General features: G+C 63.6%; 28 protein-coding genes and 3 pseudogenes. 10 read left to right on the top strand and 21 right to left on the bottom strand.

The features are described 5' to 3' along the window. Window positions 1–270 precede the first annotated feature (270 nt). Window positions 271–993 (top strand): annotated as a pseudogene (locus QYS60_RS18715) (IS110 family transposase); the annotation flags it as partial. Between the two features lie 114 nt (window positions 994–1,107). Here QYS60_RS18715 and QYS60_RS18710 read toward each other — a convergent pair. Then, entirely contained in the window at window positions 1,108–1,854 is a 747-nt protein-coding gene (locus QYS60_RS18710) for an ATP-binding protein (RefSeq protein WP_371383915.1), read from the bottom strand. Beyond that, window positions 1,851–3,413 (bottom strand): IS21 family transposase, encoded by a 1,563-nt coding sequence (gene istA, locus QYS60_RS18705; RefSeq protein ID WP_371383914.1) that lies wholly within the window; start codon window positions 3,411–3,413, stop codon window positions 1,851–1,853. Before istA ends, QYS60_RS18710 begins: the two co-directional genes overlap by 4 nt. A gap of 156 nt (window positions 3,414–3,569) precedes the next feature. Here istA and QYS60_RS18700 point away from each other — a divergent pair. Further along, a pseudogene (locus tag QYS60_RS18700) lies at window positions 3,570–4,053 on the top strand (transposase); the annotation flags it as partial. 180 nt (window positions 4,054–4,233) lie between these two features. Here the strand turns inward: QYS60_RS18700 and QYS60_RS18695 are convergent. Genes QYS60_RS18695 through dndB form a run of 5 tightly spaced genes read right to left on the bottom strand, consistent with a single transcriptional unit; the run spans window position 4,234 to window position 10,728 of the window. After that, entirely contained in the window at window positions 4,234–5,715 is a 1,482-nt protein-coding gene (locus tag QYS60_RS18695; protein ID WP_371383913.1) for a DNA phosphorothioation-associated putative methyltransferase, read from the bottom strand. A gap of 3 nt (window positions 5,716–5,718) precedes the next feature. Next, window positions 5,719–6,099: a DNA sulfur modification protein DndE gene (gene dndE / locus QYS60_RS18690; protein WP_371383912.1), complete on the bottom strand. Its 381-nt coding sequence runs from the start codon at window positions 6,097–6,099 to the stop codon at window positions 5,719–5,721. Window positions 6,100–6,104: 5 nt separating this feature from the next. Then, window positions 6,105–8,078, bottom strand: coding sequence for a DNA sulfur modification protein DndD (gene dndD, locus QYS60_RS18685; RefSeq protein ID WP_371383911.1), 1,974 nt, complete (start codon window positions 8,076–8,078; stop codon window positions 6,105–6,107). After that, window positions 8,075–9,604, bottom strand: coding sequence for a DNA phosphorothioation system sulfurtransferase DndC (gene dndC, locus QYS60_RS18680; protein ID WP_371383910.1), 1,530 nt, complete (start codon window positions 9,602–9,604; stop codon window positions 8,075–8,077). Before dndC ends, dndD begins: the two co-directional genes overlap by 4 nt. Beyond that, window positions 9,601–10,728 (bottom strand): DNA sulfur modification protein DndB, encoded by a 1,128-nt coding sequence (gene dndB, locus QYS60_RS18675; RefSeq protein ID WP_371383909.1) that lies wholly within the window; start codon window positions 10,726–10,728, stop codon window positions 9,601–9,603. Before dndB ends, dndC begins: the two co-directional genes overlap by 4 nt. Before the next feature lie 160 nt (window positions 10,729–10,888). Between dndB and dndA the strand changes: the two genes are divergently transcribed. Further along, on the top strand, window positions 10,889–12,037 hold the full coding sequence (gene dndA / locus QYS60_RS18670) for a cysteine desulfurase DndA (RefSeq protein WP_371383908.1): 1,149 nt from the start codon (window positions 10,889–10,891) through the stop codon (window positions 12,035–12,037). Between the two features lie 141 nt (window positions 12,038–12,178). On the opposite strand, the gene QYS60_RS18665 is transcribed toward dndA, so the two are convergent. The 10 genes from QYS60_RS18665 to QYS60_RS18620 all read right to left on the bottom strand — a co-directional run bounded on the left by QYS60_RS18665 (window position 12,179) and on the right by QYS60_RS18620 (window position 27,921). Beyond that, window positions 12,179–12,910, bottom strand: coding sequence for an HNH endonuclease (locus QYS60_RS18665; protein ID WP_371383907.1), 732 nt, complete (start codon window positions 12,908–12,910; stop codon window positions 12,179–12,181). Between the two features lie 502 nt (window positions 12,911–13,412). Continuing rightward, window positions 13,413–14,678: a hypothetical protein gene (locus QYS60_RS18660; protein ID WP_371383906.1), complete on the bottom strand. Its 1,266-nt coding sequence runs from the start codon at window positions 14,676–14,678 to the stop codon at window positions 13,413–13,415. Between the two features lie 7 nt (window positions 14,679–14,685). After that, complete coding sequence (locus QYS60_RS18655) at window positions 14,686–15,636, bottom strand: hypothetical protein (RefSeq protein WP_371383905.1); 951 nt, start codon at window positions 15,634–15,636, stop codon at window positions 14,686–14,688. Then, complete coding sequence (locus QYS60_RS18650; RefSeq protein WP_371383904.1) at window positions 15,633–16,805, bottom strand: protein phosphatase 2C domain-containing protein; 1,173 nt, start codon at window positions 16,803–16,805, stop codon at window positions 15,633–15,635. Before QYS60_RS18650 ends, QYS60_RS18655 begins: the two co-directional genes overlap by 4 nt. Before the next feature lie 4 nt (window positions 16,806–16,809). Then, a complete protein-coding gene (locus QYS60_RS18645; RefSeq protein ID WP_145691614.1) occupies window positions 16,810–17,478 on the bottom strand; it encodes a VWA domain-containing protein in 669 nt (222 codons plus the stop codon). A gap of 21 nt (window positions 17,479–17,499) precedes the next feature. Next, window positions 17,500–17,970, bottom strand: a complete 471-nt coding sequence (locus QYS60_RS18640; protein ID WP_371383903.1) for a hypothetical protein — start codon at window positions 17,968–17,970, stop codon at window positions 17,500–17,502. Between the two features lie 16 nt (window positions 17,971–17,986). Continuing rightward, window positions 17,987–19,177 carry a hypothetical protein gene (locus tag QYS60_RS18635; protein WP_371383902.1) on the bottom strand — a complete coding sequence of 397 codons (1,191 nt, stop codon included), beginning with the start codon at window positions 19,175–19,177 and terminating at the stop codon, window positions 17,987–17,989. Window positions 19,178–19,310: 133 nt separating this feature from the next. Continuing rightward, window positions 19,311–20,531, bottom strand: a complete 1,221-nt coding sequence (locus QYS60_RS18630; RefSeq protein ID WP_371383901.1) for a hypothetical protein — start codon at window positions 20,529–20,531, stop codon at window positions 19,311–19,313. Further along, window positions 20,531–22,294, bottom strand: a complete 1,764-nt coding sequence (locus QYS60_RS18625) for a DEAD/DEAH box helicase family protein (RefSeq protein WP_371383900.1) — start codon at window positions 22,292–22,294, stop codon at window positions 20,531–20,533. Before QYS60_RS18625 ends, QYS60_RS18630 begins: the two co-directional genes overlap by 1 nt. Then, on the bottom strand, window positions 22,291–27,921 hold the full coding sequence (locus QYS60_RS18620) for an AAA domain-containing protein (RefSeq protein WP_371383899.1): 5,631 nt from the start codon (window positions 27,919–27,921) through the stop codon (window positions 22,291–22,293). Before QYS60_RS18620 ends, QYS60_RS18625 begins: the two co-directional genes overlap by 4 nt. Window positions 27,922–28,541: 620 nt before the next feature. Between QYS60_RS18620 and QYS60_RS18615 the strand changes: the two genes are divergently transcribed. The 4 genes and pseudogenes from QYS60_RS18615 (at window position 28,542) to QYS60_RS18600 (ending at window position 31,650) form a co-directional block, all read left to right on the top strand. Then, the gene (locus QYS60_RS18615; protein ID WP_010592272.1) at window positions 28,542–29,120 is read left to right on the top strand and encodes a TerD family protein; all 579 of its coding nucleotides are present in this window, start codon (window positions 28,542–28,544) and stop codon (window positions 29,118–29,120) included. An 87-nt stretch (window positions 29,121–29,207) separates the two neighbouring features. After that, complete coding sequence (locus QYS60_RS18610) at window positions 29,208–30,338, top strand: DUF475 domain-containing protein (protein WP_371383898.1); 1,131 nt, start codon at window positions 29,208–29,210, stop codon at window positions 30,336–30,338. Between the two features lie 85 nt (window positions 30,339–30,423). Beyond that, window positions 30,424–30,891: pseudogene (locus QYS60_RS18605) on the top strand (TerD family protein); the annotation flags it as partial. 123 nt (window positions 30,892–31,014) lie between these two features. Then, window positions 31,015–31,650 (top strand): tellurium resistance protein TerA, encoded by a 636-nt coding sequence (locus QYS60_RS18600; RefSeq protein ID WP_010592274.1) that lies wholly within the window; start codon window positions 31,015–31,017, stop codon window positions 31,648–31,650. A gap of 620 nt (window positions 31,651–32,270) precedes the next feature. Here the strand turns inward: QYS60_RS18600 and QYS60_RS18595 are convergent. Continuing rightward, on the bottom strand, window positions 32,271–34,112 hold the full coding sequence (locus QYS60_RS18595; protein WP_371383897.1) for a TerD family protein: 1,842 nt from the start codon (window positions 34,110–34,112) through the stop codon (window positions 32,271–32,273). A 136-nt stretch (window positions 34,113–34,248) separates the two neighbouring features. On the opposite strand from QYS60_RS18595, the gene QYS60_RS18590 reads away from it, so the two are divergent. The 3 genes from QYS60_RS18590 to QYS60_RS18580 all read left to right on the top strand — a co-directional run bounded on the left by QYS60_RS18590 (window position 34,249) and on the right by QYS60_RS18580 (window position 38,033). Further along, window positions 34,249–35,160: an SDR family oxidoreductase gene (locus QYS60_RS18590; RefSeq protein ID WP_371383896.1), complete on the top strand. Its 912-nt coding sequence runs from the start codon at window positions 34,249–34,251 to the stop codon at window positions 35,158–35,160. Window positions 35,161–35,381: 221 nt separating this feature from the next. Further along, a complete protein-coding gene (locus QYS60_RS18585; RefSeq protein ID WP_371383917.1) occupies window positions 35,382–36,185 on the top strand; it encodes a replication protein in 804 nt (267 codons plus the stop codon). A gap of 129 nt (window positions 36,186–36,314) precedes the next feature. Then, a complete protein-coding gene (locus tag QYS60_RS18580) occupies window positions 36,315–38,033 on the top strand; it encodes a plasmid pRiA4b ORF-3 family protein (RefSeq protein ID WP_371383916.1) in 1,719 nt (572 codons plus the stop codon). A gap of 392 nt (window positions 38,034–38,425) precedes the next feature. On the opposite strand, the gene QYS60_RS18575 is transcribed toward QYS60_RS18580, so the two are convergent. The 3 genes from QYS60_RS18575 to QYS60_RS18565 all read right to left on the bottom strand — a co-directional run bounded on the left by QYS60_RS18575 (window position 38,426) and on the right by QYS60_RS18565 (window position 40,589). Further along, a complete protein-coding gene (locus QYS60_RS18575; RefSeq protein WP_371383895.1) occupies window positions 38,426–39,037 on the bottom strand; it encodes a CBS domain-containing protein in 612 nt (203 codons plus the stop codon). A gap of 136 nt (window positions 39,038–39,173) precedes the next feature. Then, window positions 39,174–39,473, bottom strand: coding sequence for a winged helix-turn-helix domain-containing protein (locus tag QYS60_RS18570; RefSeq protein WP_289379762.1), 300 nt, complete (start codon window positions 39,471–39,473; stop codon window positions 39,174–39,176). A gap of 240 nt (window positions 39,474–39,713) precedes the next feature. After that, on the bottom strand, window positions 39,714–40,589 hold the full coding sequence (locus QYS60_RS18565) for a universal stress protein (RefSeq protein ID WP_371383894.1): 876 nt from the start codon (window positions 40,587–40,589) through the stop codon (window positions 39,714–39,716). Window positions 40,590–41,332: the final 743 nt, after the last annotated feature.

Genomic DNA, 41,332 nt, shown 5'->3' with positions numbered 1-41,332 from the left:
CCTGACGCCGTCCCGGCAAGATCAACTTACTGAGAAAACCTCGTTATTTGCGGTCCTTCGCAGAAGGACTCCGGTCGCCAGACCCGGTATGACTCCTTGCCCCTGTCTCTCGCATGATCCGGGGGTGGTGTCGCCGGGTGTGGTGGCATCGACGGACCGCTGATAGGGACACGGCCAACCGAAGTAGGGTAGGTCTCTTTGTAACGTGGGTGTCGGGCGTCGATGCCGGATCGGCGGCCGGCCGACCGAGACACAAGGGACGACCCGGGAATGGACTCGAACTATGCGGTGTACTGCGGCATCGACGTCGGCAAAGGTGAGCACCACGCCGTCGGACTGACCGCCGCCGGGAAGAAGGTCTACGACAAGGCGTTGCCGAACGACGGAGCGAAGCTGCGGGCGGTCTTCGACCGCCTGGCCAGCCACGGATCGGTGCTGGTGGTCGTCGACCAACCCAATACGATCGGCGCCCTACCGGTCACCGTGGCCCGCGCCTGCGACCACGAGGTCGGCTACCTGCCCGGACTGGCGATGCGCCGCATCGTCGACCTGTACCCCGGACAGGCGAAAACAGACGCCCGCGACGCCTTCATCATCGCCGATACCGCCCGCACCATGCCGCACACCGTGCGCCGGGTCGACACCGGCGTCGCGGCCCTCGCCGAGCTCGAGGTCCTCGTCGGGTTCGACGACGATCTCGCCGGCGAGGCCACCCGGGTCAGCAACCGGATCCGCGGTCTGCTCACTTCCATCCAACCCGCCCTCGAGCGGGTCCTCGGCCTCCGGGTGGCACACCCGGCGGTCCTCGAGATCCTCTCCCGCTGCGGCGGGCCGGCCGGAATCCGCAAGGTCGGCAAGCGCAAACTCACCGCGATCGCGGTCAAGCACGCACCCCGCATGGGCACCCGACTTGTCGGTGAGATCCTTGCCGCCCTCGACGAGCAGACCGTGGTCGTGCCCGGCACCCAGGCCGCGGAGACCATCCTCCCCAAATGAGTATTTGGAGGCTTGAAGGCCACCGGGTATTGCCTCCCGGAACCACCGGTATTGCCGGCGGGGGCCAGTGTCCGCCACTCTCGGGGCCACCAGCCACCCGTCGACATCGTGTTACTCGTTCGCGGCGGCGTGCTCGCGCATATTATGCGTGCCGGTGTCGATCCAGATGGTGTTGTGGACGATGCGATCCATGATCGCATCGGCGTGGACACCAGAACCGAGCCTCTGATGCCAGTCCTTCTTCGCGTACTGCGTGCAGAACACCGTCGAGCCCGTGTCGTAGCGACGCTCGAGCAACTCCAGCAGCATGCTGCGCATCCCGTCATCAGGATGATCCAGCAGCCATTCGTCGATCACCAGCAGCGAGAACGCGGCGTACTTGTTGAGAAACTTCGTCTGACCGTGCGGCTTGTCCTTGGCCACAGCCCATGCTTCCTCGAGATCGGGCATGCGGATGTAGTGCGCCCGGATCCGGTGCTGGCAAGCCTGTTTGGCCAGCGCGCACCCCAGATACGATTTCCCGGACCCGGTGAATCCCTGGAACACCACGTTCTGCTGGCGTTCGATGAACGAGCAGGTGGCCAGCTGAGCGATCACCGCCCGGTCCAAACCTCGCTCCTCGATCAGGTCCACTCGGCGAAGGTCAGCGCCGGGATACCGCAGTCCGGCTCGGCGGATCAGCCCCTCGACCTTGGAATGGTTGAACGCCTGGTGAGCGTCGTCGACCACGAGTTGCAGTCGATCTGCGAATCCCATCCCGAGCACATGGACATCGTCTTGGGCCTCGATCGCGTCGAGAAGCGGCTGGGCACCCATCTCGCGGAGCTTTCGTTTGGTTTCGATATCTATCGTGCTCACTGAGCGCCTCCGCCGTAGTAGTCGGCGCCGCGGACGTAGCCACCGAGCTCATCGGGCTCTTCACGTGGTGGTCGTAGCCCGGCGGTCTTGTCCTGGCCGGTGACCAGGATCGGCTGCAGATGCGCATAGCGTGGTGAGCGCACCCTCCCGGTCAGAGCCAGGGCACATGCGGCTTCGACTCGCTCGGCGGAAAAACGCCGCGACAGGCGCAGCACCGCCAGTGCGGCGTCGAGTCCTTGCTCGTCGACGGGCACGGACTCGAAGATTCGATTGACCACGATCTGGGTTGCGGGTCCGATCCGCTGTGCCCATGCCCGGGCCCGGGCAGCATCCCACTGCTGATACTTCTCGCCCGCCGGTAGATCGGCGTCGTGGGTGCGGTACTGACCCGCCGCACCCACGGGCAGCAGGAGGTGACTGGACAGTCTCTCGGTGCCGCGGTAGATCTCCAGGGTGCGGGCGGTGATCCGCAGATCGACCTTGGTTCCGATGTGCGTCAGGGGCGCCGAGTAGTAGTTGCGTTCGAAGACCACGTGTCCGTTGCGGCCCACCCGGCGACCGTAGAGCCACCGACTGATCTCGTATGCCACCGCCGGCAACGCAGTCAGCAGCGGCTGTTCCTCGGCGGTGAACACACTGTGGCGGGATCCGGGGCGTTTCTGGAACGGCTCTCGGTTGTAGGCATGCATCCGCCCCGCGATCGCCGATTCGAGTTCGGGCAGCGTCGAGAACCGGTGTTCCCGCAGCCCGGCGATGACCCATGTGGCGACGTGCGAGACGGTGTTCTCCACGCTCGCTTTGTCTTTCGGCCGTCGAATGCGGCCCGGCAGTACCGCCGCGCAGTAGTGGGCGGCCAGTTCCCGGTAGGCGTCGTTGAGGACGATTTCACCCTCGCGCGGGTGCTTGATCACTCCAGTTTTGAGGTTGTCCGGCACAATCCTGGGCACCGAGCCACCGAAGAACTCGAACATCGCCACGTGTGCGCGAAGCCACGTGTCCTGCCGCATGTCCAGGGCGGGCCAGGCGAACGCGTATCTGCTGAAAGGCAAGCACGCCACGAACAAGTAGACCGTCCGGATCTGTCCGGATATCGGGTCGCTGAGCTCCATCGTCGGGCCCGACCAGTCGACCTCGACCGTCTGCGCGGCCTTGTGTCCTACACGGGAGGCTGCGCCGGTGATCAGTACATGCCGCTGGTAGGTCTTGCAGAACCGGTCGTAACCCATCGCCGGATCCCCGCCGGCCGTGCATGCATCGGTGTACTCGCCGTGCAGCAGCTTCAACGTGACGCCGACCTGGGCCATTTCCCGGTGTACTTGTTCCCAGTCGGGCTGGGCGAACACGCTTTCGTGCTCGCCGCGGCCCGGGAACAGGCGGGCGTACACGTCACTGTCGTCGAGGTCGGTGACATCGTCCCAGGTCGTCCCTGTCGCGTCGGCGGCGTCGAGGACCTCCGCGATACTCTTGCGGGACATGCCTTGGGATGCGGCGATCGCCCTGCCGGACAGGCCTTGCGCGCGAAGCTGCAGGACGAGCTTTGCTTTGATCTTCCGTACCATTACGGATCACTCCTTCCGCCATGTGCCCGATACACATGGCGGAAGGAGCCTAGAAAGACTGGCCCCCACGCACGTCGCTAGTGGCTCCCACACGCACTACTGCCGGAATTGGGTGGCGGCCCCCGATCCGAATACAGGTGGACCCCAGCAAGCCGAATATTCACCAAACTCGCCGACACCCTGAAAGAGACTCTCCAGCAACGGAAAATGGTTGCCGAGGACGTGGAGAGGGCGCTCGATGAACACCCTCTTTCCCGGGTCCTGACCTCGATGCCCGGCATCGGTTTCAGGACAGCAGCCCGGATCCTGATCGAGATCGGCGACGGCTCCGCCTTCGCCTCCGCCGCCCCTCTGGCGGCCTACGCCGACATCGCACCGGTCACCCGTAAATCGGGCTCCTCGATCCGTGGTGAGCACCCGGCCCGCTCCGGCAACAAACAAGCTCAAACGCGCGCTGTTCCTGTCCGCGTTCTCCGCCCTCCACAACCCCGCCAGTCGCGCCTACTACGACAAAAAGCGTGCCGAGAAGAAGAAGCACAACGCGGCCTTGATCTGCCTCGCCCGACGCCGCTACGACGTTCTCTACGCCATGCTGAAAAACAGGGAACTCTACCGGGCACCACTCCCCTCAGCGGCTTGACAGGAACCATAGGGACACCCCCCCGGAGACTCTTCGTGTATGGCTCGCACGTCAAGATCGTATATGTGTAGGGTCACGAATAGCTCGTCGGGGATCCTCGCGGTCCTTCGGTCAGGCGTCGCACCGGCACTCAAGCATATAGGCTTTGCTTGCTATCCAAGGGCCGGACGCCTGCCTTGCTTATGTAGCTCGATAGTTCTGATGATGCGGATGCAATCGTTCCAATCGATGTCCTCGGACGCGGCAGCCACATTCCTGAAGCGTCCGTTCCCATCCCTGCAGAAATCCAATTTGCTCAGGGTTGTTATACAAACCGGCCCGCACTTCAGCTGCAGTAAGTCGTTGGTACAGATCTCTTCTGCTATCGCTGCTGCCGACAAACTCTTCTTTGCGGTGCAAGAGAGGTGGATTGCCGGATTTGGTGTAGTCTCGCCAATCGACTGTTAGTTTGCGCAGGTTGACAGTCACCGCGGACTCAAGGGTCGGGTGTGCGTCTCGGTCAAAGTGTGGATAAGCTAGGTAGGAGACCTGCGGGTCAGTCACGGAAAATTTGACCATGTTGGCACGCTCGACGACGCCAGCAAGAATTCGCGCGCAGCCTTCGTACACCTGCAAGATTGGCGGGAGCTCGCCTAACGCAGAACGATGGACATACAACGCGGACGGAGTCTGCTTGCCAACCTTGGAACTTCGCGCCGACATGAGCACCATCATTCGATTTCCCACCGCCGCGAGCAGTCGGTCCCCCTGGTTGGTGAGATCTCTGTAGGTTCCGAAATGAATCTTGATATCACGCTGCAGAGTAGACCCTAGCTGCGAGAACATTGGTTTACGTCCGAAGCGCGACATCGCGGCGTACACCAGCAGTTCGGACCGACGTTGGATCCTAACCTGTTCCCAATGGGAGTCGTCCGTCACCTGGTAGATCAGATTGACTGCTCTTCCCAAAGTGCCGCTCGCATCCAAAACGCACGCTTCTGCTTCAGCGCTCAACTCGCCGCGCTTTGGCGGCCTTGCATGCGCAGTCAGAAAGTCGAACAACGGGGCGAGGTTCTCGCGGTTGCGCTCGTACTCTTCATGAGGATCGATGATTATGCGTGGTCGGTACTGGTAGACCCGATTCGCAAGAAAATCCTGCTGGGCGGCTTCGTCCCGAAAGACATAGAAGACGCCTGGTGCAGCGGCGAGCGGCTTTGTGCCTAGTACCGACTCGATCCATGCAGCCAGCTCGGATTGGTCGTAGAACTTCTGGAATGTCCCCATGCGGGTAAGGATCCCGTCCCCTACACGACGACCGACCAGCTCACGCGCCTCCCAGGTCAAGCGTGCAGAGACCACAAGAACATCTCGTGTGAGGCTCCAAGCGGATTTCAGTACCTGAGCACGCTCGATCGGATCCTCGATCACGTTGATGACGTATCCGAGGTTGACCACGTTCGACGAGACCATCTCGGCGTTCGGGCGGTGCGCGGGATCCCACCCAGACGCTGAAAAGCCGAGTCCTTGGAGGTGACGGATATCGCCGCCTCGACCGCACCCATAATCGAAGACGGTCGCCTCGCGCTCGATGATGCCATCGGACAGGGCAAGCCCCATCGGTCGTGACAACGCCGATCGGACCATAGCCGTCTTATGACGCGCGGTAGGTCCGATCGTTGTCATGCGCTACTCCGCGAGTGCCAGCTCCACGAGCCCTTCGATGTCGGAGGAACGTGTGTCCCCGATCAAGTATCCGATACCTCGGTGAAGATGTAGGCGGAATTGAGTAGCAAGTGTCTCCTCATCGAGGTCTAGTCCGTCGTTGTGGCATCGGACCCTCAGAGCGGCCCACAGAACATCACCGTGCGCGCCGGCAAACACTTTCCATGTCATCTCGACGTTGCTGTCAGTGACAATTCGGGCAGCCGGCGGCACAGAAGGTTCTGCCAGGGAACGACAGAGCGCCCAGCGGCACAGAACATTCCACTGGCCGATCCCGGTGCGTCGCTTCAGCGTCACTAATTGATCTCGCGCCGTCTTCGAGAGACGTACATGCTCGACTGTCACTACGTTTACTCCCAGAAGTATCCGGATCGAACCGACGTGGATGCGCTGTCGTGGTCGTAGTCAAGGCAGTATGACCGTCCGACATGCTTCTTGATTCGACGGAACGCTTGCTCGTCGATCTCCGTATCGGTCGACAGCAGGACGACCTGATGGCTCGCGAAAGGAAAGTACCGCTCGATAAGGTGCTCCCGGTGCTCCCCGTCGAGCCGGCCCAAAGGCGTATCGACGACGACCGGCAGTGGTTGCCCTGATGCTCGTGCCAGGCCCCACAGAAGCGATACCGCAAGCAACTGCCGTTCGCCTGCAGACAATTGGTTCGCGGGAAGCGGCTTGCCGCCCGGACCGGTGAGTTCCACGGTGTACGTTTCGGGATCGATCTGGACCGCGGTCACCAGTTTGTTCTTGCGCAACAGCCGATGGAGCGCCTCCAGGACGTACTCGCCGATACGTCCGAGGTAGCGCTTCTTCGCTGCGACCTGCAACGATTCCAGAGTCGCTCGGACTTTGTCCACATGCTCGACGATCCGTGTGTCGTCCTCGAGCGCAAGGTTCGCCTGTGCGTACTTCTCCAGGATTCGTTCGTAGTCGGCGTCGACCTTCGCCCGTTCAGTCCGTCGTACTGCGAGCTCCTCGTCCAATGTCGTGACCTTGGTTTCAGCACGGACGTAACGGTCCGAGGCCTCGTCGAGTGCTCGGCGCACCTCTTCGAGCGACTCAGGATCAGGCATGGCAACGAGTACGCGCTCGATCTGATCGAGTTCTTCGCGGATACCTCGTCGACGCTTCACCAGTTCACTGATTCGACGGCCACTCGAGGGAAGCGCAGTTTCACGCAGCACTCGGATGGAGTCCGGCCGCCCGAGGCCAGTGATGTCTTCGACGTCGACATCCTGGCTACGCTCTGCACGGTCTTGCTGCATGAACGTGGCGATCGCAGTGAGCACATTGTCTCCAGCGCCGCTGTCGCGAAGCAAAGTAAGCACCGAGTCGTCGCGCTTTGTGAGTACATCTGCCACGGCACGCCGATTCCACCATGTCGACTCGTCTGTTGCACGCGACTCGACCTCTTGAAGGAGATCGGTCACGAGAAGCAGAGGAGCGGCGTCGGACGCCTCGGCACGCAAGTCGTCATCGACCTGCCTGAGCGCTGCACGAAGGCCATCAGCGGCCTTTTCCGTCTCTGCTCGTGTTTCGGCGACTTCACCGCCCCGCGCCTGGTAATCCGATCTGGCTTCGGATCGCTCTTTGTCAGCGCGTTCGAGCTCGACGCGTGCCCGCGCCAAAGCTTCGACGGTCCCCTCTTCGAGTTGGCGGGCTCGCGTCACGAGTTCGCGCTTCGCCTCGACCTCGGACCTCAGAGACTCGGGAATCTGATTTGTTCGGTGCCGACGGCGCAACACCGACAGATCCGTCGCAAGTCTGTCGACAAGATCGAGTCCGAGGAGAGCCGAGAGCGCCGAGGCCAGGACCTCGCGCGACTTCTCCAAGTCTGCGAGTGCCTCGATCTGTTCTCCATCGAAGAAGAACAGTCCGGCGATTCCGCGAGGGAGGAACGTCTCAACGTGCTCGCTCCATGTAGAGGTCAAGACACGGTCAAGTCGACCGTCGACTTCCACATCGAGGCTCTCGCGCCCCGGGGCTTTTGCGCCACCCCATCGACGGCTGATCCGATAGACGTGTTCCTTCCCCTGTTGGAAAGCGCGGAACTCCAACTCCACTGCCGAGATCGACTTCGCAGGTGCTCCGCGATGCGTCAATCCGACTAGGTAATTCTCGTATCCACCCGCGCGACGCCCGTTCGGCTGCGCGAGTGCGCCGTACAGCGCGAGGTGAATCGCCTCCAGCACCGTGGTCTTGCCGGCACCGTTCAAGCCACCCACGAGAACAACCGGCTTCGTCTTTGATTTCGGCGTCAGAGTGATCGTGTGGCGACCCGAGAACGTGCCGACGTTCTGAAGAACCAGTTCGTCTAGGATCATCGCTCGCCACCTGCGCGGGCAGGCTGCACGTAGCCATCAGCGATGTCGAGCTCGTCAGGACCGTCCGTGGCTCGCAATCGGTCTACGGCACTTGCTCGGTCTGTTGCGCGCTGCAACGCGTCCCCTTCGTTCTCGTAGAACCCCTTGCGGAGTGCCTTCGTCAAAGAATCGAACAGTCCTGCACGGCGTGCTTGGGAGCGATGTCGCTGCTCGACGTCGAGCAGCTCGCGAACGAGCTCGAAATGGACGCGATCGTCGCCGACGACTTCCCGGAGGATTTCGACCGTATCCGGGCCGAGTGGCAAGTGCTCATCAAGTGGCCGCCCTGGATACTCCGCACCTGTGGTTTCGCGATAGATGATGGGCAGGCTGTCTTCGAACTCGTGCTTGTCCACCACCCAGATCCGGCGGATTTCTTCCAGTTCGTCCAGGGTGATGAGTTCGAGGTCCTGTACGTACGACGGTCCGTTCTCTCGAATCCAAGTCTGGGCTTCGAGCAGTTTCCGCACCCACCGCTCACGCGACTCTTGTGTGTACGGACCGGGGATGTTCCGGCCGTTGAACAGCTGCACCGATCCGTTCATCCGACGGAAGTCACGCAGGTGACGATCATCCTGAACATCGAGTTCGTCGCGCAGCTCGAGGAGCGGCAACATCCACTCCTTCTCCTCATCGTTCTGGATCATCGCCGACATCGACTTGTCCTTCTCGACAAGCGTGCACGTCCAGCAGCCGAACCGGCTGTCGCCACAGCTGGGCGTAGAAGAGTCGACGACAAGAGGACATTCGCCGTCGGACGAAGCTCCCTGGTACATGGTGAGGAGCTCCTTGTTCGAATAACCCCACGGGTTCTTGGTCTGCATCAGGAAGGTCCAGACGTCGTCGTTGGACCAATCCTCGACCGGCGAGTAGACGAGGCAATTGGGAAGAGAGCCGTTCGGGCTCAGCATGTCGCGAACGCGCTGACTTTCCAGCTCGGTCATCCGGTGGGAGCGTCCCGAGCTCTCTGCCTTTCGCGTACCGAGCACGAGGATCGCCTCGCCATGAGACTTCACCATACTGATGATGAAGTTGTTGGAAGGCTTGATCTTCAAGCGTTCGGTGCACCACCGGAACTTTGGCCGCGGCGCAGGATAGCCGCGACCGGCAAGATTCACCCAGAACGTGTCGGACACCGCCGGCGTGAGCCGATGAGGCTCGATGGGCAGACCCTGCTCCTGCGCAGCGTCTGCCATCGTGTTGAGCGAATGAGTGACCCATGCAGCAACCACGGGGTTCTCGACAAGAGTGTCCGTGCTGATCACGTGCACAGGCTTGGTGCGCTTCGCCGGCTCCAGTTGTGCAAGTGACATCCACACCAACTGCAGGACCGCGGTCGAGTCCTTACCGCCCGAATAACCGACGACCCACGGGATGGAATCCTCCAGATAGAGCTTCTGGGTCTGCTCGACCAGAGCCTCGATGGTGCCGGACAGTCCGAGATCATCGAATGCCGATCGTGGACGGATCGGCAGGTTGCGGGTCATCTTGAGTCACCTCGTCGAAAGTTGTTCTCGGCTTTTTGCTCGTCGTCAGATAGCGGAAGATTCAAGCGTGTTCTCAACAGTGCGGTAGTCAGCAGAACGTTGCCAGTGCTCTTCGAGACACGTCCGCCGGACAAGGCTCGACCTTCCCAGAGCTCTGAATTCGACCGGTGCCAATCGATTTCACGCAAGGGGCGGAGTGCGCGATCCCAGGACCGTTTGTCTCGACTGCGCTCAAGGAGCGCGTTTCCCACCTTGCCCAAAGCATGAAGAACGATTCCGTGGCTGTGGATAAAGTCCCGACGAATCTCCCCAGCCGTGACTTCGCGGGCACGAACCTGGGCCCATTCCGGGAACTGCTTTGCCACCACCGACCAGTAGTTCCCGACCAGCTCGGCACGCTTCTCGAGCGAGTCATCCTCGATACCCTCCAGCAATGCGCGATTCGCGTTGTACATCGCCGACAACGTGAACAGCTTCCGAGACCGCGCTGCCAGATTGCTCGTCTCGGTCTCGGTGAGGTCTCGATAGAAGTCCGAACTGAACACCGCCATCCGCGTGACCGCCGATAGATCGTCCCGATGGTCGTAGAGCACGCTGATAGACCGAGCCGGACGAATTGCGTACCGGTTGAGGTCAGCGAACATCTGCTGGCATCGTTCCAGACCGACGTCGATGAAGAGGACGATCGAGATCGTCTCGTCGCCGACATCGGGGTTCATCGTGAGCGCTTCTTCGATCGCCGCACGGCGATGTTGTCCGTCGTTGATGACGAAACGGGCGTCCATCGGTATACGGAGCGTGCCGATGCGGTCACTCGGACCGACACCGTCGGTGATCGGATCGAACTCCACGTCCGCGCTCACGGATGCAGTCAGGGCCGAGAACACGTAGCTGTCCGGATTCTCGACGATGTAGCGCGCCATCTCGGGTACGCGCGACCGGTTGAGGGTGCGTTGCGCACGTTGCTCGGGTAGCAGCTCCTCGTCATCGAAGGAGAACAAACGAGGGATCATGCGAAGCGGAAACATCGTCGAGTAGTACTCTCGACCAGCCTGAACCCCACGTATCGCCGGGAACACGTACTCGAACTCTCCACGCCGTGGAGTACCACTACGTCCGTTCACCGCACACCTGTCCGATCGCCACCAGTTGTACGGAACGGTACCGGTTCGTGTACGGAAATGCACATCCGAACACACCCCCCGCCTCATCCGAACACTACGTTCTCTACGAGTACAGTGAGGAACGATAGCTGCGCCGTCCGACACGGGAGATTCCAGACGTATGCCCAGTTCAGGACCTGTTTACCTCGACTGCAATGCGACCACCCCGGTCGATCCGGCAGTACTGGACGAGGTGATCCACTTCATGCGCGATGAGTACGGCAATGCGGGCAGCCGTACCCATACGTACGGTCAGCGCGCCAAGGAGCGCGTTAATCGCGCACGGGAAGAGGTTGCAGCCGGCGCGGATGCCAAGCCGGAGGAGGTCATCTTCACCAGCGGTGCAACGGAGAGCAACAACCTCGCGATTCTCGGACTCGAAGAACACGGTCGCAAGACCGGCAAGATGCATATCGTCACGACTGCCATCGAACACAAAGCTGTCCTCGAGCCGATCGAGCGCCTAGTACAACGCGGCTTCGAAGCCACCGTCCTGAAACCCGGACACGACGGCCGAGTCTCGGCCGAAGCAATCATCGAAGCGGTACGTCCCGACACTCTCTTGGTCTCGGTAATGGCTGCGAACAACGAGACCGGCGCCGTCCAGCCCGTCGACGACATTGCTCGATCCCTGGGCGACCACGATACGTACTTCCATGTGGATGCAGCGCAGGCCTTCGGCAAGGTGGAAAATATCGTGTCGAACAAACGCATAGACATGATCAGCATTTCCGGCCACAAGCTGTACGCGCCCAAAGGAATCGGCGCGCTCATCGTCCGCCGCCGGGGATACCGACGTGTTCCGCTCATACCGCTGATGGTCGGCGGAGGGCAGGAACGAGGACTCCGCCCCGGCACCCTTCCTGTTCCGCTCATCGCCGGACTGGGAACAGCAGTCTCGTCGGCGACGAAGGATCAAGCAGCCAGAGCGGCTCGCGTGGCCGAACTGCGGTCCGGCTTGGTCGAAGCCCTCACGCCCCTCAACGTGCGTATCAACGGATCCCTCGACAACACGCTCGCGAGCACTCTCAACTTCTCCGTCCCAGGGGTGGACGGGGAGGCAGCGATTCTCGCTTTGAAAGACGTAGTGGCGGTGTCCAACGGCTCCGCATGCACGTCGCAGAGCTACGAGCCCAGCCATGTCCTGAAAGCGATGGACCTCGACGACGACACCATCCACGGCGCTATTCGGGTCTCCTGGTCCCATCTTTCAGAGGATCCTCAGTGGGGACTTCTTGCCGAGAGACTCTCCCAGCTTGTGGTCCGCTAGAGGTCCGACACGAAATCGCCGACGGCCCGTGAGCTGTTTCAATACAGGTGGGGTTCACCCTCACGGGCCACCGTCTGTCAGCGATCGGCGACGCGTGTTGTGCTTCCACAGATTGCGAATCCGAAGGATCGATGCTCCGTGTCAAACGGATACGAAAATCTTGGTCCGATGCCAACCAAGGTATGCCCTGTCAGGTAGCTGCGCGGTACTCGGGAGAATCAATTTATCTGCCAACGGGGGCTTCCCGAACGCTCTATGTAGCGATTCGTCCTCTGTTAACACGCGCTCCAGGTCATGCGCATAGGTGATGGAGAGGTCTTCGGCAACTGTGATCAACCCCGTGTCGAAAGCAACATCGTGGGTAGGGCAGGCAGCCAATCCGTTCAGATGGTCGAGTCGCTCCTTGTTCGAGCTGTCTCGCCACGGCTTGATATGACTCGCGGTGAGCATCCTCGGTCGACGTCGGCCGCCGATGACACTGCTCATTCCACAGAAAACGCAACGATTGCCATGATTGGACATCACTGCTCTCGCGAATCGGTGTTGCCCGATTCGTACCGTTGAAGTAAGTACCCGCTGCGTTACTTCGATCGGGACATCCGTGCGATCGCGTGCCCACTTCTCGACCGCCCCTTCCAACTCGGACTCGATCTCACTCGCAACGAGTTCCTCCTGACCTGCGAGCCAGAGAGTTCCCCCGTTCTCCAGTTCGAGAAAATCCGGCAACACGGCGCGATCAATACCCTCGGCCCGAGCCGCCCTCAGAATACGAAGATAGACATCTTGCAGGAGTGCGCTATCCGACATCATCCGGGCCGAGACTTCGAGTTCGTGGCGTCCCCCATTGCTGCGTGTTCCGTCCAGGTTCGCCATCTTCGCGAGGATGCTCGTGGGCGGCCGCTTATACAGCTTCGCGAGTTCTTGCACAGGGAACCCCGCACGATGTGCGCTTCCACTACCGAAACGGCTGTGATCGACCAGTAACGATGCGCACAAGCAAAGGACGACTTCGCTCGGCACGAAGTTCACCTGTCTCTGCCCTGGTGTTACCGGTTGTCTGGCCAGAACCGAGCGCCATTCCACGCGGAGCACTTCGTCCGACGGCTCCAGAAAGTCACTGAGGCTGTGCATGCCCCGGCGATTCACCACGCTCCATACCTCCTGATCAAGATGCAATCCGCACCCAAGTCCGCCGGACAACAACTATCAACTTTGAGCTATCTTCGGGGCAAGCATGTAGACCAGAAAGATTTCGGCGAAATCCTCCCTTCCGCAGGCTTTCTCGGCGCCGTCCCCTGCACGCCTTCTCGCGATAACGCTTGAGGAGATTCTCGGTGCTTCGAATCCCCCGTCACGCGCCTCGCCGCGAGCGAGATCAGAACGGTTGCAGGTCCGGAGTCTCGTGACGAATCTGCTCCAAGGCTGCCATCCACTGCGACATCGGAGGTCTCGTACCTGCCACTCCCATCGATCGAGACCACAAACCGCTCAGCATCGTGGAACCGGTATCGCGTCCCCACTCCGCTGCTCGATCCGGATCGATCTCTGCATCCAAGCTCTTCGCCACCAGCATCCGGTAGGCGAAGAGCGCGAACTTGTAGCGGTCGGAATCCATTCGCACGACGGTTGACCCATTCCACTGAGGGTCTTCCCAGTTGGGACTATCGAGAGGGAGGCTCCTCGTGAACGGGAGACTGCCCTGGACACGCGACGAGTCGAAGTCGAGCACGCACAACTCGACGGGGTCGAGCGAGAACGTGAAGTTCATCCACGACAAGTCTCCGTAGACGATGTCGTTCCTGTGCATTCCGTCGAGAAATACGGCCACCAGATAGACGAGTTCGAGACGTTGTCGATCGTCGACCTCGAAGGGAAAAGGCACAGCACCCTGTTTGCGCGGGATCGCATGCTGCAGCTCACGCGCATGTTTCTTGGTCACCGAGCCGAACGTCATCTCGAAGTAGAACTGCCTACCGATCCTCGACATCGTGTAACCGATCAGTTCTCCGCCTCTTCGGACGGGGCTCTCGGGCCAGCACAGATGGATGGGATGCCCGGAAACCGCTGCCTCTACGTCCGTTCTTCTGTGGACGAGTTCTTCGAATTCACGGGTTCCTCGGGTCAGTGGCAAATCCCAGTACTTGGCAACTTGACCAGTGTTGTCGACCAGTCCGTACACAGCGCCCTGACCGCCGGCGCCGAGTTGTTGCTCACGCTCCAGACTCGCATCGTCCTCGTACTGAATGCCCCCGCGCAGAAGCAGCTTTCGTCGCCGTTCCTCAGCTCGTTGACGGCGCTGACGTGCAATCTCCTTCGCAGCCGATTTCGTAAGATCGACGGGCTCGGACCGTTCCGCGGGTAACGCTTCCCAGCTGCGGGCGGGATACTCAGGAGCCTTCGCAGGATCCGAGCGGGGAGGTTCGAGACTCCTGCCGGAGAAGAAGTCACTCTCCCACCAATCGTCGTGCGACATCTCCACATAGCCTGGTTCGGCCTGACTCAAAGGAGCGTGGTCACGAGTCTGGAACTCCGACGCAAGGACCATTCCCTTGTTTCGCCAACGCCTGCGCCGGCGCACCAATTCGCCCACAACAATCAGAAGCACGACCACGGCAGCGACGATCGCGACGACAAGTACCATCTAGCGCTTACCTCTTCGGAGGAGTCACGGGCCGGAACTCGCGTTCACCGGTGCCCAGTAGTTCGGGTTTCGGTTTCGGGGCTGCGACGGTCCGGCGCATCGTCGGCTGTACGGGAACGGTGAGGCGGTCACTCAACGCCGCTTCCCACACCCTCGCAGACGGTCGTGTCCCCTCGGGACCTGCTGCCTGACGAAGAAGCTCTCGCAATCGGTGGTCCATAGCCGGCTCGACGCCATCGAACGCGACACTATCGAGTTCGGTTGGCCGGCAGTCGATTTCCCCGCCGAGGACCCTCATCACTGCGAGTGCAAGCTTGTAGCAGTCGCGGTCGAACGTCGGCGCGGTGCGAGGTGCAGCGAAGGGATCGTCCCAGTCCGGCGTTTCGGCTTGGGGAAGAACAGGAGGTAAGCCGTCGGGTCGCATGCCATCGCAATCGATCAGCATCACACGCGGTTCCGGAGACAGTGACCAGAAGATGTTCGCGAAGGACAGGTCACCGATGACGATCCGGTGCTCGTGCAACACCCCCACCGCCCTCGCCAGGTTGCGAAGGATCGCGATTCGCTCCTTCAAAGTGGGAAGCGTGACGCCTGCGAACAATGGACTGGACTTCTTGGCCAGTAGTACACCAAGCTCGGACAATCGCCGCTTCCCGTGCGCTTGAAAGGTGAATTCCCTCGGCACCCGGGGCATGAGAAACCCGACCACGTTCTGAGCGTCACGTACGACCGAGCTCGGCCACGCAGCCCACTCGTCGACCGGACGCCCGCCATTGGACAGCTTGCCTCGCATGCCGATCAGTGCGTCGAGCGTCGAGGCAGAGAAACCAGGACCCGACGGACTGTGGTACCTCTTGAAGACCCGGGCCGGATCGTCTGCCAACTCGTAGACAGCGCCTTGACCACCGTCCCCGAGCTTCGGTCCCAGTTTCAGCGTCGCAAGGTTCGTGGCGTTCATCGCTGCGGTTCGCCGAATCGGAAGCCCACGATCGTTCGGTCGTCGTCGAACGACTTCACAGTCGCATCGAGGACCTTGAGCAGATCGGCCGGCGACGGTGCTGACGAACGCCAGAGCTGTGCCAACGCATCGGCATACTCACCGTTGGACTTGACCGGATCACCCACCCCGTCGGTAGCAAGGACGAGGGTCTCCCCCGGTCGGAAGATTTCCACCCATACCGAAGCCATGTGGTGGCCCGGGAGCGGATTCACCGAGTTGTCGATGAGGTCACCGGGCCCGGACTGGAGAGCCGGGCATGTCAGTTCGATCCACTCGCCACGCGACAACTTGAATGCCGGCGAATCTCCGATCTGGGCGAGAACCACGGTGCTCTCCCCCAACTGGGACGGATTGTCCAGCACAATTGCTGCTGTCAGAGTTGTGGATACCTCGGCGGCATCCACTTCTGCGTCGGTCGCCACCGAACGCAGCAAAGTGGCGATGTCCCGGAGAGACACTTCGGCAGGCGTGCGCGCGGAAACGATTTCCCCGAGAAGCGTCTCGTTTTCGACGATGGTCCTCGAGGCCAAGGCCGACCCGAGATGCGACGACTTCGCATTGCCCACTCCGTCCGAGACGGCCAGCGCGAGATAGTTGGTACCCCGCGAGAAGGCGAAATTGTCCTGGCGCACCTCTGCGAGATAGCGGTGGATATGCCCTCGGGCCGAAACTGCGCGCAAGTCACCGAGCTGGTCCTCGAGCCAGTCCATGACGGTATCCCGCACGGTTTCGAAGCTGCGCAAAGGCTGCTCGACAACCTTGCTCGGCATGGGCTTGAGTCGCGCAGGCGCTCCGAACGTGCGGTACGCGTGTTCGACAACCGGGGTGGTCGCTTGCTGAGGAACGGCAGCATCCGGAGTTACCACGGCACGCGGCGCCTCCGCGGGATGTTCCCAGTGTGGTTCGGCGGAAGCAGGCACTCGCTGTGGGCGCGCCGGCTCGGTCGGTGGCGGAGGCTGTGTCGGACGTGGAGGGTACGCGAAAGGCTCGGTACCCACAGGACGCTGCCAGTATTCGGACGCGTAGGAGTCTTCCCGGATGACGGGCTCTCCCTCTTCGAAGGACTCCGGGTTTATCAGGGCGGACTCGGGCGCATCGTTCCTGCTGTGCTCGGGGAAGTTGCTCATCGCGTTACACCGTGTCGACGTCGAGGGCAGTGAAACCGTCCACCTGAGTGGGGGTCTGCAACTGGAGTCCGCCTTCCTTGGTCATGCTGACCCCGGATTTCACGATCGACTTCGTCAGTGCGGTAGCGAACTCCTGCAGCGCTACCGCCGGGGACATCGAGGTGTCCTCCTGGATGAACGCACGGAAGTTCGCGATAGCCGAAATGACGTCGCGATCGGCATCGCCGATGCCGAACGAGACGATGTTCGGACGGTACCGGAAGCTCGGCGACGTGAGCTCGTTGTACTCGACCTCCCAATCGGACGTCGGCTGTCCATCGGTAAGGAAGAACACCACCGGGCGGAACACCTTGTGTCCTTGAGATTTGAGGCGATCCAGATCGAGCTCGATCTGGGACTTCAAGCACCGCATCGCCGCCGCGAAGTTCGTGCCGCCCTTTGCCGTCAGGACCGGGAGTCCCGCGATCTGGCTCAGGTCCGACAACTCGAGAAGGACTTCCGCTTCGTTACTGAATCCGATGATCGCGAACTGCGTCTTGTCGGACACGACCGGGTTCATGCCGATCTCGGCATGCAACTCCGGCAACGCCTTGTTCATGGCGTCGATCGCGTCGCCCGACATGGAAGCGGACTCGTCGCACACCAGATAGAACGGAAGAATGTTCTGGCCCATTTTCAGCTCTCTTCGGTCGAATCAATCGGTCGTGAAAAGGAAGACTTCGAGGCGCGCGGTTCCGCGCGGGAGGGAGCCGTCCCAGAAGTCACGGGTCGTCGTCCCATCGAACAAGGTAGGCGCCGCACAGGGCAGCTGTTCGGCAATCCGGACCGCAGATTCGAGCGCGACTCCGATATCTTTGCCACCGCCGAATATCAGAGCAAGTGCGGCTCGTTCGCCCTGCAGCGCACCGGTCACTTCGTTCAGACGCTCACACACCAACCGCCCTTCGTCCTCGGATCCCGCACCGGATCCGATCAGTGCCCCGGCGTCGTAATCGATCGTGAGGATCTCCGGATCCTGGCGCATGCCGACGATCTTCGGCAACGGTTCCTCGACGGCCGCGGGATCGGGTATCTCCGGCGCTGTGGCGGAACCCAGCCCCACGATGAACAGGACGATCAACAGATCGGCGAAGATCCAACCGGCAAGCGCTTCCGGTCGGAGCAATCCCCGCCCGCGACGCTCAGACCGTCTCGACATGGTCGCCGCTCTGTTCGTGTCCCATGAGCTCGAGTCGACGCAGCATCATCTCGACAGCATCGCGCGCGGCGGTGAGATCCGACGCCTGCGCCTGCAACGCACTTTCGTGCCGGAGGAGAGAGCGATCGATCCCCTCCACGGCAGAGCAGAGTTCGAACACTGCTGCCTGCAGTTCGCGACCGGTGTCGACGCTGCGCCTGTCCATCGTGTCGACGCTGCCTGCGATGGCACTCTGAGATCTCTCCATCAGCGCCACGCCGGCAACGAGATCGTCGATCGTCGATCTGATCGCGTCGGACGATTGTGCGACGACACGTCCGGTCTCCGACTGCGCCTTCGTGAGCTGATCCTGAAGTTGGTCGGTGAAGTGATCGAGGGTCTTCGCCATTCGCCGTTGACTCTCGTCGGCGGTCGTCTCCAGGACCTTGGCGGCGTACTCGACGCCCTGAAGCGAGGATTGCGTGGCATCGGCAGCGGCGGTCATCGTCGCAGCTGTCGTCTCGAGCGAGGCGGACGTCGCGTTGAGGCGATCGATTCCTTCCTTCGTCGCGTCGTGGGCTTCGGAAAGCTTCTTGATCGAGCTTCGTACGATCGCTTCGATGGCGCTCGGGTCGGCCGTATGCTGACCGCCGATCTCGCGTTGAGCGGCACAGAGAACGCTGATACGGCGCGCTTCGAAGGCGACTGCTTCCTCGTCCTCCTTCTTGTCTGCCGCACTACTGACGATCCGCTGCGCGATGACAAGAAGGACTGCAACAACGATGACGAGAATCGAGACCAGCGCGACCCAGGAAAGTCGATGCCACCCTGTCAGGTAGCCATCGAAGCCCGAGATCCACAGTCCCAGGAAGGTGTCGTCGGGCCTGATGCCGTCTGCGGTCATGTTCGAGTAGGCCTGCGATGCAGCACGTAGGCTGAACCACGTCCATGCCACCGGCGCGAAGACCGCTATGGCAGCGAGGGCACCGAGAAGGCTCTCCACGATTCCGAACTTCCGGACACTCGCCGTGGTGGACGCGGGAAATGCCGCCAGCAGGTCGATGCCTACCCACTTGTCGGAATCACCCGACTCGATGTCCTTCGCCAGCAATTCCAGGTCGTCCGCTCGAGGCTTGCAGCGCTCGTCGGCGGCGAGCTCGCGCAGACCCTTTACACAGGACTCAGACGTAGTCATTCTCTACCGGTACCGATCACTTTCCGAACTTGATGAACACCCTGCTTGCCCTGTTGATACCGCAGGCGCGAACCGGCGTTACAAAGCCATCCCGAAGGGTGGGCATTGCATCGGTAAAGGGCGATGACGATCGTCAGACGACCGGTCTCGCTTCGGGAACCTCGGCGAGCGGCCGGCCGGAGTTGTCGTCGATCCGCCACAACTGCCAACCGTCGAACGGTCCTTCGTCTCCCAGTCGAAACGTGGTAGTGACCGCACCGGCGGCTGCATCGGGATCGGCATGCACCGAGCCGAGCAAGGCTCGAACCGGAGCCGAGGTGATCTCCGTTGCTCCTGTTTCTGGATCGAAGATCGCCTTCACGCGGTGCCCATCGCAATCGAGATGGACGCGGATTCGTCTTCCGCTGAACGCGGTCTTTCGATCCCGGAGTGCCTTGTCTCCTCGGGTTCCACCGCTCCCGTCTGGCGACTCGGCGGCAGCATCGGTCGAATTCGCGGGACGTGCGAGACCTGCGCGTGTTTCTTGATCATGGCTGGTGGCGGAGTCCCATTTCGTCCATACTCTCGTCCGCGGGCGCACCTGCGGCTCCGCCGTCGGACTCCGTCGTACCGGCACAGGCTTACCCGGCACAACTTCTCCTCCCCCATCCTTCGATGACGTCTCCACGCCCGGGGGCAGCACCTCGGGCAGCACGGACTCCCACAAGGCTCCGATGCGCTGACTGTCGAGGTGGCGCAGTGCAGTCGCTCCCACTGCGGTCTGCAACGTCTTGATCCCCGCGTTCGCGGGCAGCCGCCGTGTCAGCTCTCGAAGTGCGCGGATCCACTCGAGTCGAGTGTCGGCGGGCACCGTCGACGTGCCTCCCGCTGCCACCCACAATTTTCCGACGGAGTTCCATGTCACGCCGTCCACGACCTGCATAACATCGGGACTCTCGCCCAGGACGCCGGCCAACTCGGCCTGCGTGGCAATGCCGTCGAGTTCGTCCAACGCTGCACGCATCTGGTCGTCCGGCGCCACTGCTTCCATCGCGTCCGCCGCAGTGGCGGCCAAGAGCAAATGGACCGTGGAGAACCGGTCGTTGCTCGTCAACGAGAACCGGACCGTATCGAACCCCGCAGGATGACGATCACGAGGCGCAGCGCGACCGTTGGAGACCTTGATCCTCAGCTTGCCGAGGTCGCTCGCGGTGGCAGGCCGGAACTCCGTCCCGATCACCGCCCCACGATGCGCCCGTAGGGTCGGCAGCACCGTGCCGTGTGTCAGGTCGGCCGGAATGTCTTCACGCAGGATCCACACGTAGTCGTCGTCGAGAACGATTTGACCGTCGAACCCCTCGAACCACTGGGCCACTACACGCTCTCCATCCGCGCCATGACGTCCGACAACAGCTGACCGGCCACCGTGTCGCCCAGATGCGCGATCGCGGTCCGCTCGATTCGGCCGACCTGGCTCGACGACAACCCCAGCCGCGCACCGATCTCTGCTTGTCTCTTCGGTTGCTGCCCACCAAGCCCATAGCGCATGACCAGCACCGATACGTGACGGGGTTCGAGTATCGACAGGCACGAAAGTACGGTGTCGAAGTCATCGACCGAGCCCTTGACCCCCACGTTCAGCAGGATCTCGGAGATCTCCGCGTTCTCGGTACCGGCGACAAGCGCTTCCTCAGGGACTTCCTCGTCGATCAAACGCTGCGCGATCGCAGCGACCTCTTCGACCGAAGCCGAACTCTGCGCAGGTTGTTCGACCACCGGCGCACCGAACGCCGCCGGTTCGACCTTGTCGTCGCTCCGGGCCGAGTTCATCCACTCCCGAAGAAGGTCGGGAGCGTCCTCTGCAGAGACCGTCACCACCTGAGAGGCGATGCCGGTGAGCTGCTCAAGAAACGTTCCGTGCGCCCCGTTCGCAGGATCCTCCGAGCTGTTCTCCGCGTACATCACCAGGAACGACGCAGGCCTCCCGTCGGACTTCGGCCTGATGATCCGCCCCATCCTCTGAATCATCTGCCGTCTGCTCTTACTGCTGGCCAAGATGATTCCGACGTCGGCTTCCGGGACGTCCACGCCCTCGTCCAGCACCTTCGGTGCCACCAGGGCGGTCAGCGTGCCGTTCTTGAATTCGTTCAGCAGTCGCGTTCGGTCCGATCTGCTGAGGTCGCTCGTGAAAGGTGCTGCCAGCACGCCTTCCTCCAGCAGTACCTCCGCGGCAGCTCGCGACGACTCGCGCGTCTCCGAGAATGCGAGAGCCCGACCGGTTTGTTTGAGCACCACGCCCAGGCCGCGCAGCACTTCCCGCTTACCACGGCATTCCGCGAGCAAGGATCGACGTTTCGAGAACGCGTGCAAGTACTTTCGTGCCACCCATGTCGATCGATCCGCACCGTCGCCGCCACCGAGCAATTGGACGTCGCGCATGAACTCGCCGAACGGCTCGCCGGCGCATCCGAACTTCTCGATCAGATCGCCCCGGAGCTTGCGGGCCAGCTCGTCGTACTCCTGGTATTCGACGGCCTCGATCGGGTCGAACGGGACCGCGACGAGCATGACGTTCACGGGGGCGAGAATGCCGTCGGCGTGTCCGCGTTCGTAGCTACAACCCTCTACGACCGTCCGGAAGTACGGTAGTAGGAACCTTTCCACACCGTCATCGGACCGTTCGAAAGTGGCAGTGAGACCGATCCTTTCGGGGAATCGATCCGTCAGCAGCTTCGAGAACGTGACCGCACCGTACCGGTGCACCTCATCCGCAACCAGCAGCGCGGGGCCCGACGGCTGCGGCGCGGAGGTGCTGATCGCCGAGTGCACGGTGCTGACCAGAATTCGCTTGCCTTCAAAATTGTCCGAGTGACCGCCGCCCCGCCGACCGACGGCGACATCGGGGAGCGTTCGACGGATCGCGCGATGCCATTGCTCGAGCAGTTCGATTCCGGGCACGACGACCAAGACGTCCATGCCACGAGCGACGCCGTCGGCAACTGCTGCGATTCCGAGTGTCGTTTTCCCTGTTCCGGTGACAGCCTCGACGACGGCGCTACGGTCTGCCCTCGTCCAGGCATCGAAAGCTTCGCGTTGCCAGGCACGTAAAGGTGGTCCGGCCAAAGTGGGTGCCGTCACCGGTCACCCCGTCCCCACACGGGTCCCGAAGCATCGTCTCGACGCACCAGTTTCCCGTCTGCTTCCAGATTCGAGATGATCTGCATGACACTCTCGTGATCGAGTCTGCTCAGCTTCATTGCGCGCTCCACTGACAGGTCCGCGATTGCTGCGGCGGTGATGAGTATCTCCGCTACCGAGTCGAGACGTGCCGGTGGCAGATCGGCCACCGAGACAGCTCGGGGTATCACAGCCGACTGAGAGGTAGGAGCACTCTCGTCGTCCGCCACTGTCCGATCTGCTGGTGACGCAAGGGCGTATACGCGCGGGCCGCGTTCCGGCATCCATACCGCGCGCCCCCGAGCGATCAGCTCCTCCACGACGGCTTCGATGCGGTCCCGCGGCTCGTTCAGCCGGAACTCGAGATCCGCGAGAGACACCGGCCCAGACGAGAGCTGCTCCACGATCCGCGACCCGAGACTCGGTGGGAGCGATTCGATCGCCGACGCCGGCATGGTCTCCCAGCCGGGAACGACCGCCGTCTGCACAGGCGGTAACATCGAAGCCGGCGAGTCGGCCTGCGAGCCCGCGGCGGGCGGGAGCGGCGACTCGCTGCTCTCGGTCCGTGACGCCACGTCCACGAGGTGATATTCGGTCAGTTTCCCGAACGCCGTGACCTCTTCGATTCGCCCCTCGAGAAGGAGTTGGTCCAGGCCGGCGTGGACAGTCCTCCAGTGCTCCCCTACCTGTTCGGCGATCTTTCCGACTGGCAGGGGCCCGGAAGCGAGGACCTCCACTATCGACGTCGCGAGATCTGGCGACTCGTCTGTTGCGATCGTCTGCTCCGCGGCAAGTTCGAGGACCGCAACGTCCTGAGGGCTTTCTTCCAGCGTGGGAGCCGGAGTGTCCTCTACTTCTCCCGGAGACGCATCCAGGACGTGGTATTGCGTCAGCTTTCCGAAAACTGCAACTTCTCCGACCCGACCGGCGGCAATCAGCCTGTCGAGATCGGCAAGGACCACTTTCCAGTCCTCTCCCAACCGAGCCGCGATCTTGCTGACGGGCAAGGGGCCCGAAGCCAGCGCTGTCGTAATTGCGGTAGCAAGCGCGATCTGTTCCTGCGGCCCTGTCGGCGGTTCCACTTCCGGCACAACAGGAGCGGGGTCCGCATGGATCTCAGGATCGGAGTGGACCGAAGGTGCAGTTGCAGATACGGGCACCTCGACATGAACCGGTTGCGGCTCCGTGGTCTCCACGACCGGTTCCGGGGGAAGGATCGGTTGATCGAGGACGTCGACGACGTCGTCGACCGGCGAGTCGTCCTCCACGAGCTCTACCGGAGTCCATGTCTCCTGCACGGTGGTGACGACGTCGTTCACTCCGACGACGTGCGGCCTGATACCGCGCCTGTCGAGCTCCTCCCAGATACCTCTCATCGATCCCACGGGATCGAGGTAGTACTCCGACTCGCGGATGCGCCAGAACTGCCATCCACAGCGTTGCAGCTCTCGTTCACGTTCGAGGTCGGCACGCTGCTGTTCGGGACTCGTGTGCCAATGGTCGCCGTCGCACTCGACGGCGAGCTTCCCTGCTGCACCGGTGACCACGAGATCGATCCGTCGGCCGTTCGCCTCCACCTGCGGATTCACGTGGTAACCGCGAGCCACGATGTCGAGGAACACGCGCTGCTCGAAGAGGCTGTCGAACGCGTGGTGCCGATCGTCGCGGGTCACGCCCTCAGGCATCGGCTCTGCCGACGCGGGCGACGTCGACTGCATGTAGGTAAGCAACGAATGCCGCAGGTCGGTCGAGCGCAGAGATTCGACGGTGCGGGAGTGGAACAGCCACATCTGGTCCTGCGCCCGGGACGCGGCGACATTGAACCGTCGCTGGTACTCGGTCTTCGTCATCGCCATGATGTTCTGGTCCGGCGCGACGACCATCGACAGGAACACCACGTGCCGTTCGTCGCCCTGGAAGTCGGGCGGCGTACCCACACGCAGTCGTCGCTCTTCCCACTGCTCCGGCGTCAACCGGTCGAGCAGTTCATTCGTGATGACGTCTACCTGCGCTTGTCCCTGAAGGACAACGACACCGAAGGTCTTGCCATCGTATGCCTCGTCCGACAGGCAATGCTTGATCGTGTCCGCGATAGCGCGTGCTTCGACCCTGTTGGAGAGCGTCGCGTTCCGGCCGGTGACCACGCCGCCTTCGACATAGGTGGTTCGCAGCGGCGACAGACGATCGGCACCGAACTGACGCACCGGCACCAGCGGCGCGTCGGAGTAGAACTGTCCACTTGACCAGTTGATGATCTCCGGCATGCACCGGAAGTGCTCGCGCAGCCGGATGACGCTGCCGAACCTCGAGCGGAGCAACGAGAAGACGCTGGATCGAGGCGTGAAACTGTCGCGCAGGTACTTCGGGATGTCGGGCAGATACGAGTCGAGCCGGGTGAAGACCCCTTCGAGCGCACCCGACGACACATCACTGGGCGCACACTGCTTGTCGTCGCCCACCACGATCACCCGAGGAGCGAGCCACAGCAGGAATAAGCTGCTGATGTCGGCCTGGCTCGCCTCGTCGACGATGACGACGTCGAACGAGTTTTGTTCGGCAGGAATGGACGCCAGTACCTGTTGCAGAGGCATGACCCACGCCGGGACCGCTTGCTGCGCCACCTGCATCGCCTCGCGCGCGCCGGCACGGAACCGTTCCGCGTACTTGCCAGTTCCCTTTCCGACGCTGGCCACGTGATCACGGTAGGTCTGCAACGCTTGGACCTGTGCAGCCGTCGTTCGTTCGAGGCATGCACTCCACGCGCGTTCCGCGGCCAACTGTGCGGTCAACTGAGCGATCTCCTTCTCGATCGCGTCGAGTTCGTGCTGAAGATGCTGATCGTCGACGGCGTGAGAGTGCTGCTGTACCCAGTCGTACGCCCGACGCCACGCCCATGCCTGATCGATGTAGTTCAGGCGAACCGACCACTCCGCCGACGAGGGATTCTCGGCGATCGCTTGTGCCAGCGCGGGGGCGGCGTCGGTCAGCCGAGTCTGCAGCGATTCGAGGTGGAGTTCTTGCTGGTACTCGCGGACCGCGGCTTCCCAGGAATCGATCGCTGTGCGGATCCTGCCGAACTCAGCGGATTCCACGGCCCGGACGAGCACGTGCCCTTCCTGTGGAATCCCGTGCGTCATTCTGGCCCGGACACGCGAGGCGACATCCGCAAGCCAGGAGCGATTTGCCTCCGCATAGCCAGCCGCAGCGATCGCTTGCGCCGCCGTCGCGACAGATCGAGCCTGATCCAGGCTTGCGATACGCGGCGCCCCCGGACTGACCTGCTGCAGCGCGAGCTCTACTTCCCTGGTGTGCGCTGCGAGAACTTCCACCAGATCGCGCGACCGAGCGGCACGCGCTGCCGCACCGATCATCTGGCTGCGAGATCCCGAGGTGTCGATCTCGATGCCGAGATCCCGAAGGATGAGAGCGACGGACTGGATGGCATCGAGCGCACGAAGGTGCTCGGCCACTGCACGGGCGAGTGGCGCAGTCGTGGCTTCGACGCCGTCGACGGTGGCGACCCTGCCCAGCGCCTCGACCGTGGTCTGCTCGTTGCTCCTGCGAAAACGGGCGAGTCCGCTCCGCCACGTCTCGCCGCCCTCGAGCGCCCTGGCGAGCGCGTCGTAGGCATGCAACGCATTTCGTCCGACCACCGGAGTGTCGACGACAGTCGTCGTACCGAGGAAGACGTCGGCGTTGTAGGCGACGGTCACCAGTTCGCGGATGTGCGCGGTCTTGTCCCACAGATAGTCGATCCCGCCGGACAGTACTGCGTCGGCGAGGTTCCGGAATGCGGGTTCGAGACCGTCGACATCGATCAGCGCACGCTGCAGATGATCGCACTGCTCCCGGATCCGCTCGAGAACGTCAGGAGCAGCGCCCTCCAACATCCGAAGCAGTCCCGAGGTTGGGACACTGCCCGAGCCCGGGCCGTTGCGAACAGCTTCGCAGGCGAGTTCGAGGTCGGAGAGGCTCGGTAGCTCCAGGTCGGGGAAAAACTGTCGTCGGCGCTCTGCTCGACCGGGCCGAGACCGTTCGGACAGAGCGAGCAGCGTCTGGAACTCCTCCGGAGAAAGTGGTGGAGTATCGGTCCCGAGCGAGCCACGTAGCCAGTCGTGGTTGGCGCTGTGCGTGGTGACCTTGCGGACGATCTCGGCCGGGGTTCCTGCATATCCGGGTGCGACATCCGCGTGGGCCAGCGTCTCGGACGCACGAGCCTGGCGGATGCGCTCCGTCAGCATCGCCCGGCGACTCAGTGCAGTGTCGCGTCGTTGCGCCACTTCGTCGATACGGGCCGCGGTCCGGCGCGGATCGAACTGTGCCTTACGGGTTGCGATCTCGCTGACGCTACGGTTCAGCTCGGCCGATCCACCGCGGCCGGCGTCTGTGACCGAAACACAGAGTTCCTGCAGTTCCGGAGGCAGCTTGTCGCGAAGGACGCGCAGTGCCTGGGCCTTCTCGCTGGTGACCAGGACGCGCTGACCACGTGCCAACAACGCCGACACGAGGTTGGCGATCGTATGAGTCTTCCCGGTTCCGGGTGGACCTTCGACAACGACACCGCTGTCGCCTGCGAGCCGATCGATGATGTCGCGTTGCTCTTGGTTGGCAGGAAGTGGGAAGAGCGGGTCGTCGGCGAGCAGTGAGGAGGACGTGCCGGCCCTGTCGAGCCACGCGACTCGATCGGAAGGTTCGATCGCCTCGATCAGCTGTGCCAGCCCGAGGGGAACTGCCGTTGTCTCGTCGGCCGCCGCTGCCGTCATGCGGTCGTAGTACTCGATCAGAGCATAGGCACCACGCTTGCGCAGAACCAGCGAGGGCGACGGCGTGAGCAGGCGGTCCTGTGAGGCCGCTTCGTCGGGTCGGTCGACGATCTCGACGCGGGTGGCCAGGGCACGGTCGGACCAGTCTTTGAGGAAGATCCGTGCGGCAGGGTCCACGGGTGAGCTCACCCGTGCAGCCAGCGATTCGTGCAGACTCCGGGTACCTGACGAATCGAAGACCTCGAGTCCGGTCAACAACTGTGTGTCTTCGAGCGCAGGACCGGATTCGGGATCCAATCGGACCAGGAGGTCGCCCGATGCCGAGTCGCGTTCCACCAACGTCGGCTGCGTGATCAGGTGCGTTCGCACCTGCTCGCCTGCAAAATCGGCCGAGAGCTGGAGCAGCCCCGACGCGATCACGAGTTCCAGGGATTCCGGCTGCGCCTCGAGGTCGAGCAGTGCGCGCTGAAGGAAGGCGTGGAGATGCCAGGCGGGCCGCCGCTCACGATCGACCTCGGCCCAGGCACGCCACTTCGTCAGCCATGCGTCGAACTCCCTTGTGTCGGGAGCATCGAGATCGAGCGTGGGTTCGGTGGTCGAATCCGCGGTCGAACCGCGGATCCACGCAGTGACTGCAGCGGGTGGTCGGGGTGGGTCCTCCAGGTGGACACGACGTGCCCGGAGCACGACGTCGCCGGCAGACGCATCGGTACTGAGGGCTACATCCAAGTTGCCCTCGTCGAGCGCCGTCATGGCGCGGTGTTTGTCGACGACCCGGACGGGAGCACTACGCGCCTTCACAAGCTCGGACAAGAAGGCCAGCAAGCGTTGGACACGATCCTTCAGCTCAGGATCGTTCTCCCTCGAATCCACAACCACCCCACTGCGCCATGAAGTTACTCCGTACGAGAACGGAGGGAACGCCGACGAACATAGACAACGGCTACGACAACAACGGTCGCTGTGCCCTTCCGATACTCCTGCGCATCTACCTCCCCCAATCGATCCGACTCCCTCGCCGAATACATCTGCCTCCGGCACCGAGATTGTTACATCCGCTCAGCAACCCGGCGCATGCCTGTCCCAGTACCGCCGGTAACAGAAACCGGTCGGTCGAGATCGTGCCGATCTGCTCTTCCGGATATTTAGTTGCACCTGCTATGTTGTCGCCCAACAGTCTGTCGGGGGCTGGAGTAGACGGCGCGGCATCGTACTGCCGTTCGCGTCGCACGCCCAGAAGATGCACCCGCAGAAGGAGTTCAGCCACACGAGATGGACGGATAGCACTCGCACTGGCACCGAGGATCTCCTCGGTGTGTGCTCGCTCCAGATTCGGCGACACTCCCCGGCAATTCAGATCAAACTTCCCCGTGGTCGGACAGCATCCGAAATGCATTCCTCCCCACGTTGAAATCACGTCTACGCAGAAATTCGAAAGGACCCACATGAGCGTCTCTCTTGCCAAGGGCGGCAACGTCTCCCTGTCCAAGGCGACCGACAACCTCACGACCATCACCGTCGGTCTCGGTTGGGACGAGCGCACCACTACGGGCGCGCCCTACGACCTCGACGCGTCGGCGCTGATCACCGGCCCCAACTACAAGGTCCTTTCGGACAAGCACTTCGTCTTCTACGGCAATCTCTCATCGCCTGACGGCTTGGTCGAGCACACGGGCGACAACCTGACCGGCGACGGAGACGGCGATGACGAGTCGATCCACGTCGACCTCGCTGCGCTTCCGCCCACCGTTACGAACATCTTCTTCGCCGTGTCGATCTACGACGCGGACGTTCGCGGCCAGTCCTTCGGTCACGTTCGCAACGCCTACATCCGCGTCATCGACCGCGTCACGGGCATCGAGCTGGCCCGTTACGACCTGACCGAAGATGCCTCCACCGAGACCGCAATGATCTTCGGCGAGGTCTACCGCCACAACGCGGAGTGGAAGTTCCGCGCCGTCGGCCAGGGTTATGCGTCCGGTCTGCGCGGCATCGCCCTCGACTACGGCGTCAACGTCGCCTGATTCTTCGGTTCCGTCCGCGTGAACCGTCGGGATGCTCGAAACGAGAGCATCCCGACGTGTGCGCACCCATAGAGAAAGGCCACGTCCGTGGTTATGCGCATATTCGGCGCATCTTTCGTCGTCACTGTTGTCGCCCTGGTCGTTGCCTTCCTCTACGGCGGTCCTCAGGCCCTGCTGCTCGCAGCAATCCTCGGCGTACTCGAGGTTTCACTCTCGTTCGACAACGCGGTCATCAACGCGACCGTGCTGCAGAGGATGAGCGAGTTCTGGCAGAAGATCTTCCTCACGATCGGCATCCTGATCGCCGTCTTCGGCATGCGCCTCGTGTTCCCGCTCATCATCGTCTGGGCAGCTTCCGGCCTCGGCCCGGTCGCGGCATTGGACCTGGCGCTCAATCCGCCGGCCGATGGTGCGGCCTACTTCCCCGACGGTCGTGCAAGCTACGAAACCCTCATCACCGACGCGCACCCACAGATCGCCTCGTTCGGCGGCATGTTCCTGCTGATGCTCTTCTTGGGCTTTATCTTCGAAGAGAAGGAGATCACCTGGCTGTCCTGGCTCGAGCGTCCGCTGGAGCGGATCGGCAAGCTCGACCAGCTCTCGGTGGTTGTCGCGTCCGGGCTTCTCGTCCTTACCGCGGTGTTCCTCGCACCCGAAGGTAAGTCGTCGACGGTGATGATCGCCGGCACGCTCGGCATGATCACCTACATCCTCGTCAACGGTCTCGGGGAGCTGTTCAACGTCGATGACGAGGGCGAAGAATCGTCCGGTGGCCCTACCGACCTCGCGAAGGCAACCGGCAAGGCCGGCTTCTTCCTGTTCCTCTACCTCGAGGTGCTGGATGCGTCGTTCTCCTTCGACGGCGTGATCGGCGCATTCGCTGTCACGTCCGACCCGATCATCATTGCTCTCGGCCTCGGCTTCATCGGCGCGATGTTCGTGCGATCGATCACCGTCTACCTGGTCCGGAAGGGCACGCTCGCCGAGTACGTCTACCTCGAGCACGGGGCTCACTGGGCGATCGGTGCCCTGGCGCTGATCCTGCTGTACTCGATCGGCCACCATGTCAGCGAGATCGTCACCGGCCTGACCGGCGTGTTCCTGATCCTCGCGGCCCTCGCCACCAGCATCATCCGGAACAAGAACAACCCCGATGACGAGGCGGACGCGGACGCGGACGAAGATCCGCGGCCCGAGTCGGTAACCGTCAACGCCTGATCAGTTCAACGTGTGGGCAGCCGGCATTCCCGGCTGCCCACACGCATCTCCGCCGAAAGGAGTCGGCCGTAAGGCCGGACACGCCATGCCTGCACTTCCCCCCGGAGCGAACACAGTTATCCACGACGGCACCGCGACATTGTCCGTGTCCGGCGCACGCCAGGGCACAGTCGACCTGATGGCCTTCCAGTTGACGGTGGACCAGCGTGTACGGAACGACGACGATTTCATCTTCTTCAACCAACCCAAGTCTCCCGAAGGCGCTGTCCGGCTTATCGGTGCGGATCGAATCTCGTTGGACCTGAATCTCATCCCCGCACACATCCACACTCTGTCCATCGCGGTGGCCCTGGACGAGAGCGTGAGCGGAAGCCTGGCAACAGTCCCCGGTCTCGGCGTCACCCTCGAACAACCGACCGGCCTGGTTGTTCAGGCACCCGCAAGCGGATTGAGTTCCGAGCGGGCAGCGATTCTGATGGAGGTCTATCGTCGTAACGGGACGTGGAAGGTGCGCAACGTCTCGCAGGGATGGAACACCGGACTTTCGGCGCTCGCCACGAATTACGGTGTGGACGTCACCCAGCCGGCACCACCGGCGCCGACACCTACTCCTCCGGCAGCACCGTCACCCAATCCGTCAACGGAACGCCGCGGAGTTCCGCCGTCCCGTCCACCCGTGTCGACACCGGTAGCGCCGCCAGTCACCCTCTCCAAGATCACTCTCGACAAGAGCACCCCCTCGGTGAGCCTCGTGAAGGCCGGCGAGGAGCAGGGGGTCATGCGAGTGAACCTGAACTGGACCACCAGAGGCTCCGGTAAGGGGTTCCTGGGTCGTCTTGCCGGCAGCAACAGCATCGACCTCGATCTCGGCTGCCTGTACGAGATGGCCGACGGAAGCAAGGGCGTCATCCAGGCCCTCGGTGAAGCGTTCGGATCGCGGTACAGCTACCCGTACATCGAACTCGACGGGGACGACCGAACGGGATCCGTAGCGGGCGGCGAGAACCTCTACATCGACCTGTCCAACCCGTCGATCTTCAAACGCATTCTCATCTTTGCGTACATCTATGAGGGGGTGCCGAACTGGGCTGCCGCGGACGGTGTGGTCACGCTCTACCGAACCTCTGGTTCCGAGATCGAGGTCCGTCTCGATTCCGGCGACAATCGTGCGCCCATGTGCGCGATTGCGTTGCTAGAAAGCAAGAACGGCGAGATCAATGTCAACCGCGAAGTTCGCTACATCAAGGGTGACCAGTCCCACCTCGACAAGGCGTACAAGTGGAAGTTGCGCTGGACGCCAGGCAGCAAGTAGGAGCAGACATTGCCCATTATGGGAACCGATTTCCATAATGGGCGCTCACCTACGCGCTGGCATGAACATGAATAACATTCTCACCTGCCACGAGTTTCCCTTATCACTTACTTGGAAAGTTGATTTACCATGTCCCAGCGCGATCGTCACCGTGATGCCCAACCCGAAGGGACAGTTATAGCCGCAGCGTAAGTACAGAAGTCGGACAATTGAAACACCCCGCCGATTACTCTGTCCCTCGTCCCTACCACCTCTCCGCCGTCGGCCGCGATTCGTCGGCGTCGTCGTCGCCCTGTTCTACTTCGCGTAGAGCTTGAAGCGGTTCCTCATCCGCCGCGAGTGGTAAGGCCAGGGCTTGATCAGTGGAGTGACCGGCAGGGACTGGCACCGTTCTAGGACTCCGACGACAGGTGGAGCTGGTCGAACATGCTGGCTGCAGTCGGGATCCGAGCCACGAACGCCCCGACGAGATCCGGCAGTGATGGGGTTGCGGGCAGGTAAGTGCGTCGATCCGGAGTGGTTCAACCGCGACGAGGCCGCCGAACAGCTCCGCTCCTGTTCGAGTAGCTGCTCGTGCAGATCGGAGCTCGGTTACCGGGCTTCGATCCACGCAAACTCGATCAGTCGACGTCCACGCCGTACCGCACCGCCAACTCGGTCAGCCCGTCGTCGTACCCCTGCCCCACCGCACGCAGCCGCCACTTCCCTGCCCGCCGATAGATTTCGGTGAGCACCATGGTCCGTTCGGTGGTACCGGCGTCGAGCACGAACGTCGCCGCCGTGCCGTCCTCACCGTCCACGCTCACCGACACGGCCCCCAGTTCGCCGAAGGTGCGTTCGCCGTCGATGGCTGCGGCGATCGCGATGCGCGCGCATTCGTCGGGCAGCGCGGCCAGATCGAGCCGTATGCTCTGTTCGCTGCTGCCGTCGATGGACAACTCGACTGCGCCGTCCTCGACGGTCGGGGTGTTGTAGAACACGAAGTCATCGTCGCTGTCGACCTTCTCGTCTTCACCGAGCAGGAAGGCGACGATGTCGACGTCGAAGTCGTCCGTCTCGGCGCGCCAGGCGACATTAACCGTCCACGACATCTTCCGGGCCGGCAGGTCGATGACCTCGCCTCGTGCGAGCGCCGGCGCTGAGATGCGAGACTCGATCCGCATGTGCGACGGCACGACGCCCTTCTCCACCGCGGCGCTGACGTCCGTCTTGGTCAGAACAGGGAGCTCGCGCGCGGTGATGCGTGGCATGCGCCGGTCGCTGTCGCCACCTTCGAGCATCAGCACGTCCGTGACGGCGGCGGTGAGGTTGAGTGAGGGGCGTGCGCCGAGCTGGACGAGACGGGACCGCATGAGCACGGCGTCGAGATGGGTACCGCCGAGGAGCAGCACTCGCCGACCCTGCCACAGCTTCGGCTTCTGACCCGTGAGCATCCGCTCCGGCAGGCTCGTAACAACGGACCCAGCAGTCTCCAGCTGCGGCGGAGGTTCGATCACCGGCTCGGCAGCGGGTGCGGCCACCTCGACCACGGAACGCGTCTTCGGTTCACCGGGCAACACCCGGGTGAGCATGTCCTCGAGCTGCCGCTCGGTGATGACGGGAATGCCTTCGGCCATCGCCTTGCGGATCTTGCCCGTCTGCACCCCGGGGTCGTTGCACACGACCACGCTCGTCTGGCGGCTGACGGAGTTCATCACGTCGAGGCCGGCGTCGGTCATGCGGCCGGCGAGCGGGACCCGGGGCGTCGTGGTGTGGCCGGTGATCACCACCTTCATTCCCTGCACCAGACCGACGTCGAGCGACAGCCGTCCGGGATTCTTCCACTCGCACGGCACGCGCGGCACGGAGTCCGGGTACGTCGACCTGCGGCTGAGGCAGTCGACCACCGGCAGCGGCAGCTGCAGGCTCTCGGCGAGCGAGGCGCTGCGCACAAAGACCTCGCTGAGGACGCGGGCGTCGTCGTAGGCGTCGTGCTCGAGCAACTGCTGGACCTGCCAGTGCGCGGCCAGGGTGGAGAGCTTGTGATCGGCCACGTCCAGCTCGAGCCGCCTCGACAGGGCGAGAGTGCACAGCCGGTGTTTGACCGGGATCTCCGCTCCAGCGCGCCGAAACTCTGCGTCGAGGAATCCGTAGTCGAAGGCCGCGTTGTGGGCGACGATCGTCCCGCCGGCCAGCACCTCGGCGAGCTCACCGGCGATCTGCTCGAAGCGCGGGGCACCGGCGAGCCGTTCGCGCGTCAACCGGTGCACGTGAACCGGGCCGGGGTCGCAACCCGGATCGACGAGCGTCGAGTACTCCTGCTCGACGCTGCCGTCCTCCCGCCACACCAGCGCGGCGACGCTCAGCACCCGATGCGCATAGGCGCGCAGACCGGAGGTCTCGACGTCGACGACCACCCAGCGATGACCCTTCGGCAGCGTCCGCGAACCCGACGCGTGCGACTGCGTGTCGATCACCTGCACCTGCTCTACCTCCGACTGTTCTGCTGCCGGCCCCACCGGCGCACCCGAACATAGTGACTCATGCTCACGACACCGCCGACCGCGCCACGCCGAACGCGCCTGCCTTGAACCCGTGCCGGGCAGTACCGTTCCAGCCATGGCACAGCCACTCGAAGGCAAGATCGCCCTGGTCGCCGGCGCCACCCGCGGCGCCGGCCGCGGCACTGCAATCGCTCTCGGCGAGGCCGGCGCGACGGTCTACTGCACGGGCCGCACCACCCGCGAGCGCCGCTCCGAGTACGACCGGCCGGAGACCATCGAGGAGACCGCCGAGCTGGTGACGGCCGCGGGTGGGGTCGGCATCCCCGTCGCCGTCGACCACCTCGATCCCGAGCAGGTGCGACGGCTCGTGCAGCGCATCGACGACGAGCACGGCCACCTCGACGTCCTCGTCAACGACATCTGGGGCGGTGAGAAGCTCATCGAGTGGGAGACTCCGCTGTGGGAGCACGACCTCGCGGGCGGACTGCGGATGGTGCATCTCTCGGTCGACACGCACCTGATCACCAGCCACTTCGCGCTGCCACTGCTGATCCGGAACCCGGGCGGGCTCGTCGTCGAGATGACCGACGGCACAGCCGAGTACAACGCGAAGAACTTCCGGCTCTCGGTGTTCTACGACCTGGTCAAGTCCTCGATGCTTCGTCTTGCGTTCTCGCAGGCGAAGGAGCTGGCGCCGCACGGGTGCACGGCCGTCGCACTGACGCCCGGGTGGATGCGGTCCGAGATGATGCTCGAGCACTTCGGGGTCACGGAGGAGAACTGGCGCGACGCCACCGTGCCACATTTCGTCGCGATATCGGAGTCACCACGGTTCGTCGGGCGGGCCGTCGCGGCGCTGGCCGCCGATCCGGACGTGCACCGCCGCAACGGAGGCTCGTTCTCGTCGGGTGGTCTGGCGCGCGAGTACGGCTTCACCGACGTCGACGGGTCGCAGCCCGACTGCTGGCGGTACATGGTGGAGGTTCAAGATCCGGGTCTGCCCGCGGACGCGACCGGGTATCGGTGAGCGCGACACGCCGGGACTACGACTGCCGCTCGCCCCCAACGTATTCCACGCCAGGGCGCAGAATTGATTGACGCGTCCGCAGCACGGTGCCACCATGTGTCATCCCCCGCGCCCGCGAGGGTCACAACTGAAGAAGGCCCGCCAGGAGCGGCAACTCCCGACGGGCCGGATGTCCGACTGATTAGGAGTCGAACGTGGGTAACAATACCCTCGTCGGAGGCGTGCGCCGCGCGCCGCGCCCGACGAGCAACTACACCGTCGTCCGCAACGAGACGATCGGTAACAAGGACCTCTCCTTCCGCGCCCGCGCGGTCTTGATCTGGCTGCTTTCCAAGCCGGCCGACTGGCGCATCCGCTCCGACGCGATCGCCGCGGAATCGCCGTCCGAGGGCCGTGACGCCATCCGGTCCGCGATGCGGGAACTGGCTGCGCACGGTCACCTCGTCACCGAGCGTCGCCAGAACGAACACGGCCAATGGATCACCGTCCAGACCGTCTACGAAGTACCGGTCCGGCCCGAGCCGGGGCCTGGAAATCCGAACCCCGGCGAACCGGACACCGGAGAACCCGGCACTGAACAAAGAACTGAAGACCAAGAGACTGAAACAAACCCCTCACCGGCCGCCGAGCCGACGGCGCCACCCGCGCGGCAACAAGGGGTAAGCAGCATTCCGCAGAAGGCGCAGATCGGCGAGCTGGCGAACGCATGCCGCGCCGCCGGCCTGACCGCGACGTTCGACTATCTGCCCGCCGCCGCGCGCTCCCAGATCGTCGCGCTGATCGACTCCCACGGAATACCGCGCCTGGTCGCAGCGGCACGGTCGGCGCACCGTCCGGGCAATCCGACGCGCTTCGCGCACGCATGGATCCCGCTGTGGCAATCACTGCCCGTGCCCCGCGCTCCCCTGCCGCCCCGATGCGGCCGGTGCGACGAGTTCGGCTGGTTGCCTGACGACCCGCACGGCCGCGCCGTGCGGTGCCCGTGCCGTCGCGTCGACGCACCCGACCACCCGCTCGCCGCGTGAGCATCCGTCGGCGGCGAGCGGTAGCATCTGCGGGAACTGTTCCGTGACCACCGAGGTCGGAGGCCCATGTCCCGCAAGCGCTCAGGGTCGAGTCACGGATCCTCCTCTCAGCCGCTGCCCGACAACGTCGTGTCGTTGGCCGAGCGTCGCCGCCCGACGGGCACGCCGAGCGAGCAGTACCGCGCAGTGGCGCCGGCGTTCGCCGGGTGGCTGGTGGAGAACGCCGTCTGCCCGCCGAACCGGGTGGAGCAGATCGTGGTGAGCGTTGCGAACGCGGTCGACGCACTGTCGCGGGCAAGCAAGGGATTCTCGGCGACACACTGGCGCAGCCGCGACGTGGACCACTTGCTCGAACGTGTGCTGACCAGCGACCTCGTCGAGGACGACGACGAGACGCGGGCGCACATCGCCGGGGATGTCATCGCCTTCCTGCGGTTCCTCGAGGCAACGAACCGGTGGACCGGCACCGACGACGACCTCGGATACGGTCTGTCCACGCTCGTGTCCTACGTCGAATCGAAGCTCGCGTCCCTCCCACCGGTCGACGAGCCGTCGATCGAGCCCGAGGCCGAGAGCGCCGCCTTGACCGCCCTGCCGGTCGTGGCACGGCTCGACGCCCTGCTCGACTGGATCGGTGAGCGCCGGCCCGTGACCGCGACCGGAGCGCTGAAGCGCGCCCTGGTCATGGAGGCCTTCGACGCTGTCGGCGGCAAGCGCGAGGATCTGGCACCGCGCAAGGTCCAGTCGATGTGGGATCTTCCCGTGCTGGAACAGACCTGGGTTGTTGCGGCCATGGTGGACTTGATCTCGATCGGAAAGACCGTTGTCAAGCCCGGTCCTGCAGCGCCGGTGTGGCGGGATCCGGACCGGAATCCGGACGAGTACCTCGCCCTGTGCCGGGACGCGGTGACGCATTCCCTCGTCGTGGCCCTCGGCAGGCGCGGCGAGGGGCGCCTCAAGGCGTTCCATTCCGTCCTCGACGAGGCGACTGCCGCCGTCCTGTCCGCCGGTCTCGGTGAGCACCCGCTGCCGTCCGGCCCCGAGGAACGCCTGCGCGCGCTGTCCGTGCTGTTCCCCGGCATGCCGGTCGGACCGAGTTTCCTCGGCAGCATGCTCGTCGACCGCCTCGACGATCTCGTCGCCGACGGCATCCTCGACGACGCGGACGGCTACCGCGTGCCGACACCGCTCCGTCCTGCCGTGCGGGCCGCTGTGCGCATCCTCCTCGGCGACGCGACACCCGTCGCCATCCACCCACCGGTGCGGTGTACGCTGCGAATCACGTTGCGCGACAGCGAGCCCCCGGTGTGGCGACGCGTGATGGTCGACAATTCCCTGAGTCTGCTGCATCTGCACTTCGTCATCCAGAGCTGCTTCGCCTGGGAGGACTACCACCTGCACCAGTTCACGAAGGGCGAACCGTTCACCCGTGGTCGCGTGTACGTGCCCGACGATCAGTTCGACGACGAGCTCGCGAACGGTCAGGACGAGGTCGTCGACGAGGCCACGGTGACCATCGGGACGGTGCTGCCGAAGGTGGGCGCCACCCTGACCTACCTGTACGACTACGGCGACGGGTGGACGCACGACATCGTCGTCGAGTCCGTCGCCGACTTCGATGCCGAAGGGCCGCGCGCTGCCTGCGTCGACGGACACGGTCTGGCGCCGGCCGAGGACTCCGGCGGCACGTGGGGCTGGTCGGACATGCTGGCGGCAGCCGACGACCCGAGCCACGAACGCCACGACGAGGTGCGGCAGTGGCTGGGTTTGCGCGCGGGTGAGCGTGTCGACTCGGAGTGGTTCGACGCGGACGAGGTCAACGGCCAGTTGCGCTCGCTGTTCGGGTAGCTGCAGTTCGCACGGCTGCTGCGGTTGCGGAACCTGACGAACGGAATTGCCTCCGGGCTCGCCTCCGACCCGTGCGAATCTGCTGCCAGTGACGGCGTCGGGTTGCGCGGAGGGCCGACCGCTCTGCGCCGGGTACCGGCAGTGGCTGCAATGCATCCCGCAATCTCGCCTCGGCGTTCGATGCGATGCTCGGAGCGACGAGGCAGGGTCGTCGAGCCCGCCGTTGTCCGCCGATCCGGCGCTGGACGGAGCGCACCCGCCCGGCCGTCACGGCCGAGATCCGTCACCTTCGAGGCCGGTGCGATTCACCGACCGATTCCCTGAGCAGGTCGAGGGACGAGTACGCCGCGACACCGACGACCACGCGGCGCCAAGCGGGAAACCCTTGCTGCTCAGGCATCGTCGAAACTCCAGCTCGCCGCCGCGCAGGGATCGTCGTCGGTCTGTCGGGGTGCGGCGGTGGTGGCGCTGCGGGTGCCCGGCACGGTGCGGGCCAGGGCGATCGCGATGCGGCGTTCGGATTCGTCGGCGAACAAGCCCTGGATGGTGACGCGGCCGCCCGACACCTCGGCACGCCAGCGTCGGGTGCCGGTGTAGTCGTCGAGGCGACGCTGGACGCTGACGCCGATGGCCTCGTCGGGCTTGAGCAACAGCCGCAGCAGGTCCCCGCGAGAGACGATGCCCACCACGTGCCCGTCGTCCTCGACGACCGGGATGCTGCGCAGTCCCCGACTCAGCAGCAACCGACTGGCGTCGGCCAGGTCCTGGTACGCCGCGACCGCCACAACGGGGGCAGTCATCACCTCGGCCACCGTCCGTGTGTCCTCGGACATCGTGCCGCGCAGCACATCACCGCTCGTGAGGATCCCGACGAGGCGGTCCCGGTCGTCGAGGACCGGCAGGGCGGCGTACCCCTGCTCGGCCAACGGGACGGCAGCCTCGGTCACGGGCACTCCCTGGTGGACGGTGGCGACCGGCCGGTGCATCACATCGCGTACTCGCATGGGTCACCTCGTTCCCGGGTGCAGGACCCGGATCGACGAAACTATATAGGAAAAGTAAAGCACGAAATACAAATCAGGTATAGAGTCTCGTCCGCGGATTGCGGCGCAGCCCTGCCCGGGAAGTCCGGAGGCGCGGTCAGCGCAGCGCCGTCAGAAGGTCTCCGACGGTGTGGTGGGACTCGAGCGGATGACGGAGTCGGCCTTCCGGATTCACGGTGTAGGTGTTGCGGCGGCCGACGCGGGTCTTGGTTACATAGCCCTCCTCGACCAGATCGGCGAGGATCATCTGCACCGCCCGTTCGGTGATGTCGACCCGGCGGGCGAGTTCGCGCACCGTCGACTCCGAGCTCTCGGTCAGGCACAGCAGCACGTGCGTGTGATTGGTCAGGAAGGTCCAGTGCCGACGCGATGGGCCGTCGGATGCGCTCGAAGTCATGCCTTCAACCATAGGTCCGATCCAATTCACGTATTGACGTTCGGGATGGAAGGCTCGGGGTGGTGAAGGCGACGCTACCGTCGCGTCGAGGTTGGGAACCTGTCGACGCGGCGCGATCGCCGATTCTGCAGCGTGGCAGCCGTCCGCCAGTCGCGCGGCTCCAGACGATGGTCGGTCGCCGAAGGATTCTTCGGTGGATCCGGCGTGAAGACCACGTGCGCCGGGTCCATTGCAGTTCGATCAGGATTCCGGCGGAGCCTCCCATTCGCTCGGCACCACCAGGACAGGTCGATGGGAGTGGTGCAAGGTGCCCATCGCCACGCTGCCGAGCAGTATCTCCCGTGCCGCGGATCGTCCCCGCGATCCGACAACCACGACGGCCGCATTGTGCTCGCGCGCAGAACCGATCAGTGCGTCGTAGATGGTGCGAGCGTGGAAACCCCGGCCGCGGTCGACCTTCAATTGCAGGACTTTTCGGCCGGTGGACGCCGTGGCAGCCGGGAACGCGGTGTCGCCACCTTCGTCGACGGAAACGAGCAACACGTCCCGCTCCGGGAAGAGGCGGCCGGCCGCCGCGAACGCCGTCTCGGCACCTGCAGAGCCGTCCCAGCCCACGGCTACCGGGCCCTCGGCCAGGGCGGCGTGCTCGGCGGCCAGCATCGGATACGGGACGACGAGGACGGGCCGAGAGGCATAGTGCACCACCATGTCGGACACGCTGCCCAGCACCGCCTGGGTGCCGCCCAGTCCGCGAGACCCGACGAGCACCAGTTCGGTCTGCAGCTCGTCGGCAATCTGCGCGATGCGCAGGCCCTCGTTCCCGAATGTTCGTCTCAGCAGCGGTTCGGCTTCCCATCCGGCGGTGCGGGCCAGCGTCACGCCCACAGCCACGAGGCGGTGAGCCTCCTGCTCGCCCTCGTATTCCACCATCTCGACCAGTTCGTCGACGTCACGAGCGCGAGCGCGCAGGCGTCGGCGGACCTTGGCGCTGGCAAACGGCGGGCCCCACAGGTACGTGACCCATCCGCGTGCGTTCGGAAACAGCGACGCGCCGGCTTCGATCGCGGCGTTGGCGGCCGGTGAGCCGTCGTATCCCACGATTGCACTTACCTGCACAGCGCACCTCTTTCAACGTATGTCGGGTTGGCTGATCTTCGCTGGACGTCGGGAACTCCAGCCTCGGCTGCGTGGCGCATCCAGCGGGGGCCGCCCAGCAGCGCGGGCCGGCTCATCGCATCGAGGTCGCCGGTGGTCGTGACGGCGACGACGGGCGCGGGCGCAGTCGGCACCGCGCCCGTCGTCAGGGCGTCAAGCTCTTTGCGTGGCGTCTCCGAAGTGACGTCACGAGGCGGCCGGTCGATCGGCCGGCCACTGTCGCCGATGCAGGGCAACGTCTGCACCAGCCTCCATGCGTGCAAGCGGCGTATCGCGCTCTCGACCCGCATCGCCATCTCCGCTCCGACGGTGCCTACCACCTACTAACAAGAACCGTATATCACGAATTCCGTTTCCGCAATACGAGTTCATGTCAGGCGTCAGTGCAGATTGCTTGCGTGGCACGTCGGCAAGGACCCACGGGCATCAGGGTTCAGACTCGGCAGGGGTCGGTCGAGCTGCGGTTCGGCGACACACATCCCTCGGGTCGGGCTATGCACTCCTGCTGGGCCCGGTCTCTTCGATCACCACGCACGTCGGTTCGGGCAGTCGGTCGCCAGTGCTGCGTCGAGTTCATCAGCCCGGGTCTCGGCCACGGCTCGTGAGCCAGCTGTCAACCCGCCGTCGACAGAACACCGCGGACCCACCCGTGAAGGTGTCCGATGATTGCACTGAAAGTGCCTCTACGTAGATGGGTCATCGTG

Source organism: Rhodococcus sp. GXMU-t2271, assembly GCF_041414735.1.
Classification (GTDB): Bacteria; Actinomycetota; Actinomycetes; order Mycobacteriales; family Mycobacteriaceae; genus Rhodococcus; species Rhodococcus indonesiensis.
This window is presented reverse-complemented; position numbering and strand designations above follow the sequence as displayed.

What these genes read in the sequence shown, in the direction of transcription:
- istA (WP_371383914.1), bottom strand. Translation starts at nt 3,413, where the DNA reads ATGGTACGGAAGATCAAAGCAAAGCTCGTCCTGCAGCTTCGCGCGCAA.
- QYS60_RS18695 (WP_371383913.1), bottom strand. Translation starts at nt 5,715, where the DNA reads ATGACAACGATCGGACCTACCGCGCGTCATAAGACGGCTATGGTCCGA.
- dndD (WP_371383911.1), bottom strand. Translation starts at nt 8,078, where the DNA reads ATGATCCTAGACGAACTGGTTCTTCAGAACGTCGGCACGTTCTCGGGT.
- dndC (WP_371383910.1), bottom strand. Translation starts at nt 9,604, where the DNA reads ATGACCCGCAACCTGCCGATCCGTCCACGATCGGCATTCGATGATCTC.
- dndA (WP_371383908.1), top strand. Translation starts at nt 10,889, where the DNA reads ATGCCCAGTTCAGGACCTGTTTACCTCGACTGCAATGCGACCACCCCG.
- QYS60_RS18665 (WP_371383907.1), bottom strand. Translation starts at nt 12,910, where the DNA reads ATGGCGAACCTGGACGGAACACGCAGCAATGGGGGACGCCACGAACTC.
- QYS60_RS18660 (WP_371383906.1), bottom strand. Translation starts at nt 14,678, where the DNA reads ATGGTACTTGTCGTCGCGATCGTCGCTGCCGTGGTCGTGCTTCTGATT.
- QYS60_RS18655 (WP_371383905.1), bottom strand. Translation starts at nt 15,636, where the DNA reads ATGAACGCCACGAACCTTGCGACGCTGAAACTGGGACCGAAGCTCGGG.
- QYS60_RS18650 (WP_371383904.1), bottom strand. Translation starts at nt 16,805, where the DNA reads ATGAGCAACTTCCCCGAGCACAGCAGGAACGATGCGCCCGAGTCCGCC.
- QYS60_RS18645 (WP_145691614.1), bottom strand. Translation starts at nt 17,478, where the DNA reads ATGGGCCAGAACATTCTTCCGTTCTATCTGGTGTGCGACGAGTCCGCT.
- QYS60_RS18635 (WP_371383902.1), bottom strand. Translation starts at nt 19,177, where the DNA reads ATGACTACGTCTGAGTCCTGTGTAAAGGGTCTGCGCGAGCTCGCCGCC.
- QYS60_RS18615 (WP_010592272.1), top strand. Translation starts at nt 28,542, where the DNA reads ATGAGCGTCTCTCTTGCCAAGGGCGGCAACGTCTCCCTGTCCAAGGCG.
- QYS60_RS18590 (WP_371383896.1), top strand. Translation starts at nt 34,249, where the DNA reads ATGGCACAGCCACTCGAAGGCAAGATCGCCCTGGTCGCCGGCGCCACC.
- QYS60_RS18575 (WP_371383895.1), bottom strand. Translation starts at nt 39,037, where the DNA reads ATGCGAGTACGCGATGTGATGCACCGGCCGGTCGCCACCGTCCACCAG.
- QYS60_RS18570 (WP_289379762.1), bottom strand. Translation starts at nt 39,473, where the DNA reads ATGACTTCGAGCGCATCCGACGGCCCATCGCGTCGGCACTGGACCTTC.